This window comes from Streptomyces hoynatensis, from assembly GCF_003626535.1.
In the GTDB taxonomy this organism is placed as follows: Bacteria; Actinomycetota; Actinomycetes; order Streptomycetales; family Streptomycetaceae; genus Streptomyces; species Streptomyces hoynatensis.
In genome coordinates this window covers 57,672-102,809 of the sequence record NZ_RBAL01000022.1, presented here as the reverse complement: position 1 = coordinate 102,809, position 45,138 = coordinate 57,672, and the positions used below count along the sequence as shown (strand labels likewise).

Sequence of the window (45,138 nt, the reverse complement as noted above, 5' to 3'; positions counted from 1 at the left end):
CGGATGAAGACCTGGAAGATCCTCCGTGACTGCCGCCGCCGTGGCAACGGTGTCTACTGGGCGGCCATCGGCGTCGCCCACATGCACAACCTCGCCCACGGCTGACCCCTTACGAGACAACCTTTAGGGGCACCGGTCGCCAGGCGTGACAGCGTGGGCACTCACCGTGCGGTGGGGCCTGCCCCGGCGACCGACGCAGAGAACCGCCGCGAATCACGCAGGTGAGGTCCCATGAGCACGCCCCCGCAGCCGCGGTCCGATACCTCGGAACCGCGGCCGACCGCACAGGAACTCGAAGAACTACGCGCACGCCTGGCCGAGTTGACCGAGGAAATCCGCAAGCACCTGGGAGACGGGACGACATCGTGAGCAACGCCGTGTCCGGGGCGATGACATGGGGGCCGAAGGCGCTGCCCGTGCCGTACGTCGTCAAGTGGAGTGGTGAAGACGTCACCGCCGGTGGGGCGTTGACCCTGCGGCCCGGCGGGGAGGGGCTGGCCTACCGGGAGGAGCGGGCCGGGGACCGGGACCGGCACGGGGTGCTGTGGGCCCGGGTGGGGGAGGCGCCCGGCAGCGGGCGGCCCGACTTCCGGGTGATGCACCCGGCCCGGCAGCGGCAGTGCATGGGGGAGCGGCGCTGTCAGGTCTGCGGTGGGCCGGCCGACCGGAACGGGAAGGGGTGGCTGTTCGCGTTGCGGCGGCCGGAGCCGGGGGAGGAGGCGGCGGGGTGGCCCGAGGGGTTGCTGTGCATGAAGCCGCCGGTGTGTGAGCCCTGCGCGCACCTCGCGGTGCAGCACTGCCCGCACCTGGGGGAGCCCGCGTTCGTGCGGGTGCGCAAGCCGCGGGTGTGGGGGGTGTTCGGCGGGCCCTTCGACCGCGAGCTGACCCCTGGCCCGGACGCCTGCCTCCCCTATGGCCGGCAGGCCGCGGCCCGGTGGTTCCTCGCCAACCAGCTGATCGTCGAACTCACCCGCGCCACCCGCGTTCCGGCGCCCTGAAGGGGCCGCCTCACCCGCGCCACCCGCGTCCCGGCTCCCTGGCGCGGGGCGCCTCGCCTGTGTGGGCGGTCAGTGTGGCGGGTGCAGGGGGCAGGGGAGGGAGGGGTCGGCGGGGTGGGGGGAGCAGGCGATGACGTCGAGCGTCAGGTAGCCCGTGCCGCGCAGGTACCAGCCGCCGTGCACGTCCCCGCCGCGGGCGAGGCGTTCGGCGGCGCGGGCCGCGAGGAGGGGGGCCAGCTCCCGGTCGCGTTCCGCCGCGAAGGCCGGGGCCGCGTGGGTCAGCTCGGCCGTGAACCAGGCGGCGGCCTCCTCCGGGTCGCGGCAGGTGCGGGCGATCGCGCTCGCCGGGCGCAGCAGCCAGTCCGCGATCCGCAGCGGGGTGCAGGGGTTGGCGAGGAAGCCGGGCGAGGGCTCGGCGCCGGGCTGACCGGGGGCCGCGGAGAAGGGATGGGGGCGGCGGTCGGCCTCCTGGTCGAAGACGCGGCGCTCGCCCTGCCAGCGGTAGGCGTGGAAGTGCGCGGGGCGGGGGCGTTCCTGGGGCGGGCTCACACCTGGAGGGGTCGTCCCGGCGCGCCCCGTGCTGAAGGCGCCGGTCCGGTGACGCGGCGAGGGGCCGCGGCTCCCGGGCCCGGGAGCGGGAGGGGCGGCCGGGCGCGGACTCCGCCTGGTCCCGCCCGCCCTTTCCCGTTCGGCCCGGGGAGCCCCTGGGCACGCGAGAACAGTAGGAAGCGATCAGAGAACGATCAGAATTTGTGTCCACAAGACAGGCACTGCACGCGGTCGTCCGGGCATGTGGCGCCGCAGTCAGGGCACTGCTTCAACGCGGCCTTTCCTGCCTGTGCGATCCGTTGGTTGGTCATACCGGTGTGTTCCTTCTCCCCAGTTCCGATGGCTTTGGCCGCTCGCCGGCTCCGTGACCTGGCGTCCCCGTGTACCCGCTGCCGGAGCAGCGACTACACGGATTTCCTTCTTCGCCGCCGTGGTGCTGCCGGACGTGCCAGACGTACTGCCGGCGGGCCTGCTCCGGGTCTCCGGTAAGCGCCGATTGCCAGGTGCATGCCGGATTGTCACATGTGTACCGATGGACGGTCCGTGCCACGAGACCGATAGCGATCACCTCTTCCCGCGTAGATGTTGACGGGTTATCGGTGCGGGGACCAGAGGGCGATGAGGTGCGGGAACGGGGCCGCCGCGCCGTGGGGAGGCGTGCGCGGCGGCCCCGTGCGCTGGTCGGAGGGGGTGTGAACGCTCCGGCGCGCGGATCAGGCGGGGGCGGAAGCCCGGTCGAGAAACTTCGTGATCAGCTCCAGCCACTCGGCGGGCGCCTCGATGAACGGCAGGTGCCCGCTGGGGAGTTCGGCCCACTCCGCGCCCGGTATGCCCTCCGCGAGCTGCCGGTGGTGGTGCGGGGTGGCCAGGTGGTCGTGCAGGGTCGAGATCACCAGGGTGGGCACCCGGATGCCGGGCAGGTCGGCGGCGACGTCGGTCCTGCGCACCAGGTCGGCCTGGTCGGCCAGGCCCGGATTGGCCGGGCCCGTGAAGGCGGCGAGCAGCTCGCCGAGCCGCTCCTTCGGCAGGCCGTCGAGGAACGGCGCGCCCGCCCCGGCGAGCAGGGACCACCTCGCGGCGGCGGCCCGGTCCGGCGAGGTGAGGTGGTCGATCATCTCGTCGAGCAGCAGCAGCATCCGCGGCGAGGGGGTGGCGAAGCTCGCGGTCAGGACCAGGGCGGTCACCCGCTCCGGGTGCCTGGCGGCGATGCGTACGGCGAGCGCGCCGCCGAGGGAGTAGCCGAGCACCGCGAAGGTGCCGAGTCCCTCCGCGTCCGCGGCCGCCACCAGGGCGTCGGCGAGCCGGTCGAGCCGGAGGGGTTCCCCGGCGCGCGGGGTGCGGCCCGAGCCGGGGTAGTCGGGGCCCACCACGCGGTGGTGCTCGGCCAGGGCGTCGAGCAGGGGCCCGTAGTTCTCCCGGATGCCGCCGGTCGCGCCGTGCGCGAGCAGCAGGCCCGGGCCCCGGCCGCGCACTAGGCGGTCGAGCGGGGGGAACGCGGGGGTGGTGGGGGAGGTGCTCATGGGGTCTTCCTTTCGGGTTCTCTGGTGCGGAGTTCGCGGTCCCCGGTGCGGAGTTCGCGGTCCCCGGTGCGGAGTTCGCGGTCCCCGGTGCGGAGTTCGCGGTCTCCGGTGGGGAGGTCGCGGTCCCCGGTGCGGAGTTCGCGGTCTCCGGTGGGGAGGTCGCGGACTGTGGTGGGGAGTTGGTCGGAGCGGGTGCGGAACCCGCCTGGGGTGGTGGGGGGTTCGGGGCCGGGCGGGGTGCGGCGGTGGCCGTTCGTGGGGAGGCGGGTGAGGGCGAGGCCGGCCAGCGCGAGCAGGGCGCCCGCGAGGGGCAGTGCCCCGTGGCCGCCTGCCGGTCCGGGGGCGGCGATGAGGAGGCCGCCGAGCCAGGAGCCGCAGGCGATGCCGAGGTTGAAGACGGAGGTGTAGGCGGAGACGGTGAGGGTGGGTGCCCGGCGCGCGGCCAGCACCACCGAGGTCTGGAGGGCGGGCACCAGCGCGAAGGCGAGCAGGCCGAGGCAGAACACGCCCACCGCGGCGGCCGTCTTCTGGTGGCAGGCCAGGGCGAAGGCGGCCAGGCCCGCGGCGAGCAGGGCGATGAGGAACCGCAGGGCGCGTTCCGGCGCGCGGTCGGTCAGCCGCCCGCCGAGGAGGTTCCCGGCCACGCCGCCCGCGCCGAAGACCACGAGCAGCACGGTGACCGCGCGCTCGCCGTAGCCGGTGGTCTCGCCGAGGAGCGGCGCGATGTAGGTGTAGACGGCGAAGATCCCGGCCTCGGTGACCAGGGTGACGGCCAGCAGCCGCAGCACCCGCGGGTCGCGCAGCGCGGCGGCCTCCGCGGCGAGGCCCGGGGCGGCGCGGTCCGCGGCGGTGGGCGTGGGCGTGGCGGTGGGCGTGGGCGTGGCGGTGGGCGTGGGCGCGGCGGTGGGTGCGGGCGTGGCCGGGACCAGGGTGGCGACGGCGGCCAGGGCGAGGGCCCCGGTGGCGGTCAGCGCCCAGAAGGTGCTGCGCCAGCCCTGGGCCTCGCCGAGCCAGGTGCCCAGCGGGGCGCCGAGGACGGTGGCCAGGTTCAGCCCGGCGGAGACGGCGGCCACCGCCCTGCCCCGCCGGTGCTCCGGGACCAGGGCCGCCGCGCTGACCACGCAGATCGCGAAGAAGGTGCCGTGCGTCAGGGCGGTGAGCACCCGGCCGGCGAGCAGCGTGCCGAAGCCGGGCGCGGTGGCGGCGAGCAGGTTGCCGCAGGAGAAGAGGGCGAGCAGGCCGAGCAGCGTGGCCCGGCGCGGGGCGCGCAGCGTCAGCACCGTCACCAGGGGGCCGCCGAGGGTCACCGCGAGCGCGTAGCCGGTGACCAGGAGCCCGGCGGTGGGCACGGACACCCCAAGGTCCGCGGAGAGCGGGGGCAGCAGCCCGACGACCACGTACTCGGCCGTGACCACCACGAAGAGGCAGGCGGCCAGCGCCCCGAGGGCGCCACGGTGCCCGGAGCGCGGGGGTTCGTCACTCATGGCCCGCAGGCTAAAGTCTCACATCGGTGTGAGAGTCAAGCCCGGGTTTCCGCCCCCGCCGCCGGGGCTCAGAGGCGTGCGGCGGCCTCGTCGAGGGAGGCCGTCAGGCGGGTGAGGCGGGTGGCGAGGTCGTGGATCTCGGCGAGGCTGAGGCCCGTTGCCTCGGTGATCTGCCGGGGCACCGGCGCCGTGCGCTCGCGCAGGGCGGCGCCCGCCTCGGTCGGCCGCACGAGCACGGAGCGCTCGTCCCGCGCGCTGCGCTCCCTGCGCACCAGGCCCGCCCCCTCCAGGCGCTTCAGCAGGGGGGAGAGGGTGCCCGAGTCGAGCCTGAGCCGTTCGCCGAGCCGCTTGACCGGCAGCGGGCCGTCCTCCCACAGCACCAGCATCACCAGGTACTGCGGGTAGGTGAGGCCGAGGTCGCGCAGGGCGCGCCGGTAGACGGCGTCGAACGCGCGGGAGGCCGCGTGCAGGGCGAAGCAGACCTGCCGGTCGAGGCGGAGCCACTCCGCCGGCTCCCCGGGCGGCGGGGTCGGCGGGATCGGGGGCGTCGGCGGGGGCGGCGGCGTGCTCATGACTCAAGGGTAGTCGCAGGGTCCGCCATTAAGTTGTGCACAACTTGATTGTGTGCCATGCTTCCGGCGAGAGTCCGGCGCCGCCGGACGGAGCGGAGGGTGGAGAGCAATGGACGTGCTGTACACGGCGGTGGCGATCGCAAACGGCCGCGACGGGCGCGCCGTCAGCTCCGACGGGCTGCTGGACGTGCAGCTGGCGTTCCCGGTCGCGCTCGGCGGCGACGGCAAGGGCACCAACCCGGAGCAGCTGTTCGCGGCGGGCTACGCGGCCTGCTTCTCCAGCGCGCTGGGCGCCGTCGGGCGCGAGGAGAAGGTGGACGTGTCCGACGTCTCCCTCACGGCCGAGGTCGGCATCGGCAAGGACGACACCGGCGGCTTCGCGCTCGCCGTGACCCTGCGGGCCGAGCTGCCAGGGCACCTGGAGAACGAGGAGGGCAGGCGGCTGCTCGAACGGGCCCACCAGGTCTGCCCGTACTCCAAGGCCACCCGCGGCAACATCCCGGTGACCCTCGTCGTCGAGTGACCGCCGCCGGGCCCGCCGCCGGTCAGGCCGCGGGCGGCCCCGCCATCGGCCCCGGCGCCGGGGCCCGGCCGCGCAGGGCGCCGGCCGTGCCCGCCCGGTGGTGGAAGACCCGCCGGTAGGTTGTGGGCGAGACGCTGGTGAGGCGGCGGAAGTGGTGGCGGAGGTTGGGCGCCGTCCCGAAGCCGGAGTGGCGGGCGATCGCCTCCACCGGCTCGTCCGTCGTCTCCAGCAGCTCCTGCGCCAGCCTGACCCGCTCCCGCAGCAGCCACTGGAGGGGCGTGACCCCGAGGGTGTCGCGGAACCGCCGGGCGAACGTGCGCTCGCTCAGGTGGGCCGCCCGGGCCAGCCGCCGCACGGTCAGCGGCTCATGCAGCCGCTCCCTGGCCCAGGCGAGCACCGGGGCCAGGCTGTCGGGCCGCTCCGCGCGCGCGGCCGGCGGCTTCGCGTACTGGGTCTGGTCCCCCTCGCGGTGCGGGGGCACCACCATCCGGCGGGCCACCTCGTTGGCCACGGCCGTGCCCAGGTCGCGGCGCACCAGGTGCAGGCACAGGTCGATCACCGAGCCGGTCCCCGCCGAGGTGAGGACGTCGCCGTGATCCACGTACAGCGGCCCCGGGTCCACCTGCACCCGGGGGAAGCGCCGCGCGAAGTCGGCGGCGTGCATCCAGTGCGTGGTGGCCCGCCGCCCGTCCAGCAGGCCCGCCGCCGCCAGCACGTACACCCCGCCGCACAGGGAGGCGATGCGCCGCCCCCTGCGGTGCGCCTCGCGGACCGCGTCCACCAGCGCGGGCGGCGGCGTCAGCTGCGCGATCCTGTCGCAGGCCGCCACCAGCACCGTGTCGGCGTCGAGCAGGCCCTCGGGGCCGTGCGTGACCGGGAGGGCCAGGCCGTGGGCGGCGCGCACCGGGCCCGGCTCGGCCGCGCACATCCGCAGGCTGTACCACGGGTCCGCCAGATCCCGGCGATCCAGGCCGAACACCTCGCAGGGAACGGCGAGTTCGAAGATGGGGGCGCCGTCCGTCACGGCCAGCGCCACGACGTGCGGGCGGCCCATGGCAGAAATTTATCGCACGTCGTCGTTTCCGCCGATGGCGCCGGCCGGCCCCTGGCGGAAGGCTCCCGGTATGACCACCACGAGCCCGCCCACGGGCGACGCGGCGGGCGGCGTCCCCGCCGCCCGCAAAGGCCCCTCGCCCGCGGGCCCCGCCCCCGACTCGCCCCCAGCCCCCGGCCGCGGCGGCCGTGGCGGGCGCCTCGTGCGGGGCACGGGCGCCCTCACCGCCGTGCAGGGCACGGGCGGCCTCACCGCCGTGCAGGGCACGGCGATGTATGTGGGCGCCGTGCTCGGCACCGGCGTCATCGCCGCCCCCGCCCTCGCCGCCGACGCGGCGGGCCCCGCCTCGCTGCTGGCCTGGCTCGGTCTCGTGCTGCTCTCGGCCCCGCTGGCCGGCACCTTCGCCGCGCTCGGCGCCCGCCACCCCGACGCCGGGGGCGTCTCCACCTACGCCAGGCTGGCCTTCGGCGAACGGGCCGCGGTCGTGGTCGGCTGGTGCTTCTTCTTCGCCGTCCCCGCGGGCGCCCCCGCCGCGGCCATGTTCGGGGCGGCCTACCTCGCGGACGCCCTCGGCGGCGGCAGCGGCACCGAGGCAGCCGCCGCCGCCGGGCTGACCGGGGCGGTCACCCTCGCGAACGCCTTCGGGCTGCGGCTGACCGGGCGGCTGCAACTGGTGCTCTCCGGGCTGCTGGTGACGCTGGTGCTGGCCGCCGTCGCCCTGTCCCTGCCCGAGGCACACTCCGCCAACCTGCACCCCTTCGCCCCGCACGGCTGGGGCGCGGTCGGCTCGGCGGCGGTGCTGCTGGTGTGGAGCTTCGCCGGGTGGGAGGCGATCACGCACCTGGCGGGCGAGTTCCGCCGCCCGGCCCGCGACCTGCCCAGGGCCACGGCGGCGGCCGTGGCGCTCGTGGGGCTGATCTACCTGTCGGTCGCCTTCGCCGTGATCGCCGTGCTGGGCGCGGGCGCCGCCGAGGCCGACGCCCCGCTCGGCGAGCTGATGGCCCGCGGCATGGGCGGCAGCGCGAAGGCGCTCGCCGCGGCCGCCGCGCTGCTGCTGACCTTCGGCACGATGAACGTCTACTTCGCCGGCGCGGCCAACCTCGGCGCCGCACTGGGCCGCGACGGCGCACTCCCGCGCTGGATCGCGGGCGGCAGCGCCGCCGGCGAGGTGCCACGGCGCAGCCTGGCGGTGGTGTCCTCGCTGTCCTTCCTGTCCCTGGGCGTGACCGTGGCGGTCGGGGTGGGACCCGCCCCGCTCGTGCTGCTGACCACCGGCTCCTTCGTGGCCGTGTACGCGATCGGGGTGGCCGCGGCGATCCGGCTGCTGCCCCGGCGCAGCGCGGGGCGCGCGGCTGCGTTCACGGCGCTCGTCGCCGTGGTCGCGCTGCTGCTGATGTCAGGGCGCTACCTGCTGTGGCCGCTCGCCCTGGCCGGGGCGGCCCTCCTCTACCTGCGCCTGCGCGGCGCCTCGCCCACCGGCTCCCCGCCCGCCGGGCCCGCGCCCGGCGCCTCCCCGCCCGCCGCCCGCCGGTAGCGGCCAGGCGGCAGGCCGAACTCCCGCTTGAACGCCTTCGCGAAGGCGAACTCCGAGGCGTAGCCGACCCGTTCGGCCACCCCCCGGATCGGGGTTTCGGTCTGCCGCAGCAGCCGGGCGGCGCTCACCATCCGCCACCAGGTGAGGTACGCCAGCGGCGGGCGGCCCACCAACTCGGCGAAGCGGCGGGCGAAGGGGGCGCGGGACAGGCCCGCCTCGGCGCCGAGGTCCCGCACCGTCCAGCTCCGCGCCGGGTTGGCGTGCAGGGCGCGCAGCGCGGCGGAGACGGCCGGGTCGCGCAGCGCCGCGGACCAGCCGCCCGCCCGCCCCTCGCGCGCGGCGTCCTCGTACCAGGCCCGGAGCGCGTACAGCAGCAGCGTCTCCAGCAGGGCGGGCACCACGCCGTCGCCGCCGGGGCGCCCCGGCTCGGCGAGTTCGGCGCCCAGCAGCTCGATCGTGCCGCGCAGCGCCGGGTGGTGCCCCACCCCGGCCCGCAGGTGCACCACCGGCGGCAGGCTCGCCAGCAGGGGGTGCGGCCTGGCGCGGTCGAGCAGGTACGCGCCGCACAGCAGCACGGTCGGCCCCTCGCCGGCAACGCCCCCCTCCGCCGCGCCCGCGGGGCCGCCGGGTGCAGGGCCGGCGGCTTCGGGTCCGACGGGTGCGGGTTCGACGGGGGCGGGTCCGACGGGTGCGGGGGCGCCGCTTGCGGGATCGCCGAGGGTCAGCAGGCGGCCGGGCGGCGCCTCGCCGCCCCGCGCGTCGGCCAGCTGATGGGCGCTGCCGTGCGGCAGCAGCACCAGGTCGCCCACCCCGAGCCACAGCGGCTCCGCCCCCGCGAGCAGCAGCCGGCACCCGCCGCGCAGCACCACGTGGAAGCCGGCGCCCGCCCCGAACTCCGGGGCCGACAGCCGCCAGGGCGCGTGCAGCCACTGCCGCCCCGAGTGCGGCCGCCCCGCCCGCATGGCGGCCACCGCGTCGCTCAGCACGTCCATGCCGCGACTGTATCCCGGGGCGCAGGTGGGGAGACGATCGGACAGGAAAGACGGGTCTTCCGGTAGGCGGCGTCCTGAGTCTGCGACCCTGCGGCGGGTGCGTACCCGCCGGGCCCCGGCCGGGAACGGGCCAGGCCCCGGTCGGGAACGGGTGGCCGGCGCGGCCGAGGGGGACGGGCGCGGCGCGGGAGGGGGCGGGGGAGCGCGGGCGCGGCCACGGCCGAGGGCGGGCGCGCGGGCGGGGGCGCGTGGGCGGGCGCGGCGCGCGGGGCATCACCTGGGGCGATGGCGGTCATTCCGTGGGCGAATGACCCGGGCGCGGGGGGCCGCGGGTGTGTTCGCATGGTCGCGGCCGGTGGACGGCCGTGGCTTGGGATTCGCGGGCATTCGCGGGATTCGCGGGAGGCAGTTCAGTGGGCGCAGCCAGGCGACGCGTGGTCGTCATCGGTGGGACCAGCGGGATCGGCGCCGCCGTCGCCGAGCGGTTCGCGGCCTCGGGGGCCGAGGTGACGGCGGCGGGGCTCGGGGCAAGCCCGCCCGCGGTCGAACTCGACCTGACGGCGCCCGCGGCCGTGGAGGCGTTCTTCGCCCCCTTCGACTCCCTGGACGTGCTGGTGAACGCGGCCGGGGTGCTGCACCGCGACGAGGAGCTGAGACCCGAGGTCTTCGCCGACGTGCTCGCGGTCAACCTCACCGGGACGATGCGGGCCTGCGCCGCCGCCAGGCGCCCGCTGGCCGCCGCCCGCGGCTGCGTGGTGAACATCGCCTCGATGCTCAGCTTCTTCGGCGGCCCGCGGGTGCCGGCCTACTCCGCGAGCAAGGGCGGCATCGTCCAGCTCACCAAGGCGCTCGCCGTCGCGTGGGCCGCCGACGGGGTGCGGGTCAACGCGGTGGCGCCCGGCTGGATCAGGACGGCGCTCACCGCCGGGCTGCGTCAGGAGCCGGGCGCCGACCGCCGGATCATCGAGCGCACGCCCATGGGCCGCTGGGGCGAGCCCGCCGAGGTGGCGGGCGCGGTCGCCTTCCTCGCCGGGCCCGACGCGGGCTTCATCACCGGCGCCGTCCTGCCCGTGGACGGCGGCTACCTGGCCGGCTGACCCGGGCCGGGCCACCGTTCCCCGCCGAGCCCCGCCGAGCCCCGCCGAGCCACGCCGGCCCCCGCCGAGCCCGCCGAGTCGCCGTCCCCCGTCCCCTCACAACAGGAAGGACCCCCATGATTCCCGTCTCCACCGACTATCCCGACGAGATAGCCGTCGCCGCCAGGCCCGCCGACGAACGGGTCTGGGTGCCGCAGGCCCCGAACGTCTGGTTCCGGCCGCTGATGTTCAACACCGTCACCGGCCAGTGGTGCAACCTGCTCAAGGTCACCGCCGCGGGCATCGTCTCCCGGCACCGCCACCCCGGCGCCGTCTTCGGCTACGTGATCGAGGGCCGCTGGCACTACCACGAGCACGAGTGGGTGGCCGAGAAGGGGCACTTCGTCTACGAGCCCCCGGGCGAGATCCACACTCTTGCGGTCCCCCCGGATTGCGACTATATGATCACGCTGTTCAATATTTCGGGCGCAATGGTGTACGTCGACGAGGCGGGACGCCAGACCGGCTACGAGGACACCTTCACCAAGATCGACCTCTGCCGCGCCCACTACGAAAGCGTGGGTCTGGGGCGCGACTACGTGGATCAGTTCATCCGCTGACCGAGCGCGCGGCGCCAGGGCCAGGAGGTCGGCGTGGATCTCTCAAGTGCCTACAACTACCGGCTCGACTGGATAGCGAGCTTCGTGGCCGTCGCCCGCGAGGGCGGCTTCTCGGCCGCGGCCAAGTCCCTCTACCGCTCCCAGCCGCGGGTCAGCAGCCACATCGGCGAGCTGGAGAACGTGCTCGGGGCGAAGCTGTTCGACCGGTCCGTGCAGCCCGTGGCGCTCACCCCGGAGGGGCGGGCGCTGCTGCCGCACGCGGAGGAGATCCTCTCGCGGCTTGAGGTCTTCTCCGAGGTCGCCGGCGCCGCGGACGGGGTGGTGCGCGGGGAGGCGCGCGTCGGCATGTACCCCAGTGCCGCCGCGTTCCTCTACCCCGCGCTGGTCCGCAGGCTGCGGCGGACGGCGCCGACCGTGCGCACCACCCTCGTCGAGGGCCCCACCCTGTCGCTGGAGAACCTGCTGGCGGCCGGGGACATCGACCTGGCGCTGCGCCCGGTGCTGCCGCTGGTGCGCGACGAGCGGCTGATGAACCGGTGGCTGTGGAGCGAGCCGCTGGTGGTCGTGGTGCCCACCGGGCACCCGCTGGCCGGGCAGGGACCCGTGCACCTGCGGCAGGTCGCCTCCTACCCGCTGGTCACCATCGGCGAGGCCGCCGAGGACAGCCCGCGGCAGTTCGAGACCAACCTGGCCTTCGCCGAGGCGGGCATCCGGCCGGTGATCGCCTTCCAGACCAACCAGCCGCAGACCCTGGCCTCCCTGGTGCGCGGCGGCCTCGGCGTGGGCGTCACCAACGCGCTCGCGATGATGACCGCCAACTGCGCCGGAGTGGAACTGCTGCCGCTGGCCGAGAGCCACATCCAGCGCCACGTCGCCCTGTGGTGGCGCGCCGACCGGGGCGAGTCGCCGGTCGTCGCCCTGCTCAAGGACACCATCGCGGCGCTGCCCGCCCCCCGCCTGCCGCAGGCTCCCGCCGCGGACCGGGCCGCGGCCTGAGGCCGGCGCGGGCCGGCGCGGGGCCGACGTGTGGCGCCGTGCGCCGGTCGGTGCGCGGTGCGGCGTGCGCGGTACGGCGGGTGCCGGCGCGGCCCCGGCCGTGACCGGCGCCACGGGAAAACCCGCTTGAGCCCGCCCCCCGCGCTGCCGTAGGTTGCCCGCGGCCCCTGCGCCGTGCAGCCGATCGCCGAGAGGGCGTTCGGCCGGAAGACCGCCGTGAAGACGGCCGTGAAGACAAGAGGACGGCATCGCGTGACCCCGCCCGCGCTCTAGACCCGACGCCCTTTCCTTCGGCATTTCTCGCTCACCTGTAGCCGACGGCACCGCCGCCGGTCCCGCCGGGCTGCCCTTGCGCGCCCGGGCCTACAGCGTGTGAGGCCGCGCGCAATCGGCCTCGTGTCAGGTCTAGAGAGCTCATGTCTTCACCACCTCATACCGTGCTGCCCTGGGTCGTGCGCCGGACCAGGCTGCCGCTGCTTTCGCTGCGGTGCGTGGACTGCCCCTCGGGGTCCGCCACCACCGGCGAGGGCAGGTTCCGCGTCAACGCCAACGGCAAGCTGCTGGACGTGTGGCTGCTGGTCCGCTGCACCTCCTGCGACCGGACGAGCAAGCTCACCGTCCACGAGCGGGTCCCGGTCAGATCCCTCGATCCGGCCGAGCTCGACGGCTACCACGCCAACGACGCCGCGCTGGTGGCGTCCAGGCTGCTGGACCCGCTGCTCGCCCACCGCAACCGCTTCGCCCTCGACTGGTCGGGGGCCTGGCGGCTGGACGCCCCGCCCGCACCGCCGGAACGGGCATGGCCCTTCCGGGTGGAGGTCCGCTTCGAGGACCCGGTGCCGGTGCGCCCGGAGCGGCTCATCGCCCACGGGCTCGGCCTCAGCAGGAACGAGGTCCTGCGCCGGGTCAAGTGCGAGGTGCCGCCGCGCCGTACCCGAAGCAGCGACTTCGCCTTCACGGTGCTGCCCGGCGAGTAGCGCCACAACGCCGCAGGCCCGCGGGCACGGCATCGGCCGCGCCCGCGGGCCAGGGCGGTGCCGGGCCCGCGGGCCCGGGGGGCGTCAGAAGCCGTTCGCCCGGGTGACCCGCGCGAACCAGGTGGCGCTGTCCTTCAGGGTGCGCCGCTGGGTCGCGTAGTCCACGTGGACCAGGCCGAACCGCTTGCTGTAGCCGTGCGCCCACTCGAAGTTGTCCATGAGGCTCCACACGAAGTAGCCCCGCAGGTCGACGCCCTCGGCCAGCGCCCGGTGCGCGGCGGCGAAGTGCGCCTCCAGGTAGGCGCGGCGCTCCTCGTCGTGGACCCGCCCGTCCGCGGTGAGCTCGTCCGCGAACGCCGCGCCGTTCTCCGTCACGTACAGCGGCACGCCCGCGCCGTACTCGTTCCACACCCGGGTCAGCGTCTCGTACAGGCCGTCCGGGTCGATCTCCCAGCCCATCTCGGTCACGGGCAGCCCGCGCTTGACGAACTCCACGTCCTCGGCCGCGACCCACGGCGAGGGCCCCGAGCCCTGGCCGCCGGCGCGCACCACGTGCCGCGTGTAGTAGTTGACACCGAGGAAGTCCAGCGGGGTGGAGATCGTGTCCAGGTCGCCCTCGCGGACGTGCTCGGTGCCGGTGACCTGGGCCAGGTCCTTCAGCACGTCCGCCGGGTAGGAGCCGCGCAGCAGCGGGTCGAGGAAGATGCGGTTCATCAGGCCGTCGATCCGGCGGGCCGCCTCCCGGTCCTCCTCGCCGTCCGTCACCGGGTCGACCGGGTACAGGTTGACCGTGATGCCGAGGCTGCCCGCGCCCTGCTCGCGCAGCGCCTTGACAGCCAGGCCGTGGCCGAGCAGCAGGTGGTGGGCGGCGCGCACCGCCGCCGCGCCCTCGGTGCGGCCGGGGGCGTGGATGCCGCCCGCGTAGCCGAGGAAGGCCGCGCACCACGGCTCGTTCAGCGTGGTCCAGTCCGTGACCCGGTCGCCGAGCCGCTCGTGGATCAGGGCGGCGTACTCGGCGAAGCGCTCGGCGGTCTCCCGCTCCGGCCAGCCGCCGGCGTCCTCCAGGGTCTGCGGCAGGTCCCAGTGGTACAGCGTCACCCAGGGGGTGATGCCCTGCTCCAGCAGGCCGTCGACCAGGCGGCTGTAGAAGTCGACGCCGCCCGGGTTGAGCCGGCCGCGTCCCTCGGGCTGGATGCGCGGCCAGGCCAGCGAGAAGCGGTAGTGGGTGACGCCGAGTTCGGCCAGCAGCCCCAGGTCCTCCGGGTAGCGGTGATAGTGGTCGACGGCGACGTCCCCGGTGTCACCGTCCCTGGTCTTGCCCGGGGTGTGCGCGAAGGTGTCCCAGACGGAGGGCAGCCTGCCGTCGGCGTGGACGGCCCCCTCGATCTGGTAGCTGGCGGTGGCCGTGCCCCAGGCGAAGCCTTCGGGGAACCGGACGGTGTTCGGGTTGTCAGTCATGGCGAATGTGCTTCCATGTGTGGGTCGTTGCCGGTCGTGCCGGAATCGGTGAACGGCGCGGGGAGAGCGCCCGCGCCCATCCCCCACGCCGCGGCGGGGAGAAAACCGGCGCTGATCGACACTGATCGGCGCTGATCGGATGCGGCGGTCAGAACTGCCAGTGGTCGGCAGGGGCAGCCAGCCCGTCGAGGGTATGCCACAGCTCCTCGGGAATCGGCCGGCGGGCCAGCCGGACGGTCTCCTCGACCCGTTCCGGCCGGGTCACCCCGACGATGGTCGAGGCGATGCGCGGGTCCCGGGTGGAGAACTGGATGGCGGCGGCGGCCAAGGGAACGCCGTGCCCGGCGCAGGCGGCCTCGATCCGCCGCACCTGGGCGAGCACCACGGGATCGGCCTCCGCGTAGGCGTACCTGCCGTGCCCGGCGGCGCCCTTGGCGAGGATGCCGCCCCCGAAGGGCGCCCCGTTCAGCACCGCGAGCCCGGCCGCGTGGGCGGCGTCGATCAGCTGGTCGGCCGAGCGGTCGATCAGCGTCCACCGGTTGTGGGTGAGCAGCACCTCGAACACGCCGGTCGCCACGTAGCGCGCCATCAGCCCGACGGGGCCCCCGGCCACGCCGATGTGCGCGGCCAGGCCCTCCTCGCGGATGCGCACCAGCTCCGCCACCGGCCCGCCCTTGGCCATCGCCTCCTCGAAGGGGATGTGCTCCGGGTCGTGCAGCAGGAGCAGCTGGAGCCGGTCGAGGCCCAGCCGCTCCAGGCTGCCCTCCAGCGAACGGCGCACCTGGGCGGCCGAGTAGTCGCCGCTCGCCCCGTCCCGGTCCACCTTGGTGGACAGCACGAAGCCGGGTGGCAGCCCCCCGATCTCCGCCAGCGCCCTGCCGATGACGCGCTCGCTGCGCCCGCCGCCGTACCCGGCCGCGGTGTCCAGGAAGCACACCGGGCTGCGCAGCACGCGGCGCACCGTCTCGACGGCCCGCTCCTCGGGCACCTCGTAGCCGAAGGCGGCCGGCATGCCGGCCAGCGGCCCGCCGCCGAAGCAGATCTCGGGGACCCGCAGGCCGGTGCCGCCGAGCTCGCGCAGCGGCAGCACGCTCTCGTTCGCGGTCATCGGGCGGGCACCTGCCGTAGCGGCACCCCGTCGGGGTCGGCCGCCCCCAGCGTGGCCCCGTCCGCGGCCAGGCCCAGGGCGCGCAGCCCCAGCCGGTCGCCCGCGGGCGGCGCCGGCTCGGTCGGCGCCTCGGGCGAGGTGAAGGTGAAGACCTCGAGCACCGCGTCCCCGGCCTGGAGGTAGTCGATCACGAAGCCGCGCGGGTCGCGTTCGTGCACCAGGCGGCCGATCACCGGGTAGCCCAGGCCGTCCCGGTAGAAGTCCAGGGTGGCGTCGAGGTCGGCGACGGTGACGGCGACGTGGTCGAAGACCGGGCCCGCCGCGGCCGGCCTGGCCCGCGCCAGCTCCCGCTCCCTGTCGGCCAGTTCCGGGGTGGTCACCGAGTGGTAGTGCAGATGCCCGTCGATGATCTCCAGCAGGGTGCCGTCCGGGTCCTGGAAGAAGGCCAGGTTGACCTCGCCGACGGCCGCGGTGGGCTCGACGGCGAACTCGACCCCGGCCGAGCGCAGCCGCTCGGCCTGCCGGAACACGTCGCCCACCTTCAGCCCGACGTGCCGCATCCCGCGCTGGAGATCGTCGCGCCGCCAGCCGCCGAGGGTGCCCTCCCGGGTCTCGACGAGCTTGACGAACGCGCCCTGGGCGTCGAGCCAGTGCACCCCGGGCGCCGGCGGCTCTGGCCCCTCGGGCACCGGCCGCAGCCCCAGCAGGCCGCAGTAGAAGTCGAGGGAGCGGGTCGCGTCGCCGACCCCGATCTCCACGTACGACATGCCCTTCGCGGCTCCCGCCCCGGGGGCGTGGGGGAACCGCGGGTCCCCGGGGGCCTGTGGATTCGTGGGGTTCATGCGGGGAATCCTTTCCCGGCTTCCGGTGGGAAGCCGTCAGTTCTTGACCGCGCCGAGGGTCAGCCCGGCGACGAAGCGCCGCTGCATGCGCACGTACACCACGACGATCGGCAGGATGGACATGGTCAGCGAGGCGCACAGCAGCGGCCAGTCGGTGGAGTGCTGGCCGACGACCGAGTACAGCACCGGCTGCAGCGGCAGGTCCTCGGGCTGCTGCAGGAAGGTCTGCGCGAACAGGAACTCGTTCCAGGTGTTCATGAACTGGAAGATGACGACCGTGGCGGCGCCCGGCGCGGCCAGCGGCAGCATCACCCGCAGGAAGATGGCGAACTCGCCCGCGCCGTCCACGCGCGCGGCGTTCACCAGCTCCCTCGGCAGGGTCTCGAAGAAGGCCCGCATCAGGAACATCGCGAAGGGCACCGAGGTGCCGATGTACACCATGATCAGGCCGCCCTGGCTGTTCAGCAGGCCGAGGGTGTCGAGTTCGAGGAACAGCGGGATCACGATCGCCGTCACCGGCAGCATGATCGAGGACAGCAGCGTGACGTAGATGACCTGCTTGCCGCGGAACTCCAGGTGGGCGAAGGCGTACCCGGAGAGCGTGGCGAGGGCCACCACCCCGGCCACCGTCACCGCCGTGATGACGAGCGTCACGAGGAAGTGCCGGGGGAAGTCCAGGCCGGTCCACGCCTCGCGGTAGGCGTCGAAGGTGATCTCGTCCGGGCTGGGGAAGAAACCGCCGCCGAAGACCGTGTTGCGCGGCCTGAGCGAGGTCAGCAGCATCCACACCAGCGGGTAGGCGGAACCGGCGGCGACCACGAGCAGGGTGAGGTATCCGAGGGCGCGCCCCAGGAGCGCGCGCGGGCGGCGCCGCGCCCTGGCCTGCGCGGGGAGCGCGGGCGCGGCGGCGGCGCGTGGGCTAGAAGACATCGCGGGCCCTCCGGTTGACGCGCACCTGGACCAGCGTCGCCACCAGGCACAGGACGAAGACGATCATGCTGATGGCCGTGGCGTAGCCGAAGGAGGGGACGGCGCCTGCGGAGGAGCCGAAGGCCAGGCCGTAGAGGTAGGTGCCCAGCACCTCGGAGGCCCGGTTGGGGCCGCCGCCGGTCATCACGTAGATCACGTCGAAGGTCTTGAAGCCGTTCACGACGTTCAGCAGGACGACGACGGCGATGACGTTCCTGAGCATCGGCACGGTCACGTGCCGGAACTGCCGGGCCGGCGAGGCGCCGTCGATCCGCGCCGCCTCGTACAGCGCGGGGTCGATGCCCTGGAGGCCGGCCAGGAAGATCAGCATGTAGAGCCCGGCGGCCTGCCACAGCGAGACCAGCACGAGGGCGGGCAGCACCGTGGAGGGGTCGGCCAGCCAGGGGTGGGCGAGCGAGCCGAGGCCGAGGTCGTCGAGGAACCGGTTGAGCAGGCCGAAGTTCGGGTCGTAGACCATCTGCCACAGCGAGCCGGTGACGACGAACGACACCACCGCGGGCACGAAGATCACGGTGCGGAACACCACCCCGAACCGCCAGCCGCGGTTGAGCAGCACGGCCAGCAGCAGCGGCACCACGGTCTGCAGCACGGTGCAGGCCAGGGTGAAGAACAGCGTCGTCCACAGGGCGTCCCAGAAGACCGGGTCCGACATCAGGTGGTCGAAGTTGTCCAGGCCGATGAACTCCGGGTCGCCGAAGCCGGACCAGCGGGTCAGGCTCAGGTACATCGAGCGCAGGAACGGGTAGGCCACGAAGACGGCGAAGCAGGCCGCGACCGGCAGCACGAACAGGTAGCCGGCCAGCGCCGCCGAGCGCCCCCGCCCACCCCGGCGCCCGCCCCGGCGCGCGAGGCGGCCGGGGGGCGCGGCGGGGCGCCGCTGGGCTGTCGCGGTGGCCATCAGCGGTTCGCCGCCCGCTCGACCCCGGACTGGATGTCCGCGGCGGCGTCCTGGGGGCTGGAGTCGCCGCCGAGCAGGGCGGAGACGGCGTTCGAGGCGGAGTCGGAGGAGCCGGGGCCCATCAGGATGTGCGGGGCGCCGTCGCCGTCGAGGAGCCAGGAGGTCATCTCGGCCAGCACCGGGTCGGCGACCTGCTGGGCGGCCTCCTTGGTGCAGGGCATCGAGTTCGAGTCGTTCATGACCTGCGTGTACCGGTCGTTCTCGAACATGAACTGGAGGAACTCCAGGGCGGCGTCCTTGTTCTTGCTGGTCTCGCTGACCGCGAAGGCCGCGCCCGCCTGGTTGGCGCACCAGTGCCTGGCGCCCGAGCTCAGCGCCGGCGTCTTCATCACCCGGTAGTTCTCCACGAATTCGGGCGGCGCGTCCTGCACGAAGTCCTGCGGCACCCAGGAGCCCATGAAGAGCATCGCGGCCCGGTCCGTGTACAGCATCTGCTCGCCCTGGGCGGTGGTGATGCCGTTCGGGTTGTCCGCCAGCGCCCCCTCCTCCTGGAGCCGCTGCACCAGTTCCAGGGCCTGCACCACCTCGGGGGCGTCCCACTTCTTGCCGTTGCGCTGGAGATCGAGGTCGAGCAGCAGCTGCGGATCGTCGGCGACCTGGGTGATCAGCGGCAGGAAGAAGTCCAGGCCGTTGGTGCCCGGGTTGTTGGAGAGCACGCAGGGCTGCACGCCGCCGTCCCGCAGCGCGGCGGCCACCTCGATCAGGTCGTCCCAGGTCTCGGGGACGTCCACGCCCGCCTCCCGGAAGCGCTGCGGCTGGTAGAAGATGCCGAAGGTCTGGGCCATCCAGCCGACCGCGTACTGCTTCCCCTCGTCGGTGAACAGGCCGTTGGCCGAGGGGAAGAAGCCGTCCAGGAAACCGGAGCCGAGCTCGGCCGCCAGGTCAGCGGTGATCCCGGCCCTGCCGTACTCGATGGCGAGCACGTGCGGGGCGAAGATCTCCGGCGGGTCCCCTGCCGCGACCGCCGACTGGAGCGCCGGCAGGAAGCTGTCCGGGTCGCCGAACTGCCGGTTCTCCACCGTGATGTTCGGATGCGACGCCTCGAACTCCTCCACCAGCTGCGGCCACTGGTCGCGCTGCTGGTCGTACCAGTGCCAGAGCCTGACGGTCGCCTTTCCCGAAGACGAGCCACCGGAACCGCCGCCGCAGGCGCTCAGCACGGGAGCCGCGGCAAAGGCGGCGGCCCCGAGCACGGAGCCTCGCAGGAGCTGCCGCCGACTCGGTCTTCCCGAATGTGCGTGCGACACCATGACGCCCTCCGACTTCGTGTCTGTGAGTCTTGACGAGCGACAGTCGGGCCGTGGGCCATGGCCTGTCATGGGTTATCGCGGCACCGGATGGCCCCTATTCGCTCGCCGGCCACCCGCTCCCGGGCGGGTCCCACGTGGCGGGCCGGAGTTAGTGTGACGAACGCGTCCGCCGGCCCCCGGGACGGGTCGGGACCGGCCGGTATCGGTCGGAACCGGCCGGAACCGGTCGGGGCGCCGGTCGGTGCATCGGACCACGGCCGGCCGGGACCGGCAGCCGAGGGCAGCAGGAGAGGGAGGTGCCGCGATGCGCGCCGTGCGCTGGCACGGGAGGGGCGACGTCAGGTTCGAGACCGTGCCCGACGCCCCCGAGCCGGGGCCGGACGAGATCCGTCTCGCCGTCGCCTGGTGCGGCCTGTGCGGCAGCGACGTCCTGGAGTACCGCTCGGGACCCCTCCTGGTGCCCGTGGAGCGGCCGCACCCGGTCACCGGGCGGCGCGCGCCGCTGGCCCTGGGCCACGAGGTGTCCGGCCGGGTCGCCGACGCCGGGGCGCGGGCGGCGCGCGCCGGGCTCACGCCGGGGACGCTCGTCGTGCTCAACGCGCTGCTGCCCTGCCGGGACTGCCCCAGCTGCCGGTCGGGCGACTGGCACCTGTGCCCCGACTTCGGGCACCTCGGCATGTCCGCGGACGGCGGGCTCGCCGACCTGATCACGGTGCCCGCCGAGATGGCCGTGCCCGCGCCCGAGGGCCTCGACGCCCAGACCGCGGCGCTCGGCGAGCCGTTCGCCGTGGCCTGGCACCTGCTGCGGCGGGCCGGCCTGCCCCGCGGGCGGCGCTGCCTCGTCGTCGGCGCCGGGTCCATCGGGCTGGCCGCCGCCCTCATGCTGCGCGCCGAGGGCAACGAGGTGACCGTGACCGACACCGCGGCGCAGCGCCTGGCCGTCTGCGCCGCGCTCGGCCTGGACCCGCTGCCCGTCGCGGACGGCGCCCCGGCGGGGGAGTACGGCGGGGCCGACGTGGTGCTGGAGTGCTCGGGCACGGGACCCGGCTTCGACCTGGCCTGCCGCGCCGCGCGCCCCGGCGGCACCGTGGGCCTCGCCGGGCTGCCGGAGCGCCCGGTCCCCTTCGACGTCGCCGCCGCCGCCCACCGCGAGCTGACCCTCGTCGGCAGCATGTCCCACCAGACGGACGCCGACCTGCGGCCCGCCCTCGACTTCCTCGCCGGCCACGCCGAGGAGGCGGCCACGCTGATCACCGGCCGGGTGGAGCTGCCGGACGCGGTGCGCGACGGCCTCGACGTCCTCGCCGGCCCGGACCGTGGCCGGCACATCAAGATCCTGGTCAGAGCCGGAGGCATGGCATGAGTGGAATCAGCGGCGGCAGGTCGGGCGGCGCGGGCGCGCCGGGCGGCGGCGCGGGCACCCAGGACGGCGCCCGGCGCAGCTCGGCCTGGTTCGGGGCCGAGGGCCGCAACGGCTTCATCCACCGCTCCTGGATGCGCAACCAGGGCTTCGGGCCCGAGGTCTTCGACGGCCGCCCGGTCATCGGCATCGCCAGCAGCTGGTCGGAGCTGACCCCCTGCAACGCGCACCTGCGGGACGTGGCCGAGGCCGTCAAGCGCGGCGTGTGGGAGGCGGGCGGCTTCCCGCTGGAGTTCCCGGTGATGTCCCTGGGCGAGCCGCTGATGCGCCCCACCACGATGCTCTTCCGCAACCTGATGGCGATGGAGGTCGAGGAGACCATCCGCGCCAACCCGCTCGACGGCGTCGTCCTCCTCTCCGGCTGCGACAAGACCACCCCGGCCATGCTCATGGGCGCGGCGAGCGTCGGCATCCCGGCCCTCATGGTCACCGGCGGGCCGATGCTCAACGGAAAGTTCCAGGGCCGCGACATCGGCTCGGGCACCGCCGTGTGGAAGCTGACCGAGGAGGCCAGGGCGGGCCGCATGTCCGAGGCCGACCTGGCCGAGGCCGAGGGCTGCATGTCCCGCAGCCGCGGCCACTGCATGACGATGGGCACCGCCTCCACCATGGCCTGCCTCGCCGAGGCCCTCGGCATGCAGCTGTCGGGCGGGGCCGCGATCCCGGCCGTCGACGCCCGCCGCTACGCCCTCGCGCAGGCCTCGGGGCGGCAGGCCGTGGAGCTGGTGCGGCGCGACCTGCGCCCGGCCGCGCTGCTGACCAGGGCGGCCTTCGAGAACGCCATCAGGACCAACGCGGCCCTCGGCGGCTCGACCAACGCCGTCGTGCACCTGCTCGCCCTCGCCGGCCGGCTCGGCGTCCCGCTCGACCTGGACGACTTCGACCGGCTGGCGGCCGAGGTGCCGGTGCTCGTGGACCTGATGCCCTCGGGCCGCTTCCTGATGGAGGACTTCTTCTACGCGGGCGGCCTGCCCGTCGTGCTGCGCGAACTCGACGAGGCGGGGCTGCTGCACGGCGAGGCCCTGACCGTCAGCGGCCTGACCGTGCGCGAGGAGACCGCGGGCGCCCGCTGCTGGAACCGCGAGGTCATCCGCCCGGCCGCCGAGCCCTTCCGCCCCGCGGGCGAGGGCACCGTCGTGCTGCGCGGCAGCCTGTGCCCGGACGGCGCCGTGCTGAAGGTCTCGGCCGCCTCCCCCGGCCTGCTGCGCCACCGCGGGCAGGCCCTGGTGTTCGACCGCATCGAGGACTACGTGGCGGCGGCCGACGACCCGGAGCTCCCGGTGGACGCCTCCACCGTCATCGTGGTCCGCAACGCCGGGCCACGCGGCTACCCCGGCTTCCCCGAGGTGGGCAACCCGCCGGTGCCGAAGGTCCTCCTGGAGGCGGGCATCGAGGACGTGGTGCGGATCAGCGACGCGCGCATGAGCGGCACCGGCTACGGCACCTGCGTGCTGCACGTCGCCCCGGAGGCCGCGGTCGGCGGGCCGCTCTCGCTGGTGCGCACCGGGGACTGGATCGAGCTGGACGTGGCGGCCAGGCGCCTCGACCTCGACGTCGACCCCGCCGAGCTGGCCCGGCGCACCCCGGCCCAGGCGCCCGCGGAACCGGCCGCCACCCGCGGCTGGGTGAAGCTCTACACCGAGCACGTGATGCAGGCCGACCGGGGAGCCGACCTGGACTTCCTCGTCGGCGGCAGCGGGGACGCGGTCCCGCGCCACAGCCACTGAGCGGCCGGCCGGGCCCGCGTCCGGGGCCCGGCCGGTCCCCTCCCGGCGCGCCGCTACGCGGCGGCTCCGCTCCGTGCGAGTGCGCTCCGCGTGGCCCCGGGCCCCGCGGCCGGCGGGGCCACCCCGGGATCGAGGGCGCCCGGCACCGACAGGAGCGCGTCGTACCAGGCGGTGGCCATCTTCCCGTAGCCGGTGGCGTTGGGGTGCACGCCGTCGGCCAGGTCTGCCACCGTCAGGGCGCGGTACATGTCGACCAGGTGGACGTGCCTGCCCGCGTCCACCTTGCTCTGCACGATCGCCGGCACCTGCGCGTTGAACGTCCGCACGGTGGAGTCGGCGAAGGAAATGGGGATGATCGTCGCCACGAACAGCTCCGCGTCCGGGGACTGGGCGGTGATGTGGTCGATCAGGGCGGACAGCCGGGCCGGGGCGCCGGCCGGGTCGGACCCGTACATGTCGTTGGTGCCGATGTGCAGCAGGATCACGTCGGGGTCGTAGGTGGCCAGCCAGTTCGTGACGTTCGCGTCGATCTGGGCGATCGTCCAGCCCGAGTGGCCCTCGTGGTCGTGGTCGCCGAGCTGGCTTGGGCCGTTGGACAGGGAGCCGACGAAGTCGACCTCCTGCCCCGCCGCGACAAACTTCTGCCACAGGTCGATCCGGTACGCGCCCGGCACGGTGATGCCGTCGGTGATCGAGTCGCCGAGCGGCATGACGCGCACCGGCCCGGCCGCGGGCTCCGCGGCCCGGGCCGCACCGGCACCGGCGATCACGGCGGCCAGCGCCGCCGCCAGGGCGATCAGCCCGGCCAGCAGGCGCCTGATCGGCCGGGCCGGTGGGGAACTGCGGGGGATGCGGCCGTGGGATGTGGGGGTGTGCACGGCAGGCTCCTTCGTGGGGGTGGGGCCCGGCCGCCCTCCCGCACGCCGTGGCCGGGACCGCCGCGACCGGGCCGAACCCGGGCCGGTGGCGGCGGCGCGGGCGGCCTTCCGGCCGGTGCGGCGCCCTCGCGGGCGGCCTGCCCGGGGGACGCCGGCGCGGCCGGCGCGGCTGAGCGGCCGAACCGGAACAGCAGGGGCGCCAAGCGGCCGCCCGGCGGGCGGGACCGCATCCGCCAAGGGTGCGCCCGGGCGGTGGGGCCGAGCCCTGCCGTCCGGGCGCGCTGACGGGGCGTCACCACCGTGGCACGATCCCGCACGCCCCTCCATCAGACGGGCGTCGGGGAAAGGCAGCCCCCACCCCGACGAACGCGCCCGCCGCCCCGCGCTCCACAGAACGCCGCGGCACGCGCCCCCGGCTCCCGAGCGGAACGCCCGCGCCGACTGCCACGGAACGCCGCGCCGAAGGGAGGGATCATCGGCCGGAACACGTCGCCCCGCGGCCGGATTTCGTCAGGCCCCGGCGGAACTCCCGGCGGGAGTCCGACGAACTCCGCACGACGCGGCCTAGAGCGGCGAGCCGTAGTTCTCGGCCTTGTCGAGGATCTGCGTGAACCGTTCCCACCGCGCGGCGGCCTCCGCGGTCGGTCCCACGGTGAAGTCCGCCGGGTCGAGAAAGTCGAGCCGTTCGCGCGTGGCCGGATCGAGGTCCTGCCACGCGGCCTCATCCTGCGGTGACCGAGCCGCAGTCATCGCACACCCAATTTCCGTTGTTGAGCCTTCGGCCATTGCCTGATCCGCACGACGGACATTCCACTGGCTGCCCCCTCGCACCCACCTAGCCTGCGGAGAGACGACTGTAGCGTGCCGCGGCCCGGCTCGGCAGCCCCCGCCGCACCGGCCGGGGGGCGGTCCCGCGGTGGGGCCGCCGGGCCGGCCGGCGCGGTGGGGGAGGCGCTCAGCCCACGCGGGTGAGGCGGTCGCCGATCCCGGGTTCGGCGAGGTCGGCGGCGAGCGCCACCGGCACCTCGACCCCGGCCACGGTCAGCGTGCCGACCTCGGTGCCCGCCTCGGCGGAGCGCGGCAACCCGTCCGCCGACTCCTCGATCGTGACGTCGACCCGGAGACCGTCCCAGCCGACCGCCGGCACGTCCTCGGTGACGACCACCGGGGTGTGCCCGCCGAAGCCGTCGTCGACGTAGCCGACCACATCGCCCTCCGCGAGCACGTTTTCCGACCGCAACTGGTTCTGGGCGAACCGGATCAGGGTGTCGCTCACGTTCAGCACCTCGGTGAGTATCGAGTTGTCGGCCTCGGCCGGCGGCTGGCCGAGCACCACGCCGACGATCAGCTGCGAGGTGCCGGCGACGTCCTGCCTGGCGGCGAACATCAGGCAGCCGCCCGCGGCCGTGGTGGTGCCGGTCTTGATCCCGACGACGTTGTTGACCGGCACCAGGCCGTTCCAGTTGTCGTGCTCGTCACCGTGGCTGTCGACGTACGCGGGCATCTGCACGATCTCGCGGAAGAGCGGGTCCTCCATCGCCGCCCTGGCCAGGATGGCCTGGTCGGCGGCCGTGCTGACGGTGGTCTCGTCCAGGCCGCTCGGGTCCGTGTAGGTGGTGTGGTCCATGCCCAGCTCGTGGGCCGCGTCGTTCATCTGCCGGACGAACTCCTCCTCGGAGTCCGAGCCGGTGTCCCAACGGGCGAGCAGACGGGCCACGTTGTTCGCGGAGGCGATCAGAATCGCCTGGAGCGCCTCGCGTTCGGTGAGGGTCTCGCCCTCCCGCACGTCCACGGTGGACTCGTTCTCCTCGCTCAGCCCGGCGTCGGACTCGGCCTGGGCGTCCACGGGGATGGAGGCGCCGTCGGAGTCCTCGGCCACCGGGTGGTGCTTCAGGATGAGGTAGGCCGTCATCACCTTGGCCACCGAGGCGATCGGCACCGGCTCCTGCTCGCCCGCGGTGCCGAAGGTGCCGACGCCGACCACGTTCAGCGCGGCCTGCCCAGGGCCCGGCCAGGGCACCTCGGGCGCCTCGCCCTCGAAGGTGTAACTGTCGGCGGCGGTCAGGTGCAGGCTGGGGTCGGGCAGCGGGCGCACCACCTGGACGACCCCGACGACCAGCAGGAGCAGAACGACCAGCGGCGTCCAGATCTTGACCCGGCGCACGGAGGTGCGCAGGAGGGTCGGCGGGGGCGCGGGCCGGTTGGTGAGCGCGGCCAGCAGTTCGAGCGGATCGCGCTCGGAGTCCGCGGGCGGGGGAGGCGCCGTCGGCTTGGGCGGCGCGGCGACCCGGGCGCGCTCCTCGGCGGCCTGCTCCGGCGTCACCAGGGGCTTGAGCACCGGCGCCGGGCGCTCGGGCGCGGGGGGCGCCCCGGTCTTGCGCGCCTCCGGCTCGGGCAGGCGGAGGGCGGTGGTGGGCTGGTCGACCGGCCGGTCCCGGCGCTCGGGCGCGGCGGGCTTGCCGCCCGGTGCCCGCTCCGGGGCCGCAGGCGTGGGCTTTGCGGGAGCAATGATCCGCGTTGCGGCATCCCGGGTGGCCTTCCCCGCCGCGGGCTTCCCCTGCGGGGCCTTGTCCTCCGCGCCCTCCGCGGTCGCGTTCCGCGCGGTCTCGCCTCGCGAGTCCCGCGAGGTCGTGTCCGGTGCGTCCGGTGCGTCCTGCGAGGTCTTGCCCTGCGGGTCCTGGCCCTGCTTGGCCTTGTCCTGCGGGGCCTTGCTCTGCTTCGCCTTGTCCTGCGGGGCCTTGTCCTGCGGGGCGTCCGCCGGTGGGGTGGCGTCCGGGGCTGCCGGGGACCCGGCGGACTTGGCGGATCCGGACGTGCCGCTCCGCTGTTCCCCCTCGCCCGAACCGCCCGGCCGGTCCGCCGCGGAGGGCCGCTCGCCTATCCGCGCGCCCGCGCCGAGGCCCGCTGCGGCGGAGGCGGCGGCCACCCGCCCTGGCGTTCCGGAGCGCCCGGACTCGCCGTCGCCCGCCGGACGTTCGGCCTTCTCGGTCCCATCGGTCGCCGCGGTCCCACCAGTCTTCGGCGTACCACCGGCCGCCGCGGCCCCGCGGCTCGCGCCGGCGTCGCCGGCCTCACCCGCCGTGCCGCCCTTGCCGGTTGGGCCCCCGGCGCCGGTCTCCGCCGCCCCGGCGGGCGCCCCGGCCGCGGAAACGCCCGACGCGCCTGGCCCGTTCGGCCTGCCGGGCGCGGCGGCCTTGCGGTTCTTCGCGGGCCTGCCCTGCCCGGCCTTTTGGGACGGGAGTTGCAGGACGGCGGTCGGCTGGTCGACGGGCCGGGCGGCGGGCCCGGCCTCCTCTTCGCCCCGCCCGGCCTGCTTCGCGCCCTTCGCGCCCTTCGCGTTCTCGGCGCTGTCGGCGTTCTCGGCCGCCTTGGTGTTCTTCGCGCTCGCCGTGCCCTGAGTCCGCTGCGTTTTCTGCGGCTTCTGTGGCTTCTGTGGCTTCTGTGCCTTCTGCGGTGCTGCCGTTCGCTCCGTCGCGGCGGCGGGGGGCGTGCTCGTGTCTTTGCGGCCGTTTCCTTTGCCGCTGCCGCTGCCGCTGCCGCCCTCGCCTCGCCCGGCGCGGGCCCCCTCGCGTGGCGGCAGCCCGAGGACGGTGGTGGGCTGGTCGACGGCCGGCCGGCCGCTCCCCGTCGCGTCCCCGCCGCCCGATGCGCCGGTCCGCGCCCGCGGCTTTTCGCGCGCCCCCTTCTCGCCCCCGGCGTCCCCGGCCGCGCCGTCCGCCCCGAAGGCCTCCCGCTCCGCCTCGTCGCGCGGCGGCAGATGGAGCACCGCCGTCGCCTGGTCGACCGCCCCGGCGCTCGCCGCCTTCCGCGCGCCCTCTCCGCTGTCCCCGGGAACCTTCGCGTCCTCGGGAACCCTCCGGGCCCCCTCAGGCGTCTTCTCCGATGACTCTCGCTCCCGATCCCGATCCGACATGTCCGGGGACTCGCCCGACACCCGTACCTCCCTGCACGTCGTTCCTGGCCCGAGCCGTGGAAAGGCGGCTCGTGGCCCCCTCAAGTCTGCCGGGCCAGGCTGACCGCGACGCCCCGCCCCAGTGGCGAAGGGTCCCCGCCGTCCGTCCATAGGACGACAACGACATATCTACGGGTTCCCACACAAAACAACCACGCACCCTCGACAGAACAATGTGAGAGGCGTCACCCTGTCTTTCATCCACGCGGGGAGGCATGGATGGGCAGGAGTCGTAGAACCATTCCGGAGGAGCTGCTGCTGCTGGCTCTGGACCCGGCCACGGGCACCACAGCGCAGCCGCAGTCGCTCGACCTCGGCCTTGCCGGAGCGCAGCTCGTCGAGCTCGCCCTGGCCGGACGTATAGCCCCAGATGGGGACCGAATAGCCGTGATACTGCCACGGCCGACGGGAGATCCCACCCTGGACTGCGCCCTTGAGCTGCTGCGCAGACGCGGCAGCCCGGTCCGGGCCGTCCACTGGATAGGCGGACCCAGACTGGGACTTCGCCAAACCTATCTCACTCACCTGGAACGCTGCGGCATGGTCCACGCCGTGGAGAACCAGATGTGCGGGGTGCTGCCGACGACGCGGTACCAGGCGACGGACACCGCGGTCAGCCGGCAGATCCGCGCACGCCTCGACACCGCGATCCGCACCGGCACGCCACCGGACGCGCGGACCGCGGCCCTGGCGGCCCTGGCCCACGCCGTGGGCCTCGGCAAGCACCTCTACCCGGGGAACGAGGGGCGGTCCTCCCGCTCCCGGCTCCGGGACCTCATCAGGCACGACCCGATGGGCGGCCTGGTGGCGCACGCCGTCATGGATGTGCAGAACGGCGTCGGCGGGCAGGCCGCCGCCGCGCGGCGCGCGCAGTCCGGCGGCGCCCCGCGCAAGCCGGGGCGCGCCCCGGCGCCCGCGGCGGCCATGGCCGTGGTCGGCCAGTCCTCGGCCCCCGAGCAGATGCGGCGGAGAGGGGTGACGAGAGCCGCGGTACGTCCTTCGCTGTCGCACTGACCACACGACGAGGACCCGTGCCGGGGCATCCCGGCGCGGGCCGCCGGACGGCGGGAGGGAGACCTCCGGTTCGCCTCCGGCGCACCACAGCCACGACGCGAGAGCCACACCGGGAGCCGCGTTCCCGCATGGGGTGTGGCGGCGGCCGGAGACGAAGGCCGCCGTCATGCCCCATGTGCATGTGCGGGGCCGGCGGGTGCGGGGCCGGGCGGCCACCCGGCGTCGCCCGGTGGCGCCGTCGCGTAGCCGTTTCCCAGCGAACGCGCCGGGCCGGATGGCAGTCTGCTGGGTAGATCTGCTTGGCATGACGGTCAAGTGACCAAACGGAGGTGCGCAGTTCGTGGCGAGCAACGTCAATCCTACAGTCCGGCGACGCAGGCTCGGCCAGGAGTTGCGGCGCCTCAGGGAGGACCGGGGGCTGACCGCGGAGGAGGTGGCCGACCGCCTCCTGGTGTCCCAGTCCAAGATCAGCAGGCTGGAGAACGGCCGCCGCAGCATCAGCCCGCGCGACGTGCGCGACCTGTGCGGGGTGTACGAGGTCGCGGACAAGAAGCTGGTCGACTCGCTGATGCAGATGGCCAAGGAGTCCAGACAGCAGGGCTGGTGGCACGCCTTCGCCGAACTCTCGCCCACCTACAGCGTCTACATCGGCCTGGAGACCGACGCCTCCTCGCTGCGGGTGTACGAACCGCTCGTGGTGCCGGGGCTGTTGCAGACGCCGGCCTACGCCGCCGCCGTCATAGCCGGGGCGCTGCCCGAGGTGGGGCAGGAGGAGGTCAACAGCAGGGTGCAGGTCCGCATGCGGCGCCAGCAGCGGCTGTGGGACGAGAAGCAGCCCCTGCGGCTGTGGGTCGTGGTCGACGAGGCGGCGCTGCGGCGCCGGGTCGGCGGCGAGGAGACGATGCGGGAGCAGCTGCGGCAGCTGGTCGCCTGCTCGAAGCTGCCGCACGTCACGCTCCAGGTGCTGCCGTTCTCGGCCGGGGCGCACCCGGGGGTCAACGGGCAGTACACGATCATGGAGTTCCCGGAGGCGAGCGACTCCACGGTGATCTACCTGGAGGGCGGCACCAGCGACCTCTACCTGGAGAAGCCGCACGACGTGCAGCACTACAGCGTGATGTACGAGCACCTGCGGGCCCAGGCGCTGAGCCCCGAGCAGACGATTCGCTTCATCACGGAACTGGCCGGGGACTGACGCCCGTTCCCGCGTCTTCCCATGCGTCTTTCCGTGCGTCGTCCCGGCCGCGTTCGGTTTTCCTTCGGCCCCTCTTTCGTCTCCTTCGGTCTTCCTGCGGTCTTCTTTTGGTCTTCTCTTCCTGTGCTTTCGGCGCTTGCCGCCTCGTTCGCTCGGCCCGTTTCGTTTCCCCGGCCTTTCCGCGGAAGGGCCGGGGATTGTCCCCCGGGCCGGCCGACGCGGTGACCGGGCGTCATATACCCCAAGCCCCCTGCCCGGGAAGGACTGTCTCGGCGAATCACCCTTTCAGGTGAAGCGTGACATCGTGTGTCGATCCGACCTAGTACGGTCGCCGCGTCCTTAACGACCGACCGGCAACTCCGGAGCAGAGATGACCATTGCGCGAGGCAGCACGGGGACCTGGACCAAGTCGACCTATTCCGCGGGGAGCGGCGCCTGCGTGGAGGTGATGTCCCCGGCCAGGCACCGGCTCGCGGTGCGCGATTCCAAGGTGCCCGCCGGGCCACGCCTGGCCTTTTCCGCCGGCTCCTGGTCCGTCTTCCTGGCCGCCCTGCCGCCGGGAGGTGGGCAGGGCTCCCGATGAGCCGCGGGTGAGCCGGGGCGGCCCGGTGCCCCGGCCGCCGGCCCGCGGGCGGCGCGAGGCGGCCGCCGCAGCGGCGCCGCCGCGGGTGGGGGAGCGAGGCCGGAGGGGGAGGAGCTGCCGGCGGGCGGGGACTGTCAGTGGCGGGTGGCAGGATCGTGGCATGGAGCAGCAGACGGGAGCCTGGGCGGTGGTGGCGGCCTACTGGGACGCGGCGGCGGACGCCTTCGACGAGGAGCCGGACCACGGGCTGCGGGACGGCCGGGTGCGGCGGGCCTGGGCGCGGCGGCTGGCCCAGTGGATACCGGTGGCCGCGGCCGACGTGCTCGACGTGGGCTGCGGAACGGGCTCGCTGTCCCTGCTGCTGGGCAGGGCGGGCCACCGGGTGCTCGGCGTGGACCTGTCGCCGCGCATGGTGGAGGCGGCCAGGGCCAAGGCGGCGCGGGCCGCGGTGGCCGCCTCCTTCCTGGTGGGGGACGCCGCGGCGCCGCCGACCGGCAGCCGGCGCTTCGACGTGGTGCTGGCCAGGCACCTGCTGTGGACGCTGCCCGACCCGGCGGCCGCGCTGAGCGCCTGGGTCGGGCGGCTGCGGCCGGGCGGGCGCCTGGTCCTGGTCGAGGGCCGCTGGGGGGCGGCCGAGGGCTCCGCCGCGCCGTACGGGGGCGCGGTGGGCGCCGCCCTGCCGTGGGGCTCGGGGGTGGGCGCGGCCGAGCTCGCCGGGGTGGTGGCCTCGCTTCCCGGGGAGCCGCGGGACGTGCGGACCTGGTCGCTGACGCAGGACGCCGAGGACTTCGCACTGTGGGGCGGCGAGGTGTCCGACGAGCGTTTCGTGCTCACCGCGCGCTTCGCGAGCCCGCCGGGCGCCTCGGGGGCGTGCTGAGCCGTGCCGGGCCGGGCCCGAAGGCGACCGTATGCGGTCCTGGCGTGCACCGCCTAGGCTGGCGAGAGGGGAAAGCGAGAGACCAGACGAAGGTCAGCGGACCTAAGGAAGGTGTCGCCATGGCCGAGACACCCGGGGCCCCCGAGCCGCCCGAGCCGCCGGACGGCCTGGAGCAGGACGACCTGGTGGAGGAGACGCCCACCCCGGACCGGCTCCTGCACTCGGGGGGCGACCGCCCGATCACCCCCGAGGACCTGGTGCGGCTCAGCGGCCGAGAGCCCACGCCCGAGCTCGTCGAGGAGGCGCGGCAGGCGATCGAGGAGGAGGGGCCGGCCGCCGTCGAGCGCTACCTGCCCTGATCCGCCGCCTGCCCGGCCCCTCCCGCCTGCCCGGCCCTTCCCGCCGGGCCGGGACCCGCCCGCCGGGGCGGGCGCCGGGCGGCGGAATGATCCGGGCCCGGGCCTGGTTGTCTGCTGCCGGAACGCAGCAGCGAGCAGGACCGAGCAGGGAGGCGGGCGAGCGTGGCCGCGAACGCAGGGACACCAGGCGCGGAGGGCGCGCACCGGGACGCCGCCGCCGGCACGGGCGCGGGAGACGGCATCAGGGGCGTGCGCAGGGGCCGTGCCCCGGTGCCGCTGTCCGTGCTCGACCTGGCCACGGTCGGGGTCGGCTTCACCGCCTCCGACGCGCTGCGCACCACGGTCGCCCTGGCCCGCCTCGCCGAGCGGCTCGGCTACCACAGGTTCTGGGTGGCCGAACACCACTCCATGCCGGGCGTCGCCTCCTCCTCCCCGCCCGTCATCCTCGGCCACCTCACCGCCCACACCGAGCGGATACGCCTCGGCTCGGGCGGCGTGATGCTGCCCAACCACGCCCCCCTGGTGGTCGCCGAGCAGTTCGGCACGCTGCACGCCCTCGCGCCCGGCCGCGTCGACCTGGGCCTGGGCCGCGCCCCCGGCACCGACGGCGCCACCGCCGCGGCACTGCGGCGCGGGCGGACCGACGGCCCCGACGAGTTCCCGCAGCAGGTCGCCGAGCTGGTGCGGTTCATGGCCGACGACTTCCCCGGCGCCCACCCCTACTCGCGCATCCACGCGGTGCCGGGGCCGGTGCAGGGAAAGGTGCCAGGCGGCGTGCAGACGGCCGACCGGCCCCCGGTGTGGCTGCTGGGCTCCTCCGGCTTCAGCGCGGAGCTGGCCGGGCGGCTCGGCCTGCCGTTCGCGTTCGCACACCACTTCTCGGCCGCCAACACGGTGCCGGCTTTGGAGCTCTACCGGCACTCCTTCCGGCCCTCGGAGTGGCTGGACGCGCCCTATGCGCTCATCGGCGTCTCGGCGTTCGCCGCCGAGGACGAGAAGGAGGCGCACCGGCAGGTGCTGACCGGCGCCCTGTCGATGGTGCGGCTGCGCACCGGCAACCCCGGCCTCGTGCCCAGCCCCGAGGAGGCGGCGTCCTACCCGTTCTCGCCGCTGGAGACCGACGTCGTGGACGGCTGGCTGGCCAACGTGGTGTACGGGACGCCGGACGCGGTGCGCGAGGGGCTGGATGCGCTGGCCGCGCGGACCGGCGCCGACGAGTTGATGATCACCACCAACGCCCACGGCCCCGAGGCGAGGCTGCACAGTTACGAGCTGATCGCCGGCGCCTACGGCATCGGCTGAACCGGCGCGTTCCCCGGGCGCAACAGCGCGGCGGCGGGCCGCTGTTGGCCCGTGTGGCGGGAGGGACTAGGGTGCGGCCGTTCTGTCCGCGCACGAATCCAGCCGATCCGTGTGAACCGAAACGGGGGAAGCGCGATGGCACAACGAGTGCACCGGCCGAGCGTGCCGGGGGATCTCGGCGATCCCCCGGACCTGTGGGTGCGCGCCGCCACCCTGGCGATGCTGGCCGCCGTCGGCATCGACGGGGACGAGTACGAGCTGTCCGAGGACCGGCTGCGCTGCGACAACGCGGGCGGCAGCTACTGGTGGCGGCTGACCCTGCACGGCGAGGGCCGCGCGGTCTTCTGCGGGCAGGACGCCGACGGCAGTCACGGCCACCTGCGGGAAGAGCCGGTCGACTTCCTGGCGGGCGGTCCCGACTGGCTGCCGCTGGCCGAGCTCCGCGCCGAGCAGCACAAGGGGCTGCTCGGCTACGCGTACTGGTGGGAGGGGGGCGCCTGGCACCGCGCCCCCTACCCCGAGGACCTGGCCGACGACGGGCTCGAACTGTCCGCGGGCTGGGTGATCGCCGACGAGGAGGTCACCGAGCAGCTGTGGGAGGCCGTCGAGGGCGGCCGGAACGCCGGCGAGGCGGTGGCCGCCTTCCTGGGCAGGGCGCGGGCCCGCACGGTGGACGCGAAGGCGGTCGCCGCGCTGCTCGGCGCGTTCTCGCCCGCCGAGCCGCCGAAGCCGCAGGAGGTGGCCACCGCCCTGGAGTTCGCCACCAGGGCCGCCCTCACCGCCTGAACCGCCCGCCCCGAAGGCTGAACCGCCCGCCCCGAAGGCCAGGTTCGCGCCCGCCCCTGCCGCGAGGTCAGCGTTCCGCGCCGGCCGTGGGCGCGTGGCCCTGGGGCCCGGGGCGCCGGCCGGCGCGGTCGCGCTCCCACTCCTCACGGGTCAGCGCGTACTCCACCTCGCCCTGCTCCGCGCCCGGCAGCGGCTCCGGCCAGTCGACGAAGAAGGTGCGCACCCACACCAGGCCCGTCTTCTCCATCACCCGCCGGGAGGCCGCGTTCACGCTCATCGTGGTCGCCACCACGCGTTCCACGCCGAGCGTGGCGAAGCCGTGGTCCACCAGCGCCCGCGCCCCCTCCGTCGCCAGGCCGCGGCCCCAGACGGAAGGGAACAGCCGGTAGCCCAGCTCGACGACGTTGCGGCCGCCGTGCAGCCCCGCGCTGCTCACCGGGCCGAACTCGAACCAGCCGAGGAACGCCCCGCCGTCCCGGGCGACCGCGGCCCGATGGCCGAGTCCCTCCGGCAGCTCACGGTACCGGGCCAGCATGGCGGGCAGCGTCCGGTCGCGGATCTCCTCGGGCGGCACCGGGCGGCCGTCGTCGAGGTGGCGCATCACCCGCGGGTCGCCGTGCAACGCCGCCAGGTCCCGGGCGTCGTCCACGGTGAGGGCGCGCAGCCGCAGCCGCGCGGTCGTCAGCTCCTGGAGCACGGGCCCATTCGAGCACCGGGGGCGGGCGCGCCGCCAGCGATTTGTGCGGCGGGCGCTCAGCCCGCGGGGCGGATGCGCAGGACGGCGGCCCCGTCGAGGACGCCGACGACCGCCACGCTCATCGCGTCGTTGATCACCCCGGTGTTCCCCACCGGGCAGGACAGGCCGAGGGAGCCGGGCGAGGTGGCCGTCGGCCCGGTGATGGTCATCGAACAGCCGCCGTCGCTGGCGTAGCTCGACCGGGTCAGCGGCCCGAACAGCGAGACCTCCTCCGCGTCGATCCCGGTCACCTCGATCGACGCGAGGCCGTAGGACTGCGGCACCGGCACGCTGTCCCCCTCGGTGACCCGGATCTCGCAGGTCCCGTCGGCGCAGGCCCCGGCGTTCTCCCCGTCCGCCGGCTCCGGCAGCGAGGAGGGCGTCGGGCTGGGCGTCGGGCTGGGCGTCGGGCTCGCGGTTGCGGTGTCGCTCGCCGCCGCGGTGGGGTCCTGGGCGGGCGAGCGCTCCTCGCCGCCCGCCGCGGTCCCGGTGGGGCGCCGCGCGGCGGGCTCGTCGTCGGAGCAGGCGGTGAGGGCGCCGAATGCGGCGGCGAGGACCAGGGCCACGGCGGCGGGCGAGAGGGTACGCGTCATGCCCGGCAGGAAACCCGATCCCGGGCGGGACCCCTCCCGGGCGGGTCCGGCGGCCGAGTCGACGGCGAGCCGGCGGCAGGACCGACGGCGGCCCGGCGGCAGGACCATCGGCGGGCGGCGGCCGGGGCCCGCCCGGGTCAGCGGTCGAACACCGCCGTCACCGGGGCGTGGTCGCTCCACCGCTCGGCGTGGCTCGCGGCCCGCTCCACGTACGCCTTGACCGCCTGCCCGGCCAGCCCTGGCGTGCCGCAGAGCAGGTCGATGCGCCAGCCGGTGTCGTTGTCGAAGGCGCGCCCGCGGTACGACCACCAGCTGTAGGGGCCCTCCTGGTCCGGGTGCAGGGCGCGGACCACGTCCGTGTACCCGCCCTCCGCCGGGTCGAGGACGCGGCCGAGCCAGGCGCGCTCCTCGGGCAGGAAGCCGGCGTTGCCGCGGTTGGCCCGCCAGTTCCTCAGGTCGGCCTCGCGGTGGGCGATGTTCCAGTCGCCGCAGACCAGCACCTCGCGCCCGGCCGCGGCGGCGCGTTCCCGCAGGCGCACCAGGTAGGGCAGGAAGGCGGCCATGAACCTCTCCTTCTCCGCCTGCCGCTCCGTGCCCACCTCGCCCGAGGGCAGGTAGAGGCTGGCCACCGTCAGCCCGGGCAGGTCCGCCTCCAGGTAGCGGCCCGAGCCGAGGAACTCCTCGGCGCCGAAGCCGACCCGGACCGCGTCCGGCTCCCGCCGGGTGAGCAGCGCCACGCCCGCCCTGCCCTTGACGGCGGCCGGGGCGTAGGCGGCGTGCCAGCCCGCGGGGCGCCAGACGTCGGCGGGGAGTTGCTCCTCGACCGCCCGCACCTCCTGGAGGCACACGACGTCGGCCGGGGAGGCCGCCAGCCAGTCCAGGTAGCCCTTCTTGACGGCGGCCCGCAGGCCGTTCACGTTCACGGTCGTCACGGTCAGCACCGCACGAAGGTAACAAACCGCGCCGGACGCGCCCGCGGCGGTCAGCCGCGCAGCCGGACCAGCCCGGCCCGGGTCTCCGTGAAGCCGCAGGAGCCGAAGTAGAACGGCCGCAGGTGCTCCTCGAAGTCCACGTGCAGCCACTCGCAGCCCGCGTCCCGCGCCCCCCGCGTCGCCTCCGCCACCAGGGCCGCGCCGATCCCCGCGCGCCGCGCCCGGCGCGCGACCGAGGTGTCCAGCAGGAACGCGTGGGCCGCCCCGTCCCAGGCGACGTTGACGAAGCCGAGCAGCGCGCCGTCGGCGCCGCCCCGCGCCACGACCCAGCCGAGGCTGTGCCGTTCCAGCTGGCCGCGCCAGTCGTAGCCGGCGTCCGGGGGGTGGCCGAACGCCTCGGCGTGCAACTCCTCGACCTCGGCGGCGTCGAACTCGCCGCGCCACTCGTAGCGGACCCCGCCGACCCCGCCGCCGACCCCGCCGACCTCGCCGACCCCACCGTCGTCCTGCCTCGCCATTCGGCCGATCCTAGGTCCCCTCCCGCGGGTTGGGGCCCCTCCTGCGGGACCCGGGGAAGGCCCGCGCGGGGGCGGGCTCCGGGCCGCGCGCCGGGGCGCCGCCCGTTTTCGTAGGATCAACGCCATGACGAGCGGAACGAGCATCGGCGCGGACGCCGGCACCGGAGGGGCGGCCGGCGCGGGCCGGTCCCGGGCCGCCTTCGACATTCTGACCCGCGGCTTCGACCACCCGGACGCGCGCCGGCTGAACGACCTGGTGCAGGCCGAGTACGCCGCGCGGTACGGGGACGAGGGGGACGTCACCCCGCTCGAACCCGGCATGTTCGCCCCGCCCAGGGGCCGGTACCTGCTGGCCTACGACGCGGGAGGGCGGCCCGTCGCCTCCGGCGGCTGGCGGGCGCGGAACGCGGGGCCCGGGAGCGAAGGCGACGACGCGGACGGCGGCGACGACGGGGAGGGCGACGGGAACTACCGGGACGGGGACGCCGAGATCAAGCGGATGTACGTCGCCCCCGAGGCCAGGCGCGCGGGGCTCGCGCGCCGCATCCTGGCGCTGCTGGAGGAGGACGCGCGCCGGGCGGGGCGCATCCGGATGGTCCTGGAGACGGGCATCGCCCAGCCGGAGGCGATCGCGCTGTACGAGAGCAGCGGGTACCTGCGGCTGCCCGAGGCCGAGAAGTTCGGGGTCTACCGGTTCAGCCGGACCAGCAGGTGCTACGCCAAGCCGCTGTGAGCGCACGCGCCCCCGCGCGCCCCGCCGTCGCTCCTGCCACCCCCGCGCGCTCCACCCCCGCACGCCCCGGCGCCGCCTGCCCCGCTTCCCCCGGGCACGCACCGCCGCACGCCCCTACCGATCAGTAGGTTCTCTGGCCTACCCTCGACCCTGCCGGCGAGCTCCGGCGGGGTCCTTCCCCGGCGGCGGGCTCCTGCGGGCCCGCGCCGGCCGGCGAGAGGGAGGCGCGGCTTGCACGTGCGGGTGGCGGTGATCGGGGCGGGCTTCGGTGGGCTCGGCGCGGCCGTGCGGCTGCGGCGGATGGGCGTCACGGACTTCCTCGTCCTCGAACGCGCGGACGCGGTGGGCGGAACCTGGCGGGACAACACCTACCCCGGCTGCGCCTGCGACGTTCCCTCGCACCTGTACGCCTTCTCCTTCGCCCCCAACCCGGCCTGGCCGCGCGCCTTTTCCGGCCAGCCGCACATCCGCGCCTACCTGGAGCGGGTCGCCGACACCTTCGGGCTGCGCCCGCACCTGCGGCTGGGCGCCGGGGTGACGGCCGCCCGCTGGGACGGCGCCGGGCTGCGCTGGGAGATCCGCACCTCGGACGGCGGGTGGCTGACCGCGGACGTGCTGGTCGCCGCCACCGGCCCGCTCTCCGAGCCGAGGCTGCCCGACCTGCCGGGACTCGACGGGTTCCCCGGCCGCGTCTTCCACTCCGCGCGCTGGGACCACGGCCACCCGCTGCGCGGGAAACGGGTCGCCGTGGTCGGCACCGGCGCCTCCGCCGTCCAGTTCGTGCCGGAGATCCAGCGCGAGGTCACCGAGCTGACCGTCTTCCAGCGCACCCCGCCCTGGGTGATCCCGCGCGCCGACCGGCGCCTGACCCACCTGGAGCGCGAGCTGCACGAGCGGGTGCCGCTCACCCGCGCGGTGCGGCGGCAACTGCTGTGGCACATACGGGAGTTGCAGGTGGGCGGCTTCGCCGAGCACCCGGAGCGCATGCGGGCCCTGGAGCAGCTGGCGCGCTGGCACCTGCGGCGCGCGGTGCGCGACGCGGACCTGCGGCGGCGGCTGACCCCCGGCTACCGGATCGGCTGCAAGCGCATCCTGCTCTCCAACGCCTGGTACCCCACGCTGACCAGGCCGCACGTGCGGCTGATCGACGCGGGGCTGCGCGAGGTCCGCGGCTCGACGCTGGTGGCGGCCGACGGCAGCGAGGCCGAGGCGGACGTCCTCGTCTTCGGCACCGGCTTCCACGTCACCGACTCGCCGGTCACCCGGCGGATCGAGGGCAGCCGCGGCAGGACGCTCGCCGAGGAGTGGCGCGAGGGCATGACGGCGCTGCGCGGCACCACGGTCGCCGGCTTCCCCAACTTCCTGACGATCATCGGCCCCAACACCGGCCTCGGGAACAGCTCCATGATCCTGATCATCGAGGCGCAGCTGGCCTACCTGGGCTCCTTCCTGCGGCGGCTGGACCGGCTGGGCGGCGGGGCGGCCCTGGTGCCGCGGCCCGCCGCGGTCGCGGCGTGGAACGAGCGGCTGCAGGCCAGGCTGCGGCGTTCGGTGTGGAACACCGGCGGCTGCCGGAGCTGGTACCTGGACGCGAGGGGCCGGAACACCACGATCTGGCCCGGCACCACGGCGGAGTTCCGCGACGTCACCCGCGCGCTCGACCCGGCCGAGTACGAGGTGGTGCGCCGTGGCTGACCTCACCGGCAGCCGCCCGCTCCCCGCCCCCCGCGGGCGGCGGCCCGGCCCGCGGCCCGCGGCCCCGCCCGGGCTGCCGCCCGGGACGCGGCTCACCGTGCGCTCGACCGGCGGCGCGCGGCTGCACGTCGAGACCCACGGCCGAGAGGACGCGCCGACGGTGGTGCTCGCCCACGGCTGGACCTGCGACACCACCCTGTGGCACCCGGTGCTGCGGCTGCTGCTGCCCGGCCACCGGGTGGTGCTCTACGACCAGCGCGGGCACGGCCGTTCCCCGGCCACCCCCGGCAACTGCTCGCCCGAGGCCCTCGCCGACGACCTGTGCGCCGTGCTCGGCGCCACCCTGCCCCCCGGCGGCCGGGCCGTCGTCGCCGGGCACTCCATGGGCGCGATGACCGTGGTGGCCGCGGCGGAGCGCCCCGCGCTGCGCGCGCACGCCGCCGCGGTGCTGCTCTGCTCCACCGGTATCGAGCAACTCACCGGCCTGGCCACGGTGTTCCCCCTCCGGGAGGGCGCGGCGCGGCGCCTGGCCCAGCGCCTGCTCCTCACCGCGAGGCTGCCGCTCGGCCCGGTGACCCCCCTGTCCCGGCGGCTGCTCCGCCACGTCGCCCTGGGCCCGGCCGCCACCCGCGCCCAGTGCGAGCGGGTCGCCCGGATCGTGTCCGGCTGCGCCCCCGCCCCGCGCGCCGAGTGGGGCCGGGTGCTGGCGCGCCTCGACCTCGCCCGGCTGCTGCCCGGCCTCGGCGTCCCGGCCGCCGTCCTCCAGGGCACGGCCGACCGGCTCACCCCGCCGGTGCACGCCCGCCGCATCGCCGCGCGCCTGCCGCACCTCCACGGCCTCACCGAACTGCCGGGCATCGGGCACATGACCCCCGTCGAGGCCCCGGGGGAGGTGGCCGGGGCGCTTTCCGCCCTGGCCCGCGCGTACCTGTGACCCCGGCAGGCCCGCCACGAGGCCCCCGCCCACGCGACCGGGCGCGCGGCGCCCGCGTCTCCCGGCCGGGCAGCCGGGGGCGTACCCGTGACCCGACGCGAGGAGGAGAAGCCGGATGAGCGCAGACCTGAGGGGCCGGGTGGCCGTCGTCACCGGCGCGGCCCGCGGCATCGGCGCGGCCCTGGCGCGTGAGCTCTCGGCCCGGGGCGCCACCCTGGCCCTGGTGGGCCTGGAGCCGGACGTGCTCGGGCGGGTCGCCGCCGGGCTCCCCGGGCCGGCGGGGCACTGGCACGCCGACGTCACCGACACGGCGGCGATGACCCGGGTGGCCCGCGAGGTGGACGGGCGCTTCGGCCGGGTCGATGTGGTCGTGGCCAACGCGGGGGTGGGCGCGGGCGGCCTCTTCGCCGAGACCGAGGACGCGACCTGGCGGCGGGTGGTGGAGGTCAACGTCGTCGGCTCGGCCGTGACCTGCCGCGCCTTCCTGCCCGCGCTGCGCCGGGGGCGCGGGTACTTCCTGCAGATCGCCTCGTTCGCCGCGCTGGCCCCCGCCCCGCTGATGACGGCCTACAGCGCCTCCAAGGCCGCCGTCGAGGCGTTCGCCCACAGCCTGCGGGCCGAGGTGGCGCCGGACGGGGTGGGGGTCGGCGTGGCCTATCTCAGCTGGACCGACACCGACATGGTGCGGGCGGCCGACGAGGAGCCCGCGCTGCGGGAGTTGCGCGCCAGGCTGCCGTGGCCGGTGAACCGCACCGCTCCGCTGGGGCCCGCCGTGCGGCGCCTGGCGGCCGGCATCGAACGCCGCGCGGTGCACGTGTACGCCCAGCCCTGGCTGCGGGCGGCCGTGCCGGTGCGCTGGCTGCTGCCCGCGGTGACCGGCGGCCCGCTGGGGCGCCGGGAGTTGCGGCGCGCCGCCCCCGCGCTGTCCCGGGTGTCCCGGCGCGGCCTCGCCGGGCCGGGCGGGGCCGCGGCCGAGCGCGCCGCGCAACGGCCCGGCGGGGACGGGGAGTTCGGCGGGGAGGGCGGGCCGGGGCGGCCCCGCGGAGACGGGGAGCCGGGCCGCGGTGGGGAGCCGGACCGCGGCGGGGGGACCGGGGGCCGGGGCGCGGGGTGAGCCGCCCGCGGCGCCGCCGCGGGCCGCGGCGGCGGGTCAGCGGCCGGGGTCCTCCGGCTCGTCCCGCCCGCGCTCGTTCTCCCTGGTGTTCTCCCTGGCCCGGTCGACCGCGCGCCGATGCGCCTCCTTGCCGCGCTGCAGCAGGTCGTTCTTCATCTGACTCCGGCGCCGCCTGGCCTCCTCGTCGTTGCCCATGGCCTCCTTGGCGCGCCGCTGAAGCTCCTTGGCCCGGTCGCGGAACTGGTCTGCGATACCCATCGGCTGCCCTCCTCGACATACGGGGCGGCATGCCGCGACGTCCCCTCGGCGGGTCCCGTCCGCGGATGTCCGAAAACCGAACACATGCCTCATCGCCAGCGTGGCACAGCGGCCCCGAGCCCGCATCCCGGCCCCCGGGGGCGCACCCGCGGCGGCCCGGGCCCTCGTCCGGCCCGGGCCGCCGCGCCGTCCCCGCGGGGGCGTTCGGCCGCCCCTCAGGCGTTCCGCGGCGGCAGGGTGGGGCGGCTGCGGTCGGGGGTGCCCTCGTAGCCGGGCGGCGAGGCCGCCGGACGCTGCTCCAGCAGGTCGAGCGCCACCCGCACCGCCGCCTCCAGGGCGACCGGCCGCCCCGCGGCCCAGTCCAGCGGGGTGCGCACCGCCTCGACGTCGGGCGCCACCCCGTGGTTCTCGACGTCCCAGCCGAGCGCCTCGAACCAGGCCGCGTTCATCGGCACCGTGATCTCCGTGTCGTCGCCCAGCCGGTGCTCGCCGGTGATCCCGACCACGCCGCCCCAGGTGCGGCTGCCCACCACGGGCCCGAGGCCGAGCAGCCGGAAGGCCGCCGTGATCATGTCGCCGTCGGACGAGGTCGCCTCGTCGGCGAGGGCGACGACCGGCCCGCGCGGCGCGTCGGAGGCGTAGCTGACCGGCTGCGCGTGCCGGGTCAGGTCCCAGCCCAGCACCCGGCGGGACAGCTTCTCGATCACCAACTCGCTGATGTGGCCGCCCGCGTTGCCCCGCACGTCCACGATCAGCGCCTGCCGGGAGAACTCCATCCGCAGGTCCCGGTTGAACTGCGCCCAGCCCGAGCCCCCCATGTCGGGAATGTGCACGTAGCCGCACCTGCCGCCGCTCAACTCCCGTACGGTCGCGCGCCGCCGCCGCACCCAGTCCTGGTACCGCAGCGACCGGTCGTCGATCAGCGGCATCACCGCGATCCGCCGCCGCCCGCCGTCCTCGTCCCGGAAGGACAGCTCCACGCTCGTTCCCCCGGTGCCCGCAAGCAGCGGCCAGGGGCCCGCCGCCGGATCGACGGGACGGCCGCCCACGTGCGTGAGCACCGCCCCCTCCCGTACGCCCGTCCCGGCCAGCGGGGAACGCGCCCGCGAGTCGGAGGACTCGCCCGGCAGGATGCGCGTCAGCCGCCAGGACCCGTCCGCCCCCCGCGCGAAGTCCGCGCCGAGCAGGCCCTGCGCGCGCTGGTAGTGCGGCGGGCCCTCGTTGCTCCTGGCCGCGGTGACGTAGGCGTGGGAGGTGCCGAGCTCGCCCAGCGTCTCCCACAGCAGGTCCGCGAACTCGTCGGGGCTCGCCACCCGGGCCACCAGCGGCCGGTACTGGTCGAGGATCGCGGGCCAGTCCACCCCGCACATCTTCGGCTCCCAGAAGTGGTCCCGCACGATCCGGCCCGCCTCGTCGAAGGCCTGCGCCCACTCCGCGCCCGGGTCAGCGACGTGCACGATGCGCCGCAGGTCGACGTGCACGGAGGAGTCGGAGTCCGCGGACTCGGTGGCCGGAACCGCGCGCAGCTCGTTCCCGTCGCTCACCACCAGCCGGGTGCCGTCCCCGCTCGGCACGAACCAGTCGACGTCCTCGGTGAGTTCGGTCCGCTTGGACTTGGCCAGGTCGAAGTGCTCCAGCGTCGGCCTGCCCGAGGTGTCGTCCGGGTTGACGAAGGTCTCGCCGAGGGCGCCCGAGATCGGCCAGCGCAGCCACACCAGGCCGCCGCCGGCCACCGGGTACAGCGAGGAGTACTTGGAGGCGGCCACCGGGAAGGGCGTGACCCGCGCGCCGAGCCCCTCCGCCTCGACCCGCACGGTCCCTGACTCCTCGCTCGCGTCGCCGGGACCGCCCGCCCCGGCGGCCGTGTCCGCCGGGTCGAGCCCGCCCGCGGCCGGGCGGCCCTCGGGCGTGATCGCGAAGGGGGAGCGGGTGGCGGAGGACAGCGGCACCAGGTAGGGGCGGCAGCCGAGCGGGAAGGAGAGGTCGCCGGTGTGGACGTCGTAGACCGGGTCGAAGCCGCGCCAGGACAGGAACGCCAGGTACCGGCCGTCCCTGGTGAACACCGGCTCCTCGTCCTCGAACCTGCCGTCGGTCACGTCGATCACGGTCCGCTCCCGGCGCGAGAGCCGGGCGATCTTGATCTGGGTGAGGGAGCGGCCCACGCCGGGATGCGCCCAGGCCAGCCACCGGGAGTCGGGGGAGAAGGCCAGGTCCCGCACCGGCCCGTTGACCGACCTGATCAGCTCGAACGCCTCCTCGCCCAGGCCGTCCTCGCCGTCCTCCTCGTCCTCCTCGTCCTCGCCGTCCTCGCCTTCCTCGCCGTCCTCCTCGTCCTGGTCCTCGTCCTCCTGCTCCTCTCGGCCCTCCTCGCCGCCGTCCTCCTCGTTCTCGTTCTCGTCGTCGTCCTCGCCGGCGTTCCCGTCCTCGCCGGCGCCGGCGCCCTCCCCGGCCCGGCCGGCGGCCCCGCCCGTAGGCGACCCGGAGCCCTCGGGCTTCTCGGAGTCCTCGGCGTCCTCGGCGTCCTCGGCGTCCTCCGTACCCTCGCCGTCCTCCGCACCCTCGGCGTTCCCGGCCGCGTCAGGGGCCGCGGGGACCGGGACGACGAGCAGGCGGCCGTCGTGGGTGGCGACCGCGAGGGTGGAGCCGTCGGGCGAGGAGGTCAGCTCGCGGACGCGGCCCAGCGGCCCGGCGGCCAGCCGGACGGGGTCCTGCCCGCCGCTCGCCCGCGGCAGGAAGGCGACCTCTATGGCGTCCTCGCCGTCCGCGTCCGTGAGGTAGGCCAGCCTGCCGGTGTCCCCGAGCATCTCCGGCAGCCGCACCCGCACCCCGGGCCCGCCGGCCAGCGCCCGCGCCGGGCCGTCCCGGTGGGTCAGCCAGTACAGCGCCCCGCGCACGGCCACCGCGCTGGCCCGCCCGGTGGCGTCCACCGTGAGGGAGTCCACGTGGTCCGAGGTCTGCACCTGGTACGGCCGCCTGCCGGTGCGCGGTCCGCCGAGCCTGACCTCAAGGCGCCGCGGCGCCGAGTCCCTCGTCAGCTCCTCCACCAGCCACAGCTCCCCGGCGCACTGGTAGACCACCCGGCGGCCGTCGGTGGCCGCGTTCCTGGCGTAGAACGCGGCATGGTCCGTGTGCCGCCACAGCTCCGTGCCGTCGAACCGGCAGGAATAGAGATTTCCGATCCCTTCGTGGTCGGAAAGAAAAGCGATACGGTCGCCCACGATCATGGGGCAGTCAATGTGCCCGTTCAGCTCGGCGAGAAGTCGCTTCCCGTTCAGCCAGAGTTTCCCGATCGCCCCGCCGCGATAACGCTTCCAGGCGGCCGGCTCGTGCGGGGCCTTCCCGGTCAGCAGGAGCGTGTGGGTGCCCTCGGGCCCGCCCATGGCGAGATCGGCGACCGGCCCCCAGGGCAGTTTCTCGCCCGGGCCGCCCGCGAGGGGCACCGTGTACGCCTGCGTGAAGTGCGAGAACGGCTGCGCGTGCGAGGTGACGGCGAGAATTCCGCCGGGACCCTCGGCGCCCGCGGGCGTCCAGCCGCGGACTCTGGTGTCGTACGAGGCCCAGTGCGTGAGCTGCTCGACCCGGCCGCCGTCCACCGGGGCGAGATGAATTTCCGGATCGAGCGTGCGCCAGCTCGTGAACGCGAGGTGGCGGCCGTCGGGAGAAAACCTGGGCGGACCGAGTCGGGTACGATCGGCAGTTAGTCGCCACGCGCGTCCGGCCGGGCGCCCGGGTGCGGGCAATGGGGCCAGCCAGAGGTCGTCCTCCGCGACGAAGCACAGCAATTCGCCGTGCAGGTGCGGATAACGCAGGTATCCCTCGGGCTCCCGCGCGGGGGCGGGGGACGGGGCGGATGAGTGGGATGCGGTCACGGTTCCATGCTTCGGCTCGCCGAATGCCCCGGCAAGTCTCGGCGGACTGGCAGCACCCTCGCGTGGCGCCCCTTATGTGATTCGAGTCACATAAGGGTGGGTTCGCTCACCCGGGTCGTGACCTTACGCGTCCCGTTCTGTGAGCTGACTCGCTTCCGCTTG

At 75.3% G+C, this 45,138-nt stretch carries 41 protein-coding genes and 1 pseudogene; 21 read left to right on the top strand and 21 right to left on the bottom strand.

The window, feature by feature from the left end:
- Together D7294_RS27025 and D7294_RS27020 are read left to right on the top strand one after the other, a co-directional pair.
- Positions 1-105, top strand: a pseudogene (locus D7294_RS27025) (IS5/IS1182 family transposase); the annotation flags it as partial.
- Positions 106-365: 260 nt separating this feature from the next.
- Positions 366-998, top strand: coding sequence for a hypothetical protein (locus D7294_RS27020; protein WP_120684344.1), 633 nt, complete (start codon positions 366-368; stop codon positions 996-998).
- A gap of 69 nt (positions 999-1,067) precedes the next feature.
- On the opposite strand, the gene D7294_RS27015 is transcribed toward D7294_RS27020, so the two are convergent.
- From D7294_RS27015 to D7294_RS27000, 4 genes are all read right to left on the bottom strand, one after another.
- Positions 1,068-1,547 carry a hypothetical protein gene (locus D7294_RS27015; protein ID WP_120684342.1) on the bottom strand — a complete coding sequence of 160 codons (480 nt, stop codon included), beginning with the start codon at positions 1,545-1,547 and terminating at the stop codon, positions 1,068-1,070.
- Positions 1,548-2,260: 713 nt separating this feature from the next.
- Positions 2,261-3,067: an alpha/beta fold hydrolase gene (locus D7294_RS27010; RefSeq protein ID WP_120684340.1), complete on the bottom strand. Its 807-nt coding sequence runs from the start codon at positions 3,065-3,067 to the stop codon at positions 2,261-2,263.
- Entirely contained in the window at positions 3,064-4,551 is a 1,488-nt protein-coding gene (locus D7294_RS27005; RefSeq protein ID WP_206619571.1) for an MFS transporter, read from the bottom strand. Before D7294_RS27005 ends, D7294_RS27010 begins: the two co-directional genes overlap by 4 nt.
- 68 nt (positions 4,552-4,619) lie before the next feature.
- Positions 4,620-5,123, bottom strand: a complete 504-nt coding sequence (locus tag D7294_RS27000) for a MarR family winged helix-turn-helix transcriptional regulator (RefSeq protein ID WP_120684338.1) — start codon at positions 5,121-5,123, stop codon at positions 4,620-4,622.
- Positions 5,124-5,232: 109 nt separating this feature from the next.
- On the opposite strand from D7294_RS27000, the gene D7294_RS26995 reads away from it, so the two are divergent.
- On the top strand, positions 5,233-5,646 hold the full coding sequence (locus D7294_RS26995) for an organic hydroperoxide resistance protein (RefSeq protein WP_120684336.1): 414 nt from the start codon (positions 5,233-5,235) through the stop codon (positions 5,644-5,646).
- A gap of 22 nt (positions 5,647-5,668) precedes the next feature.
- Here the strand turns inward: D7294_RS26995 and D7294_RS26990 are convergent, their stop codons facing one another.
- A complete protein-coding gene (locus tag D7294_RS26990) occupies positions 5,669-6,700 on the bottom strand; it encodes a GlxA family transcriptional regulator (RefSeq protein ID WP_120684333.1) in 1,032 nt (343 codons plus the stop codon).
- A 70-nt stretch (positions 6,701-6,770) separates the two neighbouring features.
- Between D7294_RS26990 and D7294_RS26985 the strand changes: the two genes are divergently transcribed.
- Positions 6,771-8,234: an APC family permease gene (locus D7294_RS26985; protein ID WP_120684331.1), complete on the top strand. Its 1,464-nt coding sequence runs from the start codon at positions 6,771-6,773 to the stop codon at positions 8,232-8,234.
- Here D7294_RS26985 and D7294_RS26980 read toward each other — a convergent pair.
- The gene (locus D7294_RS26980; protein WP_120684329.1) at positions 8,147-9,226 is read right to left on the bottom strand and encodes an AraC family transcriptional regulator; all 1,080 of its coding nucleotides are present in this window, start codon (positions 9,224-9,226) and stop codon (positions 8,147-8,149) included. The genes D7294_RS26985 and D7294_RS26980 overlap by 88 nt on opposite strands.
- Positions 9,227-9,660: 434 nt before the next feature.
- On the opposite strand from D7294_RS26980, the gene D7294_RS26975 reads away from it, so the two are divergent.
- From D7294_RS26975 to D7294_RS26960, 4 genes are all read left to right on the top strand, one after another.
- Positions 9,661-10,323, top strand: a complete 663-nt coding sequence (locus tag D7294_RS26975; RefSeq protein ID WP_241562649.1) for an SDR family NAD(P)-dependent oxidoreductase — start codon at positions 9,661-9,663, stop codon at positions 10,321-10,323.
- Between the two features lie 116 nt (positions 10,324-10,439).
- Positions 10,440-10,922, top strand: coding sequence for a 2,4'-dihydroxyacetophenone dioxygenase family protein (locus tag D7294_RS26970; RefSeq protein WP_120684325.1), 483 nt, complete (start codon positions 10,440-10,442; stop codon positions 10,920-10,922).
- Positions 10,923-10,955: 33 nt separating this feature from the next.
- Positions 10,956-11,918 carry a LysR family transcriptional regulator gene (locus D7294_RS26965; RefSeq protein WP_120684322.1) on the top strand — a complete coding sequence of 321 codons (963 nt, stop codon included), beginning with the start codon at positions 10,956-10,958 and terminating at the stop codon, positions 11,916-11,918.
- Positions 11,919-12,334: 416 nt separating this feature from the next.
- Positions 12,335-12,895, top strand: a complete 561-nt coding sequence (locus D7294_RS26960) for a DUF1062 domain-containing protein (protein WP_120684320.1) — start codon at positions 12,335-12,337, stop codon at positions 12,893-12,895.
- Positions 12,896-12,979: 84 nt separating this feature from the next.
- On the opposite strand, the gene D7294_RS26955 is transcribed toward D7294_RS26960, so the two are convergent.
- The 6 genes from D7294_RS26955 to D7294_RS26930 all read right to left on the bottom strand — a co-directional run bounded on the left by D7294_RS26955 (position 12,980) and on the right by D7294_RS26930 (position 19,444).
- On the bottom strand, positions 12,980-14,353 hold the full coding sequence (locus D7294_RS26955; protein ID WP_120684318.1) for a GH1 family beta-glucosidase: 1,374 nt from the start codon (positions 14,351-14,353) through the stop codon (positions 12,980-12,982).
- Positions 14,354-14,501: 148 nt separating this feature from the next.
- Entirely contained in the window at positions 14,502-15,461 is a 960-nt protein-coding gene (locus D7294_RS26950; protein WP_174248451.1) for an aldo/keto reductase, read from the bottom strand.
- Positions 15,458-16,303, bottom strand: a complete 846-nt coding sequence (locus D7294_RS26945) for a VOC family protein (protein WP_120684316.1) — start codon at positions 16,301-16,303, stop codon at positions 15,458-15,460. Before D7294_RS26945 ends, D7294_RS26950 begins: the two co-directional genes overlap by 4 nt.
- A gap of 36 nt (positions 16,304-16,339) precedes the next feature.
- A complete protein-coding gene (locus D7294_RS26940) occupies positions 16,340-17,233 on the bottom strand; it encodes a carbohydrate ABC transporter permease (protein ID WP_120684314.1) in 894 nt (297 codons plus the stop codon).
- Positions 17,223-18,191: a carbohydrate ABC transporter permease gene (locus tag D7294_RS26935; RefSeq protein WP_120684312.1), complete on the bottom strand. Its 969-nt coding sequence runs from the start codon at positions 18,189-18,191 to the stop codon at positions 17,223-17,225. The genes D7294_RS26940 and D7294_RS26935 overlap by 11 nt, the downstream gene beginning before the upstream one ends.
- On the bottom strand, positions 18,191-19,444 hold the full coding sequence (locus D7294_RS26930) for an ABC transporter substrate-binding protein (RefSeq protein WP_158674701.1): 1,254 nt from the start codon (positions 19,442-19,444) through the stop codon (positions 18,191-18,193). The genes D7294_RS26935 and D7294_RS26930 overlap by 1 nt, the downstream gene beginning before the upstream one ends.
- A 361-nt stretch (positions 19,445-19,805) precedes the next feature.
- On the opposite strand from D7294_RS26930, the gene D7294_RS26925 reads away from it, so the two are divergent.
- Both D7294_RS26925 and D7294_RS26920 read left to right on the top strand, forming a co-directional pair.
- Positions 19,806-20,864, top strand: coding sequence for an alcohol dehydrogenase catalytic domain-containing protein (locus D7294_RS26925; protein WP_120684308.1), 1,059 nt, complete (start codon positions 19,806-19,808; stop codon positions 20,862-20,864).
- On the top strand, positions 20,861-22,648 hold the full coding sequence (locus D7294_RS26920; RefSeq protein ID WP_120684306.1) for an IlvD/Edd family dehydratase: 1,788 nt from the start codon (positions 20,861-20,863) through the stop codon (positions 22,646-22,648). The genes D7294_RS26925 and D7294_RS26920 overlap by 4 nt, the downstream gene beginning before the upstream one ends.
- A 53-nt stretch (positions 22,649-22,701) precedes the next feature.
- Here the strand turns inward: D7294_RS26920 and D7294_RS26915 are convergent, their stop codons facing one another.
- The 3 genes from D7294_RS26915 to D7294_RS33480 all read right to left on the bottom strand — a co-directional run bounded on the left by D7294_RS26915 (position 22,702) and on the right by D7294_RS33480 (position 27,292).
- Positions 22,702-23,526, bottom strand: coding sequence for an SGNH/GDSL hydrolase family protein (locus D7294_RS26915; RefSeq protein ID WP_241562648.1), 825 nt, complete (start codon positions 23,524-23,526; stop codon positions 22,702-22,704).
- 564 nt (positions 23,527-24,090) lie between these two features.
- Positions 24,091-24,276, bottom strand: a complete 186-nt coding sequence (locus tag D7294_RS26910; RefSeq protein WP_120684302.1) for a hypothetical protein — start codon at positions 24,274-24,276, stop codon at positions 24,091-24,093.
- Between the two features lie 205 nt (positions 24,277-24,481).
- Positions 24,482-27,292: a D-alanyl-D-alanine carboxypeptidase family protein gene (locus tag D7294_RS33480; protein WP_194117771.1), complete on the bottom strand. Its 2,811-nt coding sequence runs from the start codon at positions 27,290-27,292 to the stop codon at positions 24,482-24,484.
- 405 nt (positions 27,293-27,697) lie between these two features.
- Between D7294_RS33480 and D7294_RS26900 the strand changes: the two genes are divergently transcribed.
- The 7 genes from D7294_RS26900 to D7294_RS26870 all read left to right on the top strand — a co-directional run bounded on the left by D7294_RS26900 (position 27,698) and on the right by D7294_RS26870 (position 33,594).
- A complete protein-coding gene (locus D7294_RS26900; protein WP_241562647.1) occupies positions 27,698-28,492 on the top strand; it encodes a GOLPH3/VPS74 family protein in 795 nt (264 codons plus the stop codon).
- A 340-nt stretch (positions 28,493-28,832) separates the two neighbouring features.
- Positions 28,833-29,687, top strand: coding sequence for a helix-turn-helix domain-containing protein (locus D7294_RS26895; RefSeq protein ID WP_120684300.1), 855 nt, complete (start codon positions 28,833-28,835; stop codon positions 29,685-29,687).
- 370 nt (positions 29,688-30,057) lie between these two features.
- The gene (locus D7294_RS26890) at positions 30,058-30,270 is read left to right on the top strand and encodes a DUF397 domain-containing protein (RefSeq protein WP_120684298.1); all 213 of its coding nucleotides are present in this window, start codon (positions 30,058-30,060) and stop codon (positions 30,268-30,270) included.
- 160 nt (positions 30,271-30,430) lie between these two features.
- A complete protein-coding gene (locus D7294_RS26885) occupies positions 30,431-31,147 on the top strand; it encodes a class I SAM-dependent methyltransferase (RefSeq protein WP_120684296.1) in 717 nt (238 codons plus the stop codon).
- 119 nt (positions 31,148-31,266) lie between these two features.
- Entirely contained in the window at positions 31,267-31,506 is a 240-nt protein-coding gene (locus tag D7294_RS26880) for a hypothetical protein (RefSeq protein ID WP_120684294.1), read from the top strand.
- Positions 31,507-31,746: 240 nt separating this feature from the next.
- On the top strand, positions 31,747-32,808 hold the full coding sequence (locus D7294_RS26875; protein ID WP_241562654.1) for an LLM class flavin-dependent oxidoreductase: 1,062 nt from the start codon (positions 31,747-31,749) through the stop codon (positions 32,806-32,808).
- A 135-nt stretch (positions 32,809-32,943) separates the two neighbouring features.
- Positions 32,944-33,594 carry a hypothetical protein gene (locus D7294_RS26870; protein WP_147450917.1) on the top strand — a complete coding sequence of 217 codons (651 nt, stop codon included), beginning with the start codon at positions 32,944-32,946 and terminating at the stop codon, positions 33,592-33,594.
- A gap of 67 nt (positions 33,595-33,661) precedes the next feature.
- Here D7294_RS26870 and D7294_RS26865 read toward each other — a convergent pair whose 3' ends face one another.
- The 4 genes from D7294_RS26865 to D7294_RS26850 form a co-directional block, all read right to left on the bottom strand.
- A complete protein-coding gene (locus D7294_RS26865; protein ID WP_120684287.1) occupies positions 33,662-34,291 on the bottom strand; it encodes a GNAT family N-acetyltransferase in 630 nt (209 codons plus the stop codon).
- A 56-nt stretch (positions 34,292-34,347) separates the two neighbouring features.
- On the bottom strand, positions 34,348-34,923 hold the full coding sequence (locus D7294_RS33475; protein ID WP_120684285.1) for a hypothetical protein: 576 nt from the start codon (positions 34,921-34,923) through the stop codon (positions 34,348-34,350).
- 137 nt (positions 34,924-35,060) lie between these two features.
- The gene (locus D7294_RS26855) at positions 35,061-35,864 is read right to left on the bottom strand and encodes an exodeoxyribonuclease III (RefSeq protein WP_174248450.1); all 804 of its coding nucleotides are present in this window, start codon (positions 35,862-35,864) and stop codon (positions 35,061-35,063) included.
- 41 nt (positions 35,865-35,905) lie between these two features.
- Positions 35,906-36,373, bottom strand: coding sequence for a GNAT family N-acetyltransferase (locus tag D7294_RS26850; RefSeq protein WP_120684283.1), 468 nt, complete (start codon positions 36,371-36,373; stop codon positions 35,906-35,908).
- Positions 36,374-36,497: 124 nt separating this feature from the next.
- Between D7294_RS26850 and D7294_RS26845 the strand changes: the two genes are divergently transcribed.
- From D7294_RS26845 to D7294_RS26830, 4 genes are all read left to right on the top strand, one after another.
- On the top strand, positions 36,498-37,106 hold the full coding sequence (locus tag D7294_RS26845) for a GNAT family N-acetyltransferase (protein ID WP_120684281.1): 609 nt from the start codon (positions 36,498-36,500) through the stop codon (positions 37,104-37,106).
- A gap of 300 nt (positions 37,107-37,406) precedes the next feature.
- Entirely contained in the window at positions 37,407-38,801 is a 1,395-nt protein-coding gene (locus D7294_RS26840) for a flavin-containing monooxygenase (RefSeq protein ID WP_241562653.1), read from the top strand.
- Positions 38,794-39,735: an alpha/beta fold hydrolase gene (locus tag D7294_RS26835; protein WP_241562646.1), complete on the top strand. Its 942-nt coding sequence runs from the start codon at positions 38,794-38,796 to the stop codon at positions 39,733-39,735. The genes D7294_RS26840 and D7294_RS26835 overlap by 8 nt, the downstream gene beginning before the upstream one ends.
- Positions 39,736-39,850: 115 nt before the next feature.
- Positions 39,851-40,849: an SDR family oxidoreductase gene (locus D7294_RS26830; RefSeq protein WP_120684279.1), complete on the top strand. Its 999-nt coding sequence runs from the start codon at positions 39,851-39,853 to the stop codon at positions 40,847-40,849.
- Positions 40,850-40,885: 36 nt separating this feature from the next.
- Here the strand turns inward: D7294_RS26830 and D7294_RS26825 are convergent, their stop codons facing one another.
- Together D7294_RS26825 and D7294_RS26820 are read right to left on the bottom strand one after the other, a co-directional pair.
- Positions 40,886-41,107 (bottom strand): hypothetical protein, encoded by a 222-nt coding sequence (locus tag D7294_RS26825; RefSeq protein ID WP_120684277.1) that lies wholly within the window; start codon positions 41,105-41,107, stop codon positions 40,886-40,888.
- Positions 41,108-41,322: 215 nt separating this feature from the next.
- Positions 41,323-44,976, bottom strand: coding sequence for a S41 family peptidase (locus D7294_RS26820; protein ID WP_120684275.1), 3,654 nt, complete (start codon positions 44,974-44,976; stop codon positions 41,323-41,325).
- Between the last annotated feature and the right edge of the window lie 162 nt (positions 44,977-45,138).

Excerpts from the sequence above, each read along its gene's own strand:
- D7294_RS27010 (WP_120684340.1), bottom strand. The coding sequence starts at position 3,067 with ATGAGCACCTCCCCCACCACCCCCGCGTTCCCCCCGCTCGACCGCCTA.
- D7294_RS27005 (WP_206619571.1), bottom strand. The coding sequence starts at position 4,551 with ATGAGTGACGAACCCCCGCGCTCCGGGCACCGTGGCGCCCTCGGGGCG.
- D7294_RS27000 (WP_120684338.1), bottom strand. The coding sequence starts at position 5,123 with ATGAGCACGCCGCCGCCCCCGCCGACGCCCCCGATCCCGCCGACCCCG.
- D7294_RS26995 (WP_120684336.1), top strand. The coding sequence starts at position 5,233 with ATGGACGTGCTGTACACGGCGGTGGCGATCGCAAACGGCCGCGACGGG.
- D7294_RS26990 (WP_120684333.1), bottom strand. The coding sequence starts at position 6,700 with ATGGGCCGCCCGCACGTCGTGGCGCTGGCCGTGACGGACGGCGCCCCC.
- D7294_RS26985 (WP_120684331.1), top strand. The coding sequence starts at position 6,771 with ATGACCACCACGAGCCCGCCCACGGGCGACGCGGCGGGCGGCGTCCCC.
- D7294_RS26980 (WP_120684329.1), bottom strand. The coding sequence starts at position 9,226 with ATGGACGTGCTGAGCGACGCGGTGGCCGCCATGCGGGCGGGGCGGCCG.
- D7294_RS26970 (WP_120684325.1), top strand. The coding sequence starts at position 10,440 with ATGATTCCCGTCTCCACCGACTATCCCGACGAGATAGCCGTCGCCGCC.
- D7294_RS26960 (WP_120684320.1), top strand. The coding sequence starts at position 12,335 with ATGTCTTCACCACCTCATACCGTGCTGCCCTGGGTCGTGCGCCGGACC.
- D7294_RS26955 (WP_120684318.1), bottom strand. The coding sequence starts at position 14,353 with ATGACTGACAACCCGAACACCGTCCGGTTCCCCGAAGGCTTCGCCTGG.
- D7294_RS26950 (WP_174248451.1), bottom strand. The coding sequence starts at position 15,461 with ATGACCGCGAACGAGAGCGTGCTGCCGCTGCGCGAGCTCGGCGGCACC.
- D7294_RS26945 (WP_120684316.1), bottom strand. The coding sequence starts at position 16,303 with ATGAACCCCACGAATCCACAGGCCCCCGGGGACCCGCGGTTCCCCCAC.
- D7294_RS26940 (WP_120684314.1), bottom strand. The coding sequence starts at position 17,233 with ATGTCTTCTAGCCCACGCGCCGCCGCCGCGCCCGCGCTCCCCGCGCAG.
- D7294_RS26935 (WP_120684312.1), bottom strand. The coding sequence starts at position 18,191 with ATGGCCACCGCGACAGCCCAGCGGCGCCCCGCCGCGCCCCCCGGCCGC.
- D7294_RS26925 (WP_120684308.1), top strand. The coding sequence starts at position 19,806 with ATGCGCGCCGTGCGCTGGCACGGGAGGGGCGACGTCAGGTTCGAGACC.
- D7294_RS26920 (WP_120684306.1), top strand. The coding sequence starts at position 20,861 with ATGAGTGGAATCAGCGGCGGCAGGTCGGGCGGCGCGGGCGCGCCGGGC.
- D7294_RS26910 (WP_120684302.1), bottom strand. The coding sequence starts at position 24,276 with ATGACTGCGGCTCGGTCACCGCAGGATGAGGCCGCGTGGCAGGACCTC.
- D7294_RS26900 (WP_241562647.1), top strand. The coding sequence starts at position 27,698 with ATGGGCAGGAGTCGTAGAACCATTCCGGAGGAGCTGCTGCTGCTGGCT.
- D7294_RS26890 (WP_120684298.1), top strand. The coding sequence starts at position 30,058 with ATGACCATTGCGCGAGGCAGCACGGGGACCTGGACCAAGTCGACCTAT.
- D7294_RS26885 (WP_120684296.1), top strand. The coding sequence starts at position 30,431 with ATGGAGCAGCAGACGGGAGCCTGGGCGGTGGTGGCGGCCTACTGGGAC.
- D7294_RS26880 (WP_120684294.1), top strand. The coding sequence starts at position 31,267 with ATGGCCGAGACACCCGGGGCCCCCGAGCCGCCCGAGCCGCCGGACGGC.
- D7294_RS26870 (WP_147450917.1), top strand. The coding sequence starts at position 32,944 with ATGGCACAACGAGTGCACCGGCCGAGCGTGCCGGGGGATCTCGGCGAT.
- D7294_RS33475 (WP_120684285.1), bottom strand. The coding sequence starts at position 34,923 with ATGACGCGTACCCTCTCGCCCGCCGCCGTGGCCCTGGTCCTCGCCGCC.
- D7294_RS26850 (WP_120684283.1), bottom strand. The coding sequence starts at position 36,373 with ATGGCGAGGCAGGACGACGGTGGGGTCGGCGAGGTCGGCGGGGTCGGC.
- D7294_RS26845 (WP_120684281.1), top strand. The coding sequence starts at position 36,498 with ATGACGAGCGGAACGAGCATCGGCGCGGACGCCGGCACCGGAGGGGCG.
- D7294_RS26840 (WP_241562653.1), top strand. The coding sequence starts at position 37,407 with ATGGGCGTCACGGACTTCCTCGTCCTCGAACGCGCGGACGCGGTGGGC.
- D7294_RS26830 (WP_120684279.1), top strand. The coding sequence starts at position 39,851 with ATGAGCGCAGACCTGAGGGGCCGGGTGGCCGTCGTCACCGGCGCGGCC.
- D7294_RS26825 (WP_120684277.1), bottom strand. The coding sequence starts at position 41,107 with ATGGGTATCGCAGACCAGTTCCGCGACCGGGCCAAGGAGCTTCAGCGG.